Below are 48,856 nucleotides of genomic sequence, written 5' to 3'. Positions count from 1 at the left end.
TCGTCAATGGACCCAGCAGGCCCGCCGTGCAGGAAACATCCCAGAACCCGTGCCCGAAGATTTGGCTGCCGAAAACGCGAGGCTACGCCGTGAAAATCAAGAGCTCCGCGACACCAATGAACTTCTGAAGGCTGCCTCAGCTTTTTTCGCGTCGGAACTCGACCCAAAACGTCGGAAATGATCCGGTTCATCGATGAATACCGGAGTAGTTTCTCCGTCGAGTTCATCTGTAAGACGTTGAAAAATAACCGGGCTGGTGGGTTTATCACCTCGCGTGGGTATCGCCAATCCAAGGCCCGTGGATTAAGTGCTCGTCGCCTTCGCGATGCTGCGCTGGTTGATCGCATTAGTGCTGTTCATCGGGATAATTACGGTGTTTACGGTGTGCGGAAAATGTGGCATGCGCTTCGCCGTGAAGGAATTGATATCGGTCGTGAACAAACCGCCCGGCTGATGCGCTTGGCCGGTGTTTCTGGCAAAGGCAAAGGCGGATCACCTATCACAACCCGAAAAGCTAACACGCCTGATCTGCGCCCAGACTTAGTCGAGCGTGAATTCAAAGCCCAGGGTCCGAATAAACTGTGGGTGGCCGACATTACGTATGTGCGCACGAAGAAAGGCTTTGTGTATGCCGCGTTTGTCACCGACGTTTACTCCCGACGGATTGTTGGGTGGGCGTTATCAGACTCGATGCGGACCGAAGCACTGCCACTGCAAGCTCTCAACCAGGCGATCGTGTGTGCTGAGGAAACAACAGGTCTCATTCACCATTCGGATCACGGGTCGCAGTATGTCAGCGTGGTCTACAACGAGCGACTTGCCCAGCACGGGATTGCCGCTTCCACCGGAAGTGTCGGCGACTCTTACGACAATGCTCTGGCCGAAAACGTTAACGGCTCCTACAAGAACGAGCTGATCCATACCCGCAGGTGGGATGACGTGATCGAGGTAGAAATCGCGACGTTCGAGTGGGTGTCATGGTGGAACGAGACTAGGCTCCACCAAAGCTTGGGATACCGAACTCCGGTCGAGGTGGAAACCGAATTTTGGAAGCAGACCCCGCCACAGGAAATAATGGAAATCAAGGCAAACGCCTAGGAACAAAACTCGGGGCACTTCAGGGAAGTAATGAATTGAGCGTTGAAGCGATAGTAGACAGGTACAAGAAAAGATCAAGAAAAGGACTTCTTTGATGAAGCTCACCCGTTTAGCAGTGGCTTTCGCTACAGCAGCATCCATGACTTTGGCCGGCACCGCAGTGGCAACGGCAGACACGAAAACCACTGAATCAGCACAGGAATCCTCTGAGCTATCTTCCGGTTCTTCGGAGTTGAGCAGTGAGCCTACGGAATCTGACCAGGATGAAGACGCAGATGGGGAGAAGGACAAAGAAAAGCCATCGGATGAATTCTCTGAGCTGAGTTCTCAGGCAATCGAGGATTCTGCTGGCCCTTTCGCTCCGCTGCTGAAGTCGATCATGCCGATGTTCACCAACCTGTTGAACATGTTGGATAACATCTTCGGTGTTATCAGTGTGATTGCGGGACCAGCACTGGCTGGCCACTACAGCATTGCAAAGTAATTCGAGGCCAGGTTTAAGATTGTTCAAGAATCTTTCGTGGTGAGAGATGGATATCGCGTAAGAATCGTTTGAGAATTCAAGCAACAAATAGTTGTCGAAATTTCAATGAGAACAATCCCCGCCTAAACTAGGGGCACAAAGTCTATTTAAGGCCGACATGTGCCTTTGTGGGTTAAATTCTGTTGTCTGCTTGAAGGTAGTTTGTCACTGTGGCTAAGTTTCTTTTCCGCGTAGGTCGCTGGTCGTACCTCAACAAGTGGAAAGTCATCATTGCGTGGGTACTGTTGCTCGCCGGCGTCGGCGGTGCAGCAGCGGTGCTGATGAAGCCGATGACATCAGAGTTTTCAATTTCTGGTACCCCGGCGATTGAAGCAACCCAGCGCACCATGGAGCTATTTCCCGAAGGCGGAAACCCCGCTAATGCGGCCTCTGTGAACCTGGTTTTTAAAGCACCGGATGGCGAAAAGCTCTCCGATCCGGCCAATGACGCCGCTATTGATGAAGTCATCTCCTATCTAGAAAACAACCTGGATATGGGCGATACCATGCGTTTTGGTAATCCGCTGGAAGTCTCCCCAGAGCTTGAAGCGGGCATCATTGAGCAATTCACCTCAATGGGTCTGCCGGAAGAAGCAGCCAGCGAAGACGCTGACAACCTGTCCATGATTAGCGATGATGAGACCATCGCGTATACCACCTTCAACTTTGACGCTGAAAGTCCTTATTCCGTAGAGCAATCCGATAAGGATATTGTCACCGAAGCCATGGACATCGGCCGCGATGCCGGTCTGCAAGTAGAAGCTGGCGGTGCGGGTTTTGGTGATGCGATTACCGTTAACACCACCTCAGAAATCATCGGTATTGGCGTTGCTTTCCTCGTCTTGATTTTTACCTTCGGTTCGCTGGTCTCCGCCGGTATGCCGCTCATTTCCGCCATTGTTGGCGTCGGGCTTGGCTCGCTGGGGCTCTTCATTGCTACTCACTGGGTCGAACTGAATAACATCACTCCGGTCTTGGCCGTAATGATTGGTTTGGCCGTTGGCATTGACTACGCGTTGTTTATTTTGTCGCGGTACCGTTCCGAGCGAGAAACTAAAGAAGGCCCAGATGCTGCCGGTATGGCGGCAGGTACCGCAGGTTCCTCGGTAGTATTCGCTGGCGCCACCGTATTCATTGCGTTGTTCGCCCTGGTGGTTGCCAATATCGGCTTCCTTACCGCCATGGGTTTGGCGGCTGCCGCCACCGTCGCCATTTCTGTGATTGTCGCGCTGACCCTCATCCCGGCATTGCTTGGAGTGCTCGGGGATAAGGCTTTCGCAGGCCGTATCCCTGGTGTCGCCGGCAACCGCCGCCGCGGAAAAAAGATCAAAAACACCAAGCAGGACATTAAGTCTGCCGAGCTTGCTAATCAGGTCGGCGTAGAAAGCGCACAGCTTGCCGATGCCGAGTTCGCGCACACCGACGCCCCAGAAATTAAGGAAAAGCGCACCAAGGGCACCTTCCGCATGACACCGACGATGGGTAATCGTTGGGTGCGCCTGGTGCGCAAGATGCCGGGTGTCGTGATGGCATTCGTTGTGCTGAGCTTGGGTGCGCTTTCGGCACCGGTGCTGAACATGGAGCTTTCACTTCCCGCAGATACGACCTCCAACCCGGATACTACGCAGCGTAAGGCAGCGGACTTGTTGTCTGAAGGCTTCTACCCGGGTGTTAACGGCCCATTCTTGGTCATCGTCGATGCAGAGAACATCAATGAGGATGCGGCCGCGTTGCAGCCGCTGATGGCAGCGCAGGGTGAGGATTCCACGCCAACTGAACAAGCACAGTTGTCCTCATTCATGTACACCGCTGATGCGCTCAAGCGCGTGGGTGGAGTACGCCATGCCCAGATCGTAGGACTCAGTGAAGACGGTCAGGCAGCCCAGATTATGGTCTCCCCGCAGACATCACCTACCGATCCGGCAACAGTCGGGGTGGCCAGTGCACTGCGTGAATCCACCGCGCGTATTGGAGACGCGACTGGCGCAGACCTGGGTATGACGGGCTTGACCGCCGTGCAGCTGGACATCACCGAACGCCTCGAGGAAGCCATGCCATTGTACTTGGCCATCGTCGTAGGCCTGGCCATCTTGCTGCTATTTTTAGTCTTCCGCTCACTATTGGTCCCGCTCGTCGCGGCACTTGGCTTCTTGCTGTCGGTGGGCAGTGCCTTCGGCCTGACGGTTTTGGTCTGGCAGGAAGGGCTGTGGGATCTGGTTCCAGCACCTGGCCCGCTGATTTCCTTCATGCCCATCTTCCTTATCGGCGTGACCTTCGGTTTGGCGATGGATTACCAGGTGTTCCTGGTGACAAGAATGCGCGAGTACTATTCGCACAATAACGGTGAGCCGACGCCGGGATCGCCGTACTCAGGCGTGGATGAATCCACCATCGTGGGCTTTACCCAAGGTGCGCGGGTGGTCACAGCCGCTGCGATCATTATGATTTCGGTGTTCGTGGCCTTCATCAACCAGCCATTGCCCTTCATTCAAATCTTTGGTTTCGCGCTGGCAGTCTCGGTATTCTTCGATGCCTTTTTCATCCGCATGTCGCTAGTGCCAGCCACTATGTTCTTGATGGGCAAAGCTACCTGGTGGATGCCCAAGTGGCTGGATAAGATCATGCCACCGCTGGATATTGAAGGCACGGCTTTGGAAAAAGAGTGGGAAGAGAAGGAACGTGCCCGCGCAGTTTAGACTGGTTGATTATGAGCCACGAGCACTCTGACGATCTTTCCTTTGATGTGACTACCCGCCTGGGTGATGGCAGCCCCGGTAAACACGGCCGCACCGGGGTTATCCATACTCCGCACGGCGATATTCAAACCCCTGCCTTCATTCCCGTTGCCACCAAGGCAACGGTGAAGACTTTGACCCCGGAGCAGATTAAATCCACCGGTGCGCAGGCGATTTTATCCAATGCTTATCACCTCTACCTGCAGCCGGGCCACGATATCGTGGATGAAGCAGGCGGCGTTGCTGCCTTTGAAAACTGGGATGGCCCAACCTACACCGACTCCGGCGGATTCCAGGTCATGAGCTTGGGCGTGGGCTTTAAAAAGGTCCTGGCCATGGATGTGGCTAAATTGACTGAGGGCGATATCCGCGCCGCCAAGAAAGAACGTCTGGCGCATGTCGATGAAGATGGCGTGGATTTCCGCTCTTTCATCGATGGTTCCAAGCACCGTTTTACCCCGGAGTTTTCCATGCAGATTCAGCACGGCCTAGGTGCTGACATCATGTTTGCTTTCGATGAATTAACCACGTTGGTCGATACCCGCCAGTATCAAGAAGCTTCTGTCGACCGCACGCACCGCTGGGCCAAGCGCTGCCTCGATGAACATGACCGGTTGACCAATGAGCGCACGCACCGCCCGAAGCAATCGCTGTGGGGTGTGGTCCAGGGCGCGCAGTATGAAGACCTGCGCCGTCAGGCTACCCGTGGCCTAGTGCAGCTATCAGAGCAAGCAGAAGCCGAAGGTAAGCGCGGTTTCGGCGGCTTCGGCATCGGTGGTGCTTTGGAGAAAGAAAACCTGGGCACGATTGTGGGCTGGTGCAGCGATGAGCTGCCGGAGAACAAGCCACGTCACCTGCTCGGTATTTCTGAACCTGATGATATGTTCACCGCGATTGAAGCTGGTGCCGATACCTTTGACTGCGTCGCGCCAACTCGTTTGGGACGCCGCGGTGGCGTATACACACTTGATGGGCGCATGAATTTGATGGGCGCGAAGTTCAAGCGCGATTTCACCGGTATCGATGAAGAATTTGGTGGCTATGTCTCGGAAAATTACTCCCGCGCATATATCCACCACCTGCTCAAAGCCAAGGAATTCTTGGCGGGTACCTTGTGCACCATCCACAACCTGCAATTTATGATCAGCCTGGTTGATAACATCCGCAAGTCCATCGATGGCGGCTACTACGAGGCCTACCGCGATGAATTCATGGGACGGTACTACGCCAACAAGAAGTAGCGGGATTAACCCAAGAGTGCGTTGAAGACCTCGGTGCTGGACGGGTGGGTATAGATGCCATCGCCAAGCGCTGAGGCCGGAATCTTTTGGCGCATTGCTACTGTTACGAAGTTGATGAGCTCTTGGGAATCAACGCAGTACAACGTTGCGCCTAGGATCTGATCATCTTCCACATCGATGATGAATTTCGCTACACCTTGTGGCGTGCCCACGATTTTCGGGCGCGGCATGATGGGAATATCGGCGATCTTTTTAAACCGCACCTCCGCGGTGTGCCCGCCGGAGGCAGCGTTATCTTTGGCGTCTTGCTCGCCCATGCCAATCGTGGAAACCGGTGGATTAATAAAGGTGGTGGTTGGGTATAACCGTCCAGTGGTTACCCGCGAGCCATCGCCCCAGCGATCCGAGGTGATCACGCGGTGGTCGTCATAAGAGATATAGGTAAATTGCGGACCACCGGTGACATCACCAGCTGCGTAGACACCTTCGACGTTCGTGCGCAGGTGCTCATCCACGGCAATCGCACCGCGTTCCGTGGTATCGATTCCAGCGGATTCTAATCCCAGGCCCTCGGTGGCGGGAGTACGGCCAATGGAAAAGAGCACGTTGGTGGCATCGATGGCATGTTCACAGCCATCCTCCGAGTAACGCACTTTGATACCGTCATCGGTATCTTTTAGCTCCGTGACATCAGCGCCATTGATCATGGTGATGCCCTTGGCATCCAAGTCAGCTTTGACCTCTGCGGCAACATCCTCATCGAAGGCTGAGCCGAATTTTGCCCCGCGGTCCAAGATGGTGACCTGCGTGCCAAACTGCGCGAACATGGTGGCAAATTCCATACCGATCGGGCCACCGCCAACGATGACCAAAGAATCTGGCGTGGAGTCTAAATGCTGCGCACCGGTGGAATCTATGACGCGAGACGAATCTACACCTGGAATATCAGGGATGACGGGGGTCGAACCGGTATTGATAATAATCGTGGTCGCAGCGATAGCCAGCTCTTCCTCACTGCCGGTGACCAGCACTGAATGCGGACCGGTGAATTGTGCATGGCCGTCGACGACAAGGACGCCAGAGTCATCGGCAAGCTGCTTGTTGACCTTGTTCAAAGTGGCGATAAAGCTGTCACGGTGCTGAACCGAATCTTGATAGTTCACGCCGCGCTCGGAATCCACCAGCATGGTCTTGGTCGGAACACACGCAATATTGATACACGTTCCGCCGTACATCTTCGGGGACTGCTCCACCAAAATAACGCGGTCGCCGTGCTCCGCGCGGTTCATGGCGATGGTCTTGCCGGCCTTTCCAAAACCGATAACCAGCACATCCGCGGTAGTTTCAGCCTGATTAGTTGTCGTTGTCATAAAATCCCTGCCCTTTCATAAAAGAAATGGCTTGGCGAGCCACTAAACGTTGCTACACCAAGCCTCATCACATGCGAGACGGGAGTTATTTACACCGGAACGTAATCTTCGCGCTTTTTCACCCAGGCGATCACTCGGGTGGTCACCGGCAAGAGCAAAATTTCAATGAGTGTCTTCCAGAAAAAGCCCACGGCGACGTAGTTGATGAAGCCGCCGACGGAGTCGACACCGATGACGGACGCGGCGATGGCGCAAAACAGCAAAGTGTCGCCAAATTCACCAACAACGGTCGAGGCAATCAAGCGGGTCTTCAAACCGCCTTCGCCAGAACGTTTCTTCATCGTGTTCATGATCCAGGCGTTGAGCAGCTGGCCCACTAGGTAGCCCGCCAGAGAAGCCAGAACAATCTGCGGCACCAAGCCTAAGGTCGCAGCGAAGGCTTCTTGGCCTTCATAGAAGCTTGCGGCAGGAAGCCAAATAGCGATATAGAAGCACACCACGGCCAAAATTGCCATGCAAAAGCCGATGTAGATGGCGCGCCGGGTGGATTTAAAGCCGTAGCATTCGGCCAGCACGTCGCCGACGATATAAGCCAGAGGGAATAAGAAAAACGCGCCGTCTGTGATCAAAGGGCCAAGTTCAACACCCTTGGTGGCGTTGATGTTGGAAATAAGGAAGACGACGACAAACACCGTGACCAACCACGGATACAGAGTGGACTGTACCGGGATGAATCGGATGCTCTCGCCGCCATTTTCTGCGGTTGCGGTTGCCGATTTACTTGTCATGAAATACATCTTCGCACCTGAAGTCGTAACCTAGAAATTATGCATTTTTTGCCACACAGCACGAACACCCAAACAACGCAGGAAAAGCAAGCCGGCACGCAGCCAGGTCGCCATCGCAGCGAGCCGCACAGCAACACTCAGGGTGCGGGGCGTTATGCGCCGAGTCCATCAGGGGACTTGCACTTTGGCAACCTGCGCACAGCCTTGTTGTCGTGGTTGTATGCGCGCAGCACCAACCGGCAGTTTTTCATGAGGGTCGAAGATATTGACCAGCAGCGCTCCACGCCGGAGTCGGCGCAGCGTCAGTTAGAAGATTTGGATCAGCTGGGGTTGGAATGGGACGGGGAGGTTATCTACCAGCAGGATCGCTATGACATCTATGAAAAGGCTTTGGCGAAGCTTCCGCACTATGAGTGCTATTGCTCGCGCAAAGACATCCAGGAAGCAGCCTCTGCCCCGCATGCGATTCCCGGGCAATATGCCGGGACTTGTCGGGGTTTGAGCGACGAGGAAAGGGTTGAGAAAAGAGCATTGCTTGCCGATGCCTCCCGCGTCCCCGCCCTTCGTCTGCGCTCCGGGGTATCCACGTTTACGGTCTTTGATGAATTGGCTGGCGAATACACCGGTGATGTTGATGACATGATTTTGCGCCGGGGCGGCAATGCCAATCAGATTGGCCCACTGGGCCCGGATTGGGCCTATAATCTGGCGGTCGTCGTTGATGACGCCGAGCAAGGTATTGATCAAGTCGTGCGCGGTGATGATTTATTGTCATCAGCGCCCCGGCAGGCGTATCTCGCGCAACTTTTAGGCTATGACGTCCCGCAGTATGTGCACGTTCCCTTGGTCTTAAATGACAAAGGCCAGCGCTTAGCCAAACGCGATGGGGCAGTGACCTTGCGAGAGATGTTAAAAACTACAGAGATCGCATCCATTATTGAGCAGCTTGCGCAGTCTTTAGGTTATTTTGGAATCCATAGCGCTGATGAGTTGCTGGAAGCATTTGATCCGCAAGACTTTGCACAGCAAGAAGCTGCACACCAGCCATGTACGTGGACTGCTAATAATTAAAGGACTCCAGCGCATGGATATTTTGATGGGCTTAACAGGGCTTTTAGCCGCGACGGTCTTTGCTGTCGCATTAGGTAATAAGACAGGTTTGCCCTGGCCAGCTTTGCTGACATTGTTGACCACCGCGGTGGTGTTCATCCCGGGGTTTTCAACCTTTACAGTGCCTTCGGAGTTGATTCTTCCTATCTTCTTACCGCCGCTGTTGTGGGCGTTAGCCCGGCGGACTTCGTGGGGCGTGATTCGCGAACAATGGCGCACCATCTTGTTGCTATCCGTGGTTTTGGTGGTCATTACTACCGCAGGCGTTGGTGCCGCAGCATATTTCTGGCTTCCCGGTATTGGGCTTGCCGGTGCGATTTTGATTGGCGCGGCAATCGCCCCACCGGATCCCGTTGCCGTAGAAGCAGTAGCCGAACCAGCAGGTATCCCGCATCGCATTACAACGTCCTTGCAGACCGAAGGGTTGTTTAATGACGCCGCATCGATTGTGCTTTTCCATCTAGCGCTTTTCGCGGTTACCGAAGGAAATGATCTCTCCGTTGCCAGCGGAGTATTGAACTTTGTTTACTCGTCGGTGGTTGCCGCTGTCTTGGGACTGGTTATTGGCCGGGCAGCAGCGTGGTTTATGAAGCAAATCGATGATTCCACCGCGCGTAATGCACTGACCTGGGTGGTGCCATTTGGCACCTATATCACCGCGGAATATTTGGGAGCCTCCGGTGTTATCGCCGTGGTCATCGCCGCTATTGAATTAAGCTCCCGCGCACCGTTGATTGCGCAAGACCGTTCCTCGGGGCAGAATTTCTGGGATTCTGCCGAGCTGCTTTTTACCGGCGTCGCCTTTGGTCTCATCGGCATGTCCGTGCGCGATGCCATTGATGAGGTTGGCTCTGACCTGTGGCATTCCGTCTTCGTTGGTGTTGGCCTTTCGCTGGTTGCCATCGTCATTCGCGGAGTATGGATGTATATTGTGTGCCTAATTAACCGCCAGACTGGGCAGCGGCGCAGCGCACCCACCCGCCTGCAAGAAGTTCTCTTGATGACGTGGTCGGGTATGCGCGGACTCGTGACACTGGCACTGATTTTGTCTATTCCCACCGGCGCTTTGGCCTATCATCATGAACTCGCGGTTATTGCGCTCACGGTGTTGCTGATAACCATGGCGGTCCCGGGCTTGTTGCTGCCGTGGCTGATGAACCAATTGTCTTTGCGCTCGCAGGCAGAATCCGCCGAAGATGCCATGCGCGCTATAGTCTCTGAACGCTCGCGCCAAGCCGCGATGCGCAGCCTGCGCAACTATGCCGATACTCTCGACCCAGAAATCGCCGTCGCCGTGGATAACTGGTTTGAAGAAAACCTCGGTGCCGGCGACTTATCATCAGATGAGCGCAGCGTGCGTATGGAAAAGATTAAACGCGCTCGCACGGAGGCCAGCAAAGCCCGTGAAGTTGCATTGCTTGCTTCGCAAGAAGAGCTACTGCATATGCGTAAGAACAGGGAATTCAATCCCGCTATCGTCGATGAAGTCCTGGCCGAAGTTGACCGTGCACTGTTGACAGTCAACGACCGGAAGTAAGAAAAGATTTCTGGCTACACTGGCAGCTATGGATGGGCAGGGAATTTACGAATACGCCGAAGACGACGCGAGCATGGACTACCTGTACAGGTTCTTTGACAAAGACCTGAAAGACCGCCTCGAAACCGAACGTCAATTTATCCCCGAAGGTTTAGAAGACCTGATCGGGGACAATTCCCTGCTCGACTACATTTGGCTGTGGATTAAAGATGCTGGCCCGCGCGGGTTCTGTCAGTATCTTTTCGATGGGGGCTATGCAGAATCCGAGGTTATCGAAGCTTTCTTAGCCAAGCGTCAAGAGTGGGGAATGAACACGCCACCTCATTTGGAATGGCTTGCGCAAGACGGCTTTGACGTCGCGTCCTTGAAAACTTAAAAGGGACCCCGCGCACCCGACAGAGCCTGCTGACCCTTGCTGCATTCCTGCCCTGGGGGAGTTCACAGGATGACGCCACGCGGAATCCTGTCCTAGAGCCTAGCGCTTAAGCGACTGCATTACAAAACAAAGGGTATGCAAAGGGCATGTCAGGAATGTTCTCTGGCGAAAAGGGGCGCGCTGAGGCGCCGAGACATTTACTGAGGAGCAGTTCGAGGAATCCCGGTAGTGCAAACTCGATACTTTAATAATTTTCTTTAAATTACGTTGTGACCTGCTGATTTTGTGTGGTGTTGTCCGTGCTGATAATGTTTCTTCTCGGAGGATTCGACTAGCGGCCTATGTCACACGCCTGGAACGCGTGCGGGGTTCACGCCCCTCGTGGGTTCAAATCCCACATCCTCCGCCAGTGAAAATCTCGGACTTCTGCACTAGACGCAGGGTCCGAGATTTTTTGTTTTGCCACTTGCCCGCAAATGCGGGGATGTGAAAACAGCGGCTGTATAAATTCGCTACTATTGGACTCCACATAGGGCCTCATACAGAACCGAAAGGTAGGCGAGCACGTCTCATGTCGCTGCTTGAACTTGACTCTGATCAGCTAAAAGAATTAGCTGACCGCACGCGTAAAAATTATGAAGAGCTCAAAGCAAAGGGTCTCAAGCTCGATCTGACGCGAGGCAAGCCTTCGGCTGAACAGCTGGACCTAGCAGATGAGCTGCTGTCTTTGCCTGGTGTAGATAACTACACGGATAGAAACGGCACCGACCTGCGAAACTACGGCAACGGTGAAGGCATTGCTGATATCCGTGAACTCTGGGGCGAGCTGCTTGGAATCAACCCTGCGCAACTGTTGGCTGCAGATTCTTCCTCGCTGAATATCCAGTTCGATCTCATCTCGTGGTCCTGCGCATTCGGTAATAATGATTCCGAAAAGCCATGGTTTGCTGATGAGCAGCGCAAGTGGATCTGCCCGGTACCAGGCTACGACCGCCACCACACCATCTCTGAGCAGTTCGGCTTTGAAAATGTCACCGTGCCAATGCTCGAAGATGGGCCAGACGTAGATGCTATCGCTGAGCTGGCTAAAGATCCTTCGGTTAAGGGCATGTGGGCTGTGCCAATGTTCTCCAACCCGACGGGGGTGACGTTTAGCAAGGGAAGCATCGAAAAGCTTGCGTCTATGGAAACGGCTTCCCCGGATTTCCGCATCATGTGGGATAACGCCTACGCAGTGCACACCTTGACCGATGAATTCCCAGAAATCATTGATGTACTGGATATTTCAGAGAAGGCCGGCAACCCCAACCGTTTCTGGGTGATGTCTTCGACCTCCAAGATCACCTTTGCCGGTGCGGGTGTTGCGTTCTTCGCATCCTCCAAGGAAAACCTTGACTGGTACTTGTCTATCGCGAATGCGCGTGGCATTGGCCCAAATAAGCTCAACCAGCTGGCTCACGCTAATTACTTTGGCTCTGCTGAAGGGGTGCGTTCTGTTATGCGCAAGCATGCTGGAATTCTGGCGCCGAAGTTTACCGCTGTGCAGAACATCCTTGAAGAACGTCTGGGCGAGTACGAGGTTGCACGCTGGACCAAGCCTGAGGGCGGTTACTTCATCTCCATGGACGTCATTGACGGCACCGCAACGCGCGTGTGGGAGCTGGCAAAGGAAGCCGGTATCGTGCTGACGAAGGCTGGTGCCTCATTCCCAGGCAATGAAGATCCGAATGACCGCAATATCCGTCTCGCGCCATCTCTTCCTCCACAAGAAGAAGTGGAAGATGCCATGGATGGTGTGGCTACGTGTGTACTGCTTGCTGCAATAGAGAAGTTGGGTGCCTAAATTAACCGCGAGGAAACTGCCTATTGGCTCGACCAGATAATCCCTGCCGACCTTGAATTTAAGAAGGTCAATGGCAGGCAGCTTGGGCTAGCCGCGTTAGATGATGGACAAAACCTGGCTGTGACCACTCAGTTCGCTGATGTGAACACCGGTTTAGTGAAGCAAGATTCAGACATGCCTGTGCGCTGCGAACTCCTTGCTGTTGCCAGTGCTCCGCAGGCAGCTGTTGCTGCTGCGGTGTCGGGTGTTGCAGAAAAGCTGGAATCAGCAAATGGAGTGCTGCCCGCGCAGCCTGGTGTCCTGTTGCCAAATATTGCGTCGGAGCTGGATGATGCCGCCGATATCACCGTGCAGCACGGCATGCTGATTGCCCCATATTTGTGGGGCGGTCCAACCCCGCAAGTACAAGAGGATGAGCGGCTGACGTTGGCCCTTCAGATCATCATGCTCACTGATGCCGAATACGCATATGCGGTGGATGAAGGTGTACCGGCGATGCAGCAGGCAGTGGCCGAACAAGGTATCGACATGCTGGATTGGACTCGCTCGGATTCATAGCCAGAATCAGAGAAGGTAGTATCAGATCCGTGGCTTTATACCGGAAATATCGACCAGCGACTTTCGCTGAAGTAGTGGGGCAGGAACAAGTAACCCAACCGCTTTCAGCAGCTCTTGATACAGGGCGCATCAACCATGCGTACCTCTTTTCCGGCCCGCGCGGCTGTGGCAAGACCTCTTCCGCTCGCATTATGGCGCGCTCGCTGAATTGTGTGCAGGGACCAACGTCCACACCGTGTGGTGAGTGCGCTAGTTGTGTCTCGCTGGCTCCTGGGGGCCCTGGCAACCTTGATGTGACTGAGCTTGACGCGGCGTCTCACAACTCGGTGGAAGATATGCGTGAGCTCCGTGAGCGTGCCTACTATGCGCCTGCAGATTCCCGTTACCGTATCTTCATCATCGATGAGGCCCACATGGTCACTAACCAGGGTTTCAACGCTTTGCTGAAGATTGTCGAGGAGCCACCAGAGCACCTCATCTTCATCTTCGCAACTACGGAACCGGACAAGGTCATTGGCACCATCCGTTCCCGTACCCACCACTACCCATTCCGTCTGCTGACGCCTCCAGCCATGAAAGGCCTTTTGGAGCGCACCGTCGCGGCGGAGGGACTCTATGTGGAAGATTCCGTCTACCCGATGGTGATTGCCGCCGGTGGTGGTTCCCCACGTGACACGCTGTCCATTCTGGATCAGCTGTTGGCTGGTTCCGGCCCAGATGGCTTGACCTATGACATTGCCCGTCCGCTTCTGGGCGTCACCGATGTAACCTTGTTGGATGACACCATCGCTGCTCTCGCGCAAGGTGACAAAGCAGCATTGTTCAAGCATGTTGACTCCATCATTGAAGCAGGCCATGAACCACGGCGCTTCGCAATTGACTTGTTGGAGCGCCTGCGCGATCTGATGATCCTGCAGGCGGTTCCGGATGCAATCAGCGCCGGTCTTGTCGATGCTCCAGTGGATCGCGGCCAAATCCTCACCGAGCAAGCCCAGTTATTCTCAGGCGCTCAGCTCGCGCATTATGCCGCTACCGTCAACGAACAAATTGGTGCCCTGCGTGGTGCGACTTCTCCACGTCTGTTGCTGGAGATTCTCTGCGCGCACTTGGTGTTGGAACCAACGTCCACCAATGTGGCGCCAACCAGTGCTGGTGCTCCTGCTCAAGGTGCTGCACCACAACAAAGCGGGCAGCAACAAAGCTCTGCACCAAGCAATCCTGTCGCATCTTCGGGCGCTGCGGGCTCCGGTGCTTCTGGTATTGCTGCCGCACAGCAGGCTGCCCAAGCGATTGCTGCACGCCGCAACCAGCAGCAATCTCCGCAGTCCCAGCGTCCACAACAACCATCGCAACAATCGCCGCAACAGCCGAGCCAACCGCAAGCCCAGCAGGCGCCACAGGTTAAGCCTCAACAAACACCGCAAACACAACCCCAGAATACCCCAGCTGCGGAACAATCTACGCAGCAGTCCGTTCCACAACAGCCTGCGCAGCAACAGGCTCCTCAACAGCAGGTTCCACCTCAGCAGGCTGAACCGCAACGTTCTGAGCAACCATCTGTGCAGTCACAGGAAGCGCAGACTCGTGAGCCAGCACAGGACGTGCCTCAACAGCCTGTACAGCAGCAGGAGTCCGCGCAGTCGGAGCCAGCACAGCAGCCTCCTTCGCAACAGTCTGAAGTGTCCGCGTCTGCAGATTCGACATCGCCTGAGCCTGCAACTCCGGAGCAGCTCGCGCCGCAGCAGCAGGAGTCGGCGGCAACGGGGCAGCAGGATCGAGAACAGCAAGAGCCTGCTACGGACCCAGCAGCGGCTCCTGCAGAGGGACATAGTCCGGAAGATTTGGTTGAGGAGCTGCGTAATAATTGGCAGCGCCTGCGCGCGAGTGTTTCTAAGCGCAACAAGGTAGCCGGCATTATGTTGACTGAAGCACGCGTGCTGGGGCTGAAGGATGACACCTTGGTCCTGGGACACACCACGGGTGCGTTGGCGGAGCGTCTTAACGCGCCATCGAATAACCAAGATGTCGTTGCGGTGGTTTCCGAAGAGGCCGGACGAGCTTTGGCCGTGAACTGCATTGTGGGCACGGACCCTGGAGCAGCCGGTTTTAGCGCACAGAAGAAGAAACCTGATACGTGGAATCCAAACGCCGCTAATAACGCAGCGCGTGAAGCCAGTGATGATGATCAGGAGTCAGAGAGTCCTAGGGACTACAACACTCCCGCACCCACCACGCCAGTGGATGAGTCTGTAGAAAAACCAACTGACACCCAATCTGTGCAAAACAATTCAGGTTGGGGAACCCCACGTGCTCTCGGCGGGCAGGCACCAAGCCAGCCGAGTCCCGCACCGGGTGGCGAGCCTGAGCAAGTACCAGCTCCACAGCCCAAGTCGGAAAAGCCGGCGATGCAGAAGCCTGCTGCCCAGAAGCCTGCGGAACCGGCGCAAGATTGGCGTGCGCGTATTGCCCAAGCACAAAAGCAAACACAACAGCGCGAGCAGGAATTAAGAAACTCAGGCACATTCAGCGATGGTCGCCCCCTGCCCCCTGATCCTGGTCCAGAGGAGTACCCGGAATACGAATCAGCGCCACCAGAAGATGCACATGCTGATGGCCCGAGCAATGGTGCAGGACAGGTGCCTCAGCGAAATTCGGCAACCGGTGGGTTTGGGCAAAATGCAGCGCCAAATGCCGGTGGCTTTGGCGGGCCAGCGTCACAATCGCAGGCTCCGCAGCAGAACGCCGGGACACCACAAGCCGGTGGGGCAAATGGCGGTGCGCCAGGCGCATCGGCTGCGCAAAGCCAGTACTCACGTGAAGTTGAAGAAAATGACATGATGAATGATGCCCGTGAACAGGGACAGCTGGATAGGCGAAGTGCCACTGAAGTGGCTATGGAACTGCTGGCTCGTGAGCTGGGCGCGCGTAAGCTCTGATCATTTTTCAGGTCTGTGCGTCGGCTGGTAGTGATCATGGCCTATTTGGCAGGGACATAATTGCTTCAATCGGTACACTGAGTCCTTAGAAACGTTGTTATTAATGAAAGGCTCTTCGATGACTGAACCAAATCCAACTCCAGATATGAATGACATCTTGGCGCAGGCTGCACGCGTGCAGGCTGAATTGCAGAAGGCTCAAGAAGAAATCTTGGCTACCAATGTTGAAGGTACCGCCGGCAATGGCATGGTTACCGTCACCATGACCGGTGGTGCAGAACTGGTTGACTTGAAGATTGATAAGTCTGTCGTTGACCCGGAAGACGTAGAGACCCTGCAGGACTTGGTTTTCGGCGCATTCAAGGACGCACACGAGAAGGCCGGCAACTTGGCGCAAGAAAAGATTGGCCCACTGTCCCAGGGTATGAACGGTGGTGGCATGGAAGGCTTGTTCGGCTAAACTGAACTAGTTTCCACTTAAACTGACCGTGTGCGTTTTGCAATAGTGAAACGTACGCGGTCTTTTAGATGTTTTAACCTATAGAAGATGTCGTTTCGGCATCGCTGGAATTTTACATGAAGGGACGTAATTAAGCGTGTTTGAAGGACCGTTGCAAGACCTCATTGATGAGCTGTCGCGACTTCCCGGAGTGGGTCCTAAAAGCGCGCAAAGAATTGCCTTTCATGTCCTTCACATGGATCCCGAAGATATCGACCGACTCACCAATGCGCTTTCAGCGGTGCGCGATGGCGTGACCTTCTGCCGTATTTGCTGCAATATTTCACGCGAAACCGTGTGCCGCATTTGCGTGAATTCCCAGCGTGATCGCGGAACCATTTGCGTGGTCGAAGAGCCTAAAGATATCCAGGTCATTGAACGCACCGGTGAGTATGAAGGTCGCTACCACGTATTGGGCGGCGCGCTCGATCCTTTGGCCAATGTTGGTCCGAAGGATTTGAATATTTCGCAGCTGCTGCAGCGCATAGGTGGGGTGCTGCCCGATAGGGAACTGGCGGATTCCACCAAGGACAATCCACTCTATGATGACTCGCCGGATATTACTGAGGTCATTTTGGCGACCGACCCCAATACTGAAGGCGAAGCAACCGCTGCCTATTTGGTGCGGTTATTACGTGATTTTCCTAACCTGAAGATCACCCGGTTGGCATCCGGTATGCCTTTGGGCGGAGACCTAGAATTTGTTGATGAGCTCACGCTTTCCCGTGCGCTGCAGGGGCGTTTATCCGTATAGATTCAACCGATATATCCCGGTAATCATGGGTAAGCGTTGCCTAATCCCGGTATGGGTAGCGCAAGTTGCGCCATAATGGAGTTATGTTGGATAACAGGGATGCTCAAGCGCTTGATGCAGCCAAGTTGTACTATGTGTCATCCCTGAGCCAGGCGGAGGTCGCAGCCCAACTTGGAGTCTCGCGCCCCACGGTGTCAAAGCTTTTGGCTTATGCCCGCGAACAAGGTTTTGTCACCATTTCTATTAATGATCCGCGAGAAAGCTCCGATGAAGTCGTTGAGCAAATGCGTCTTGCCTTCGGCTTGAAAACTGTCCGTGTTGTTCGCCCAGTGGGGGAGACTAAGGATGAGTTGCTTTCGGAGCTGGGCAATGTAGGTGCCGCCTTGTTGGAGGATATGCTGCAAGATGGCATGAGTGTCGGACTATCGTGGGGAACGACGATGCTCTCGGTGTCAGAACACATGCGTAAGCTGGACCTTTCTGGGATGAAGGTGGTGCAGCTCAAAGGTGGACACGCCCATTCCTCGCGTTCCACCAGTGATATGGTGACGCTCACCCGAATGGCTCGGGCTCTCAATGCTGAGGTGTCCCTACTTCCCTTGCCGGTCATTTTGGACAATAAGCAGGCCTTTGAAATTGTCACCCAAGATCGCCACATTAAAGAGATGCTTGATGAAGGCGCAAATGTAGACGTTGCGCTTTTTACTGTCGGTGATGTCTCGCCAGAGAACCTAGTGATGAACCTTGGGCTTATGGGGCAAGAGGAAAGCAAGAAGCTGATGGCGCGAGCCATTGGTGATGCCTGCTCCCGGTTTTATGATGTCAACGGCGATGTTGCGGTGAAAGAGATTGATGAGCGCACGGTTGCGATCCAGCTAGAGGAGTTGCGCTCCCGTCCTGCTCGACTATTGGTTGCGGGTGGTGAGTCCAAAGTTCAGGCAATCACGGTAGCACTGCGTATGGGCTTGGCTACGCATTTGGTCATTGACATTGAAACCGCACAGCGGGTTCTTCGTGAGGACGCCCGTGGGGTCGATCCTAGCTTGGGGCGATAAAGCAGGGAGCTCTATACCTTGGGTGGAACTAACGTAACCACGGGACGGAACATATGTAACATGCACCATTGGCAAAGGTCCTGGGCGGGCTTATTGTGAGAGCTACATAACATACTATTTGCTGTTATGCTCGGCTCACATTAGTGACAACATTCGCGTTAGGAGCCTTCAATAATGGCTGGTCAGTCCACTCCGCACATCAACCCGAATGATAATCCGATTACAGAGACCGTGCTCATGCCCGGTGATCCTTTGCGTGCCAAATTCATCGCAGATACCTACTTGGATAACGTGGTGCAATTCAATTCCGTCCGTAACATGTTTGGCTATACCGGTACTTTCCAGAGCACCGAAGTATCGGTCATGGGTTCAGGCATGGGAATTCCTTCCATCGGTATTTACTCCTATGAGCTGATCCATTTCTTCAATGTCAAGAAGGTCATCCGCGTGGGGTCGTGCGGTGCATTGCAAGAAGACGTCAACCTCTATGACGTTGTCATTGGTGCATCAGCTTCAACTGACTCGAATTTCTTGTCCCAGTACCACCTGCCAGGGACCTACGCGCCGACCGCGTCATGGAAGCTGCTAAAGGCAGCGGTGGATGAAGCAGAACGCCAAAATGTTCCCGTCCACGTGGGCAATATTCTGTCCTCAGATATCTTCTACAATGCCGACGACACCGTGAATAGGCGTTGGTCGGCCATGGGTGTGCTCGGCGTCGAGATGGAATCCGCGGCACTTTATGCAACCGCTGCTCATGCAGGTGTGGAAGCGCTCGGAATCTTCACTGCTTCAGACAACATTATTACAGGCGAGAAAACCACTGCTGAAGAACGCCAGAATGCGTTTACCGCAATGATGGAAATCGCCCTTCCGCTTGCCGCAGTCTAAGGAAATGCCCTGAACTCTCATGAGTAGAAGTACATCTTCATCCACTACTGGATTAAATCCGAAGGCAGCTGTCCCAGTTCTGCTCTTTTCTTTCGTCTTTTGTCTGATCATCGATAATGGTTTCAAGACCATGACCGGGCCGATGGCTGAAGGCTTAAGCATTGATCCCAACACGGCTAGACTGCAGGCATCGCTCGCCGGCGTTATCATCGGTATCTGTGCCGTGGTTTATGCAGCGCTTGCGTGAGAATCCGCCAACGCAGTTCGCGGGAGCGGCCATCACCGAAACCATTGACCTGAGCAAAGATGAGCTGGGCATTGGCGCAACCGATGGCATGTACTGCATCACCGCCAACAATGACCGCGTGATTTGTCGGCCATCGGGCACCGAACCCAAGCTTAAGTGCTACCTCGAAGTTGTCATTCCGATGGCACACAATGCATCAAAGACAGAGCTTGCCGATGCCAACCTGACAGCCCAACATCGCCTTGAAAAGATAGCAGGGGAGCTTCAAGCGCACTTGCAGTTCTAGTCGGATTGCTGCGAATAAAGTTGCGCGTAGGCGCCAGCAGTAGCAAGTAGTTCGGCGTGGGTGCCTTCTTCAATGATGCGCCCACGGTCAACGACGTAGATGCGATCGGCGCCTTCAATCGTGGACAGCCGGTGCGCAATCGCAATTGTGGTGCGGCCTTCGGCAGCCGTATCCAGGGCATGCTGCACGGCGCGCTCATTGACGGTATCCAAAGCACTGGTGGCTTCATCGAGAACCAAGACCCGTGGATTCTTCAGCAGCACACGGGCAATCGCGATGCGCTGTTTCTCACCACCAGAAAGTCGGTATCCACGCTCACCGACTACTGTGTCATAGCCTTGTTCAAAGCTCATGATGGTTTCATGAATATTGGCTAGGCGGGCAGCGTGCTCAATGTCTTCCTGAGTAGCATCGGGCCAACCATAGCGTAGATTATCCTTGATGGAGGCGTGGAAGAGATAAGGCTCTTGGGTGACCACACCGATGTGTTCCATCAGCTTTTCTTGCTTCAAGTCTTTGACGTCATCGCCGGCGTAGTAAACGGTGCCCGAGGTGGCATCGTATAACCTGGGCACGAGGTTTCCGATGGTGGTTTTGCCCGAACCGGATGCGCCCACGAATGCTACGAATGAGCCCGGTTGAATATCAAAGCTCACCCCATCCAAAGTAGGGCGGGAATCTGGGGAGGCATCCGCATAAGAGAAGCTGACATTATCGAATTGGATGTGCCCTGCTTGACCGGGTTCATCAGAGGGACTCTTGGCATTCGGGGAATCGACGATGGAGGGTTCTAAATCGAGGTATTCGAAGATGCGGGCAAAAAGCGCGGATGACGTTTGCAGGTCCAGCGCTATGCGCATGAGTCCCATCATTGGAAAGAGCAAGCGGGATTGCACTGTGGTAAACGCGACGATAGTACCAGCTGTAATACCGGCTTCGCCGAAAGCAAAACCGCCGTTATTACCGGAAGACAGCAACCAACCAGAAGCCAAGTACACGATGGCAGGCACCGCTGACATGAAAATATTGACGACGCCAAAGAAGAGCTGACCGCTCATTGCTTGGCGGATCTGCAAGCTAATTTGGTGTGCGTTTTCTTCCGCATAACGCTCAATCTCCGAAGATTGCCGCGAGTAGGTCTTAGCCAATAACACGCCTGATACAGAGAGCGTTTCCTGCGTAATCGCGGACATCTCAGATAGAGATTCTTGGGTCTGGCCAGCTATCCTGGCGCGTACCTGTCCTACTCTGCGCTGGCCCCACACTAAGAAGGGCAACACAATGAAGGCGATGATGGTCAGTTGCCAACTCAGCAGAACCATGGCGATGAACGCTGAAATCACCGTGACGGTATTGCCCACCACGGAAGAGACCGTATTGGAGAGTACTCCGGCTACGCCACCCACGTCATTTTGCAGTCGGGACTGGATGACACCAGTTTTCGTGCGGGTGAAAAATGCCAATTCCATCGACTGCAGGTGCGCAAATAACTTGATGCGCAGATCACCCATCACGCGGTTTCCGATGCGTGAGGTGTAATAGGTCTGCACCACGCTGATGACTTGGGTGATGATGAAAATCGCCAGCATCAGCCCGACCAGCCGCAGCAGCACGGGCATATTTGGCCCGCCGGACTCAGGGAAGAGACCATCATCAAATACGCGCTGCGTAATCAGCGGCGGGACAATCCCTAAGCCTGCTGAGAGCAGGACGAGAAAAATCAGAAAAATAATCTGCAGGCGATAAGGCCGGAATAGGGCAAATATGCGCGAGCCTAAGTTCTTAATCTTGGGAGCCTGCCGGTTAATTTCCCGTTGAGCTTCATGATCAGCCTTGGACACGCGCGCCCCGCGCGGCCCACCTGAAGAACGCATACTCATTCTTTGCAGGTTACTAGTAAAACTTTCGCTAGGCGCGCAAGCGCTCTGCCCGCAATTGCTCAATCGCTGGAAGATCCAAAGGCTCGAGGTCCTCGAGGCTCTGATCGGTGGCCTTGGCCAATAGGAGATCCGCTAATTGTGGGTTACGTGCGAGTGCCGGGCCGTGCATGTAGGTAGCGATAACACTGCCTTGGACAGCGCCTTCGCTGCGGCGCTGCGCATCACGATCGGGTAAGTCAGCGGTGGCTGAATCATCCGAATTACCGGTGCCCTTAGTAACCGTACCCAAAGGTTGCGCCGATGGACCCAAGATGGTGGCACCTAGGTGGTTCTCAAAGCCACTCAGCTGTTCAGTCAGACCTGCGGTGAATCCCGCACCCGTTGGAGTGGTGATAACTTCCCCGATGGCGCGGTTGGCCAGGGGAGAGGTGGTGGCATCGATAAGCCCCAGGCCATCCACGACTTTGCCGGATGCGCGGAAAGACTCGCCCAGCACCTGCAGACCTGCACAGACCGCAAAAATCGGACGTCCTGCTTCCGCAGCCCGGATAAGCCCGGTGTGCTTGAGCAGATTCTCAGCTGCGAGAATCTGTGCGGTATCTTCGCCGCCACCCAGGGTGTATAAATCCATAGATTTGGGGATGGCTTCGCCTAAGCGAATGGGGTGGAATTCGGCATTCCAACCGCGCAGCCGTGCACGTTGGCGCAAGACCAGGGAGTTGCCATCATCGCCATAGGTGCCAAGGACATCCGGCAGGATGAGACCGATATTGAGCTCAATAGTCATTTAAGAATCCTTTGCTTCGCGCTCGAGGGCCTTCTTTAAATCGCGGAATGCGGTGTAATTGGCCAACACTTCTACCCGTCCCGGTGGGCACGCATCAATCGCTTTAACGGGGTCTGGGATGAGCTCATGCGTGATATCTGCATAGACCAGACGCACCGCCAAGTCCGTGCCGCGTTCACCGGCTGCTTTGACGGAGAGCTCCTCAAAGTCTTCGAACTTTACATCCCACAGCCAAGACATATCCACGCCATCAGCTACCTGGCCATTAGTAGCAATCACCAGGCCATCAGCGGTGCGGTCAATCATGGACAGCGCCTCTTGCCAACCCGCTGGATTCTTTGCCAGAAGCAAGCGAATCTCATGGTTGCCGCTCTGAATGGTGGAATAGCGTCCCGCCACGTCAGTGACCTGTTCAGCCGCATGCGTAGCATCATTGATATCTACCTGGAAGGTTTCTACTGCAGCGGCAATAGCCTGGGCTGCGTTGCCACGATTAGCCCGGCCCGGCAGCGCCAAGTTCAATTCTTGCTCACCATAAGGGGTCAATATGCCTTTATCATCAACTGACCAGGTGGGATCGGGGCGGCGGAACTCGCGGCCATCGGCAAGCTTTTTCACGGCGTACCAGTCATCTTCCGTGCGCACGATGTGCCCGCCGGTGCGAGGACAGCTCACCGAGTCGCCCAACCAGCCCGCACCAGCTGATACCCACACGACGTTCTTTGCGTCATAAGCAACCGATGTCATCAGTACATCATCACAATTGGCGATGACCAGCATGTCTGGGTTATCAGTGACGGCGGAGCGCAATGCGCGCTCAATCTTATTGATTTCGCCAACACGGTCCAGCTGGTCACGGGAGAGATTCAGCAAGACCAACGCCTGCGTATTCATTCCCTGTGCGACGTGTGGCACGTGCAGCTCATCGACCTCCAAAACGATGTGGGAGGCCTCTTTACCTGCCATCAGCGCAGATACGATGCCCGCGTCCATGTTGTCGCCGCCATCATTAGTGGCAATGGAATAGTTGGTGCGCATAGCTGCCGCCAGCATGCGCGTGGTAGTGGATTTACCATTCGTGCCGGTCACAATCACTGCCGGGCGCTCACCCGCAAGCTGGGTCATGATGGAAGGATCAATAGCGCGTGCAATGAGGCCGCCAATCATTCCTCCGGCACCGCGACCTGTTGCACGGGATGCGTAGGTAGCTAAACGAGCAGCAGTGACGGCTGTATGAGCACGTAACTTTTTAAATTGTCGCGGCAGTTGAAAACTCATGGTTCTAGGCTAGTCGGAATTTCACCCGCAACGTTAGATTGCTCCCCACGCGGCGGGACAGAAATTTACTTGGCTTGCGCGTTGCCGCCCTGGTTTCCGCCATTGTTCTGGGAATCGGAGGTGCGGTTGGTGCTGCCACCGTTGCAACTCTTAGTGCCCTGTCCACCACGGTTGCGGTTGCGTCCACCGCGCCCGCCACGCCGACGCCTACGACCTGAAGGCTTATTGCCGGATTGCTCGTTGCCTTTATTTGATTGCTGGCCGGTGCCTTGCTGAGTGGAAGCGCCTGCACCAGCAGACTGCGAGCCGGATTTCTGCGCTGGGGCAGGTTTATTCTGTCCCTGACTTTGGCTCTGGCCGTGTGGCTGGTTCTGATTCTGGCCCTGCTGCTTCTGGGCTGGGTTCGCATTCGGTTTGCGGCGACGCCTGCGCTTGCGAGAAGACTTCCGCTGTGGACGGTTCGTAGGGTCATCGCCTTCCACGTGTGATGCCCCACCAGCATGTGAACCTGCCTTGCCGGCAGCTGCGGCTTTAGCACCAGCACCGCGGTTGGTTGCGCTCTTAGACCCACCTGGAGCATGGGTTGCTGAAGCGCTGTCACGGCGTGGTGCGGAACCGCTGGCTGGATTACGGCGTTGTTGTGGGCGCGGAGCAGCGGTCGGCTTTTGTTCCACGACGGGCTCTGGGCCGGGTTCTTCGATGCGTTCCAGCGCAGCCAAAAACGCCTCATCCCCCATGAGCGGGATATCCTTGCGATCCGCGTGCATGGCTTTACCAACGAGGTCGGTAGTCACATTGCACACCACAATGGAGGTCTCACGGGAGAGCTTCTCCACGTAATTCATTTCCTCGCGCACGGCGGCCTCAATGAGGACGTCTGGATCGATGGCAACCTCCGGGGCAACCACGAATTCCATGCCGCGCACCAATTCTTTGCCTGGGCGGTACTGGCCCGGGTTATGGTGCATGCGAGGTGCTTCCATGGCATCCACACGAATGTGGGAGCGCTGCAGACCGAATTTATCGGCGCGTAGCTCTTGCGGGTCCAACTCAACTACGTCGCCCCGTCGTGCCTGCTCCTGGTGGAGTTGCCACAGCAACGTGGTCTCCGCGCGAGCGGTGTCCGCCGCTGGAATCTGGGCGCGTTCCACGCTGGCCAACGGCGGGGTGGCGGCGATACCGGAAGCAATGGCAACTGACGCCAAGCGTACGTCTTGAAAGACTAGTTCTTGGCGGCGTGCCGTTGCGAGGGTATCGATGATTCCCACTGGCCGTGGGATATGACCTACCTTGATGCGGCGGGCACGACTGCGGTTATTACGGTTGCTGGAACGGTTCTGACGTGCTGCAGCAATCATCGCACTGCGTGCCTCAGAGACGATGAAACCCCATGTCACTGTCGCATCATGAATGATGAGTGTGCGGCCATCAAGGATCCTGTCCACCCGCTTCAACGCCTTAGAAAAAGGCACGCCCGCAGCAACTTCTTCATGGGTGAGACCGTGCTGGTGCTTGGGGCCAGGATCGGAATCCGGGCTAAAGACGATATGGGTGGTTTCACCAATCTCGCCTTCAGCGTTATAAGTGACCGCATCGAAAGTAATCAGGCGTGAGGTCGCTGGATGGATTCCAGAAGCACCCAGGGAGACCGCAACGAAAGGAAATTTCGCTACTGCTTCGCGGCGTGCGAGTTCAGCCTCACTGGGCTGGCGGTTCTTGTGCTGGTTGTGCGGTTCCGCGTTTGTTTGTGTGTTCGACTGCGCGTTGGTGTGCGCGTTCGCTTGCCTGTTTTCTTGGGCACCCGGCTTTGCATGCGGGGACGGCTTCGGGGCCGCAGTTCGCTCTACTGCAGAATCTTGGGAGGATTCGGTTGCTTCGGCGTGCTCAGCAGCTTTTTCTGCGGCGGCAGCACGACGAGACCTAGTCACCATGTGGCGACCAGGGCGTGGTTTATTGGGCGTGCTACTCATCGCATTTAGTGTAGTTCACCACCTTGGCTAAGAAGCGTTCGCCCATGCTTTGACACGGAAACTTCTCACGTTGGCCAAGGAGGTGAAGTATTCGGACTTAGAGGAGGGGCTGGCTTAGCTCAGCGCACGGTTGACAGCAGAGGTCATAGCGCGCAGGGAAGCGCGCGTGGTGGAGCCGGCGATACCAACACCCCACATCTTCAGACCATTGATGTCAGCGCCGATGTAGCAGGCTGCCTCAGCATCATCGCCAGCGCTACGTGCGTGCTGGCTGTACTCCAGAACTTCCAAGTCAATGTCCAGCTGCTCCAGCGCATTCGCGTAAGCGGCGATTGGGCCGTTGCCGTTGCCGGAAATCTGAGATTCCTTACCGTTATAAATAACAGTCGCGTTGACTGATGCGTCCTTGTCATCGCTATCGGCATTATCGATTTCGAATGCGGTGACCTCCAGCGGAGTGGTGCGCTCCAAGTATTCCTGGTTGAAGACATCCCACATCTGCTTGGAATTGACCTCGCCGCCCTCTGCATCAGTAATTTCCTGAACGATGGTGGAGAACTCTGGCTGCATAGCGCGTGGCATCTTGATGCCGTGGTCGGTCTTCATGATGTACGCGACGCCGCCCTTACCGGACTGAGAGTTCACGCGGATAACGGCTTCGTAGTCGCGGCCAATATCCTTTGGATCGATAGGCAGGTAAGGAACCTCCCACGTGGTTTCGCGCAGTTCTTCATAGGTGACATCGGTGTTGGTGGCACCTGGGCGAACAGAATCCGCCAGTGCATCCATGCCCTTGTTGATGGCGTCCTGGTGGGAGCCAGAGAAAGCCGTGAAGACCAAGTCGCCGCCATATGGGTGGCGCTCCGGAACGCGCAGCTGGTTGCAGTATTCAACGGTGGAGCGAATAGATGCGATATCCGTGAAATCAATCTGTGGGTCCACGCCCTGGGTCAGCATGTTCAGACCCAAGGTGATCAGGTCGACGTTGCCGGTGCGCTCACCGTTGCCAAACAGGCAGCCTTCGATACGGTCGGCGCCAGCCATGTAGCCCAGCTCTGCTGCAGCGACGCCTTCACCGCGGTCATTGTGTGGGTGCAGCGACAGGATGATGGAATCACGCTTGGTGAAGTTGCGGTGCATCCACTCAATGGAGTCCGCGTAAACGTTTGGTGAGATCATTTCCACCGTGGAAGGCAGGTTGATGATCATTGGTTCTTCTGGAGTTGCCTCCATGATGTCCACCACGGAGTTGCATACGTCAACAGCAAAATCCAGCTCGGTGCCGGTGAAGGACTCAGGGGAGTATTGCCAACGCCAGTTAGTGTTTGGGTAGTCCACAGCGATGGACTTGATCAGCTCAGCGGCATCGGTAGCCAGCTTCTTGATGGCTGGCTTGTCCTTACGGAAGACCACGCGGCGTTGCAGCTTGGACGTGGAATTGTAGAAGTGAACAATAACGTTCTTGGCGCCCTCACAAGCCTCGAAGGTGCGGCGAATCAGGTGCTCACGAGCCTGAACCAAGACCTGAATGGTGACATCTTCTGGGATCAGATCTTGCTCAATGATTTCACGCACGAAGTTGAAGTCAGTCTGGGATGCGGATGGGAAACCAACCTCAATCTCCTTGTATCCCATCTTGACCAGCAGCTCGAACATGCGGTGCTTACGCGCTGGGGACATAGGGTCGATCAGAGCTTGGTTGCCGTCACGCAGGTCAACTGCACACCACTGTGGGGCAACTTCAATCTTCTTTTCTGGCCAAGTGCGGTCAGGCAGTGAGATATCTTCAACTTCCTGCGCAAAGGTCAGGTAGCGGTCTACCGGCATGGACGAGCCGCGTTGCTTATTCCATGCTGGCTGGCCTTCGCGGCGAGGACCGGATGGGGTAGTGATTTCGCGCGGAGCTGAGATGAATGAATCTTTAGGAGACATGGGTTTGAAACTTCCTTCTATGTAGGCCAGATGATTGATCGCGCCGATACTGCTACAAGTCGGTGTTTCCGACGTAGTACAAGTCTAAGAGTGTGGGGCGCAATGTGCGTGGGGGAGTTGGTGAGCTTTTCCCACATCAACATCTGAGGTGTCCGGGTCGTACGACCGGCAGAACAAACTCCGCGACGGGGCGCCGGTCGTACTTTAAACGACTACTGGAACCCGCCGCGGCATAGAAGGAGTTGCCGTGCCCGGTAAGTCATATGGTCAACCATAGCGCACCTAGTGACCCTGGGCATAGATAATTTCAGCAATACCCCCAAAGACTTGCTCCAGGGGTGTTTCATACTGCGGGATCGCTATTCCGTGCGCTGGTAAAAGAGTCTGGTCATCAAATCCGGCGTGGCGGGAAGAACAGGCTGTGGTGGGGGCAAGATACGATTTAGCACTATGAGTAAGAGCCCGATGCCGAATGAACCGCGCCCGAGCGCTTCCGAAGATGCTGATGCTGTTGGTGTTGCGGTAGAAAGCTCGGTGCAGGCGACTGACGGTGAGGGAAGTGGCTCTGAATCTTCTTTAATCAAGGTGCTAGGTCTACATAAGTGGCCGGGTGTGCGTGAGGAAGATGCTGCTCCACGAAGGTTTAATCTCAGCGCGTTTGCTTGGGTTATTGCGGTGGGGATTGTCTTTTTAGGCACACTGCTGCGGCTGATTATGCTGGGCGTTTTGGCAATAGTTAATGAAGACAATCTCTGGGGATTGCTGAATAAATGGGATGCCGCGCACTACGTCGATATCGCGCAGGAAGGCTACTTCTCCGGCACGATTGGCGAAGATCCGGCGCAAGAAATCCGGCTCGCATTCTTCCCGGCATTTCCCATGATTATCCGCGTCATTCATGTGGTTACCGGCATAGATTATGCGCTTGCGGGCATCTTATTTAATTTGGCGGCAACCGTTTTCTTAGCTGCTGGTGTCATGGCGTTGGTATCGCGCTGGGGTTATGGCCTCGCTGGTCAAAGTGCCGGTGCCATCGTGGTGACTACGGCGCCCATGTCGATTGTGTTCAATATGGCCTATACCGAGGCGCTTTTTGGCGCGCTCGTTGTGTGGGCATTGGTTGCGTTGATTGACCGCCGGTGGTTGGTGGCGGCGGGGATTATCTTCGCCCTGTCCTTCGTGAGAATAACTGCGATTGCGATGGTCGCGGTCTTCGGCGTAATGGTGCTAATTTATGCGCGAAAGAATCTCAAGGCCTGGATTGGATTGGTTCTTTCCCCATTGCCATTGCTGGGCTATTTGATCTGGGCCTCAGGGCACTTGGAACACGTCGGTGGCTATTTCGGTACTCAAGAAAAGCATTGGAATACGGGTTTTGATTTTGGGGCAGCGACGCTGCACTGGATTATCACCACGCTGACCAGCACTGAGACTGCTGGATATTTGTTATCCACACTGGTGATTGTGGGCGTACCTTTCGCGTTGATTCTCGCGTGGCGGCGCGTTGATGTGGCCACCTGGCTATTCTCCCTGGCATTGAGCGCCAATATTTTATTGTCGGATGGCGTGATGCATTCGCGTCCCCGGTTGATGTTGCCTGCCGCAATCCTTTTCATCCCTTGGGCTTTGGGGGCGCTGCGACTGCTGCCGAAATGGGTTGCGTGGCTGCTATTGACGTGCTGGGCGCTATTTGGCAGTTGGTTCTCCGCTTATATGCTCGCGGTCTTTCCTTGGGCAATCTAATGGGTGGTCTAAGGGGAGATTTAGCCGACGATTTAAGAAATCACATCTGCTTTGCCGCGCGGCGAGGTAGATGATGTCACGCGAGGTAGGGTGCTCATTGGCTTTTGTGAAAGCACGATGGTTGCCAGAATCATCATCGCTACGGCTAGCGCCATCACTGTCCAGCCGAAGATGGAACGAACCTGGAATTGTTCGCTGAGTACCACATAGCCGAGGGTAAAAGCAATGAGTGGCTCGATAATCTTCATCGCCGGTAAAGAATGTTTCAGCGGACCAGCGTGGAAAGCGTATTGCTGCAGCACCGTGCCTGAACCAGCGCTAATAACCAGGGCATAAAGCGGCCAGGAGGTCATAAGCCCATTGAGGCCGTCTGCCATGAAGGTATCCACGACGGCCTTGGATAGTACTGCGACAAATCCATAGAGGATGCCGCAGACAATGCCCAGCAACAGGGCTCGTTGGGTGCGGTTGCGTAAAGCCAACAGGGCAAAAAATGCCATCGCGGCAATCCCGACGCTAAAGGCAGGAACCCACCTATCGAGTGGTGGGGATTCGATACCACCGGTTGGGCGCCCAAACACCAAGATGATGCCCACGGAGACCGTGAGCAGGCCGGACCAAGTGAGTTCTTCCGCAGACATACGGCGACCCTGGTACCAGGCGGCGAGCGGCAGCGTAAACATTAAAGACAGCACCAAGATGGGCTGAACAATAAGCAGAGTGCCAAATCCGAGCGCAATGAGTTGCAGCCCATAAGCCACGACGGCGCTGAACGTGCCAATCCACCACAAGGGGTTGGTGACAGCCGCGCGCATGACAGAATGTTCGGCTTGCTCCGCAATTCTTTGACGAACCACGGTTCCCCAAGCAATGACAAATGCCGACGCCAGGGCAAATGCGATTGCGAGAAGATTTGAAAGCACGTCATATACCGTAGTGAAAAACCTGATGCACTGGAAATGCTGGATATAGTGGATTCATCACATCGGCAAGCAATGCTTAAACAGCTTCCAGCAAGCTTCCCGCATGGTGTTTCAATCAATGGGAAAAGTGTCTCAAAATCTCGGTATCAAACTATGTTCGCCAGGGTGAAACCTGTACGATGGGAATTTGACTACTGATTGATAGAAATTATGTGGTTTCGCGATGCTGGGACGTCTTTGGGCATCTAGGTAGTAGGTGAATGAAAAGAAGTCCGCAGCTGCGGCGGAAACCACGTAATGTTCACACTGAAAAAATTTGAGCATTAGGCGGAAGGTGGCAATTAGACGTGGCCCTCATCGTTCAAAAGTATGGAGGCTCCTCCCTGGAGTCAGCCGAACGTATTCGCGCGGTAGCTGAGCGAATTGTGGCGACGAAGAAAGCCGGCAATGACGTTGTTGTTGTCTGCTCAGCCATGGGTGATACCACAGATGAGCTGCTGGATTTGGCCGCGCAGGTGAACCCAGTTCCACCACAGCGTGAGATGGATATGCTGCTGACCGCTGGTGAGCGTATCTCTAACGCACTGGTTGCGATGGCCGTGGAATCTCTTGGTGCCACCGCGCAGTCTTTCACGGGCTCCCAAGCTGGCGTTTTAACCACCGAGCGCCACGGCAATGCCCGCATTGTGGATGTCACCCCGGGCCGTTTGCAGGAAGCCTTGGATAAGGGTCGGATTTGTATCGTCGCTGGTTTTCAGGGCGTCAATAAGGACACCCGCGATGTCACCACGTTGGGTCGCGGCGGCTCTGACACCACGGCGGTGGCTCTGGCGGCAGCGTTGAATGCTGATGTGTGTGAGATTTACTCCGATGTTGACGGTGTGTACACCGCCGACCCACGCATCGTGCCTAATGCGCGCAAGCTGGAGAAGCTATCTTTTGAAGAAATGCTGGAGCTAGCTGCCGTTGGTTCCAAGATTTTGGTCCTGCGCAGTGTGGAATACGCGCGTGCCTTTAATGTTCCACTTCGAGTTCGTTCGTCATATAGCAATGATGCCGGCACCCTGATTGCCGGTTCAATGGAGGATATTCCCATGGAAGAAGCAGTACTTACTGGTGTAGCAACTGATAAGACCGAAGCTAAGGTCACCGTGCTGGGCATCCCAGATAAGCCGGGTGAGGCAGCTAAGGTCTTCCGCGCTGTTGCTGATGCAGAGATCAACATTGACATGGTTTTGCAGAACGTATCCTCCCTGGAGGATGGCAAGACTGATATCACCTTTACGTGCCCACGCGCTGATGGTCCTCGCGCGATGGAAATTTTGTCCAAGATGAAGGAAGACTTCAGCTGGGGCAATGTGCTTTACGATGACCAGGTGGGCAAGGTTTCCCTCGTCGGCGCCGGCATGAAGTCACACCCAGGCGTTACTGCGGACTTCACCGAGGCGCTGCGTGATGTAGACGTCAACATGGAGCTGATTTCTACTTCCGAGATTCGTATCTCCGTCCTGGTCCGCGAAGCTGACCTGGACCGTTCCGCACAGGCTTTGCATGAAAAGTTCCAGCTGGGCGGCGAAGAAGAAGCAAACGTTTACGCAGGCACAGGACGCTAGTCCACAAGCCTTTACGCATCCATAGCTAGATTGAGAACAGGAAATTACATGACCACTTTGGCAGTAGTTGGCGCCACCGGACAGGTTGGCCAGGTTATGCGCGATCTCTTGGAGCAGCGCAACTTCCCAGCCGATAAGGTGCGCTTCTTTGCATCACCACGTTCTGCAGGAACCGAGTTGGAATTCCGTGGTGAGAAGATTGTTGTTGAAGACCTCACCCAGGTCACTGAAGAATCCGTGAAGGATGTAGACATCGCGCTCTTTTCCGCGGGCGGTTCTACCTCCAAAGAATGGTCTCCAGTCTTCGCGGCTGCGGGTGCTACCGTAGTGGACAACTCCTCCGCATACCGCAAGGATCCAGAGGTTCCTCTGGTCGTTGCTGAGGTCAACCCACATGCGGCGAAAAACCCAGCTAAGGGCATTATTGCAAACCCTAATTGCACCACCATGGCTGCGATGCCAGTACTTAAGGTGTTGTCTAACCTCGCTGGCTTGAACCGTTTGCACGTTTCTTCCTACCAGGCAGTATCTGGTTCCGGCGTTGCTGGTGTGGAGGCCTTGGCTAAACAGGTTGCGTCTATTGGTGAGCACAATGTTGACTTGGCGCGTGATGGCTCGGCATTGCAGACTGATGACGTTGCGCCTTATGTTGCGCCCATCGCGTACAACGCGCTGCCACTAGCAGGCAACATTGTTGATGATGGCTCCGGCGAAACTGATGAAGAACAAAAGCTACGCAATGAATCCCGCAAGATTCTGGAATTGCCTGAGCTGAAGGTTGCTGGCACGTGCGTTCGCATCCCAGTTTTCTCCGGCCACACCATGACCATCCACGCTGAATTTGATTCTGCTATCACCCCTGAGCAGGCTCTGGAAGCGCTCAATGGTGCTGCTGGCGTCAAGGTCGTGGATGTTCCAACTCCACTTGAGGCAACTGGCATTGATGATGTTCTGGTCGGACGTGTCCGTCAAGACCAGTCCACCGATGACAATAAGGGCCTCGTCCTGGTTGTTGCCGGCGATAACCTGCGCAAGGGCGCAGCGCTGAACACCATCCAGATTGCTGAGCTTCTCGTTTAAGCTCCTTCTAGGATCATAAAAGTCCACCTGGTGTTCCTCGTAGAGAGGATGTCACCAGGTGGACTTCTTTATGCGCCGATACTTTATGCGCCTATTTATTGGCAGTTTTAGCTCTTCTTCGGCGCATGAACATCGCTTTGTTCACCGAAATCCAAATCGCTCGTGGAAGTAGAATCAGCCGCTAGATCATTGGCTGCCTGAACCGGGGAAGTCTGACTTGGTGAAGAATCAGCAGTATCAGAGACAGAAGCCTCGGCGTTCTCATCTTCGGGCACCGCGGGCTTGGTGTGCTGAACGTAAGTTACAGATGGAGCTGGATCTTCGCGGTCGAAGTCTTCCAGCTCGGTATCGGCCTCAAGCTCGTCCAAGACTTCTTCGGAGACCACGTCAACGAACTCAGTGGTTTCCATATTGGATGCGCCAGCGAGTTTGGCCAGCTCGCGCTCGTTCTTCTTGGTAAAGCGCTTGCGTGGGTCAAACTTACGTGACACCAGCTTGCGCGCACGCAGACGACGGTCAGTCTCAGTCTTCACGTTATTGCGGTTCTTAATCCATGCAAAGGACATAACGGCAATCATCAAGATACCGATGTAGCCCAAGATTGGGTAGACGTTAGCCACCAGAGACTGGAATCCCACGAAGGACAGGACGAAACCGATGAGACATGCAATTACGTACACGGTGTAGAACAGCTGCGGCTTATCGCGGGTCAGACGCTTCGCCATGGCGTAGAACATGCCCACCGCGGTATTGAAGATCATGCCGTAAATTGCAAAGGTCATGACGTAACCAAGCGCTGGATTAATGCCATTAATCAGCGCCAGAACCGGCAGGTCAGTGCCATTAACTTCTGGGGCAACGAAGAATAGGGACATAACCAGCAGAGCCAGAAGCAAAAGTGTCACCAGGCCGCCGAAGACGCCGCCCAGACCAACGGCACGGTTATCCAGGATATTGCCGCCGATAACAATTGCCATCGACACCGCACACATGATGTTCAAACCGGTGTAGTTCATGGCAGAAATCCACCAATTGGGCAACGGACCATCAACATTATTGACGGCGTATTCGTGCGCGACCGAAATATCGAGGTCATTGGTAAGCAGCGTGTAGCCCGTAACTCCCACAATCAACACGATGATGACCGGGGTAATGGTGCCGATAACGGTGGTGACTTTATCCACGTTTAGAAGACCCGTGGCCAGCACCAGGATGAGCATGATCAATGCGCCAACCCAGATTGGGAGGCCATCGAATTGCTGCGAGAGGTTTGAACCGGCGCCCGCGAACATCACGAAGCCGATGCTAAAGAGCGTGACTAGCGTGCCGATGTCCAGGATCTTGGAAGTAATCGGTCCAGTAACACGGTCATAGACCGCGGTGTGTTCATTTGCTTGGAAGTAGGAACCAAGCTGCAGGACGGCAATGCCCGTGATAGTGGTCAAAGCTGCAGCGACGAGAACGCCCCACAGACCCATCTCACCAAAGGACACGAAGTACTGCATTGCTTCCTGGCCGGAAGCGAAACCGGCGCCCACAAGGACACCAACAAACGCCATGGAAATACCCAATGCGCGTTTAATCATGGGAAGACAACTCCAAATCAGATTTTCTTATATTCGCAGCATGCAGGAACAACGAGCTCCTCACGGTGCTTGTGTCCCCGCGCCTACGGTCGGCGATGGACGCCGACAATTTCTCGAATAGAAAACGTAAAACGCGCCCGCAGATTTCGGGCGAGTCAACACATCAAGCTTATAAAAGATTGCGAGCTATATAACCATGAAAACAATCCCAGACGCGATACTTACCCGTGAAACTATCGGCTTTTACCAGGTAGCTAGGAGATTTCAGGTTAACGTCAATGTTTCGTAACGATTCCCGTTCTTGCGTCTTTAGGCGCCCTCAATGAGGTCTTTGCGGGCACGGGATACTCGTGAGCGGATGGTGCCAACGCGAACACCAGCAATTTTGGCGGCTTCCTCGTAGGTATAGCCGAGTACCTGGGTGAGGATGAGTGCTTCACGGCGCTCTTCGGGCAGCGCGTCAATGAGTGCACGGGCATCAATCCACTCAGCCCACGCACTGGAATTCTCGGTCGACGCTGACTCTGCTGCGGCATCCTCATATTCGGTCGAAGACTTCCGGGGTCGCGCCATGTCGTGGCGGATATTATCCACCCACACGCGCCGGGCTAAAGATAACAGCCATGTGCGTGCCGATGACCTTGCTGCAAAACGTGGCAACGCGCCAATGACGCGTAAATATGTCTCCTGGGTGAGGTCGTCGGCGATTTCTGGACCGCCCAAATGTGCCAAGAGGCGCCAGACGTCGTCTTGGGTTGCGCGAATGAATTCCGTGAGTGCGCTGCGATCACCGCGACCGGCAGCAAGCGCCAGCTCGGTAACACGCGCGTCATCGCGCCCATGGTTGGAATTCACCTCTATGAATCTACCAGCCGCATTGGGGGTTAACCGTAGGGTGGTAAACCGATCAAACTTTGAGTCTCACGGGGATATAGAACGACTCTCAACTGCGCCGATATTAAGACCTTTTTAATTAACTTAGGGAATATTGGGTAAAACGTATAAATCTTCAATTATTGTTTGCCGGGATTTATAAAAGTGGGTAGAATGAGACGCACCCCATGTAAATCAACCCAACAGCTTAGGAGCAAATATGTCTGCTGCTGATGAAGTACTGAAGAAGGGCGAGCGCGTAGCTGGCCAGGGCAATTCCACCAGCCCATCTGGTCAGCCCGTCCCATCCGAGAACACCTCTATTACCGCTGGCCCACAGGGTCCAAACGTTCTCAATGATATTCACCTGATTGAAAAGCTGGCTCACTTCAACCGTGAGCGCGTTCCAGAGCGCACCCCTCACGCAAAGGGCCACGGTGCTTTCGGTGAACTGCACATCACCGAAGATGTTTCGGAGTTCACCAAGGCAAAGCTCTTCCAGAAGGACACCGTCACCCCAATGATGGTTCGCTTCTCCACCGTTGCTGGTGAGCAGGGCTCCCCAGATACCTGGCGTGACGTTCACGGTTTCGCACTTCGTTTCTTCACCGAAGACGGCAACTACGACATCGTTGGTAACAACACCCCAACCTTCTTCCTGCGTGATGGCATGAAGTTCCCAGACTTCATCCACTCCCAGAAGCGCCTAGGCCGCAACGGCCTGCGTGATGCAGATATGCAGTGGGACTTCTGGACCCGTACTCCTGAGTCTGCTCACCAGGTGACCTACCTGATGGGTGACCGTGGTACTCCTAAGACTTCCCGTCACCAGGACGGCTTCGGCTCCCACACCTTCCAGTGGGTAAACGAAGAGGGCAAGCCAGTATGGATCAAGTACCACTTCAAGACTCGTCAGGGCTGGGAGACCTTCACCGATGCTGAGGCAGCGGAGATGGCTGGTCAGAATGCTGACTACCACCGTGAGGATCTGTACAACGCGATTGAGCAGGGTGACTACCCAATCTGGGACGTTAAGGTCCAGATCATGCCTTTCGAGGATGCAGAGAACTACCGTTGGAACCCATTCGATCTGACCAAGACCTGGTCCCAGAAGGATTACCCACTGCATGATGTGGGCTACTTCGTTCTGAACCGCAACCCACGTAACTTCTTCGCTCAGATTGAGCAGGTTGCTCTGGACCCATCCAACTTGGTTCCAGGAGTTGGCCTTTCCCCAGACCGCATGCTGCAGGCTCGTGTCTTTGCTTACGCTGACCAGCAGCGTTACCGCATCGGCGCTAACTACAAGCAGCTGCCTGTTAACCAGCCACTGAACGCTGACAAGGTCAACACCTACGAGCACGAGGGCTCCATGTCCTTCCTGTTCAACAACGAGGATGACCCTGTTTACTCCCCGAACCGCTACGGCAAGGGCGCTGGCTACCTGGATGACGGTGAGACCTCTGCACAGCCTAATGGCCAGGCGTCTGACCTCTACGTCAACCCAGATCCACACGGCACCGACCTGGTTCGTGCACCTTACGTCAAGCACCAGGATGATGATGACTTCATCCAGGCTGGCATCCTCTACCGCGAGGTAATGGATGATGGCGCTAAGGAGCGTCTGGCAGACAACATCACCAATGCTATGGCGGGTGTTTCTGAGCAGGTTGAGCAGCAGGTATACGAGTACTGGACCAATGTTGATGAAAACCTTGGCGCTCGTGTTCGTGAGCTGTTTGCTTCCAAGAAGTAAGAGCACCTTCGGTGCGCCTTGACCATATAGGCGCTGGTGGTAGATAAGTTTCTCGGTATGACTTCTCGTACCGCCCGCGCTTTATGGTTATTGCTATTAACCGTGCCCGTTATTGTGGGCGCGGTTTTTGCGTTTTCTACGTCCTGGGAACCATCCCTAGCATGGTCGAGTAGCGATGAGACCACGGGCGCTCCTGCTGAACAGGTCACTGCCGATGATATTGTCAACGCTCGTCGCGCAGCGGGGGAGGCCCAGTCGCAGGCTGGTTTCTTAGTCTCAGGTGCAGAGCAGCTTGTCGATGGCACCTCCGAGCTCGTTGATGGCACCGATGAATTGGGACCCGGTGTGGACCAGCTTGTTGAAGGTGCGCAAGCGCTTAATAGCGGCATGACTGAGCTGCAAGCAGGTACAGGGCAGTTGGGCTCGGGCGCGACTGAGCTTGCGAATGCGGTCGACGGCGCGGTTAATCAGATTGTGGGCCTTGGCGCAGTTCAAGGTCAGCTTTTGGAAGCCGTGGAGGCTGCCGAGCGCGATTTGAAGGACGTGGACTCTGATGAGGCCGATGAGGTCCGCAGTGCCATCGGGGACCTGAAAGGCCAGCTAGAAAACTTTGATGTCAGCGAGCAGGTCGAGGGCCCGTTAAAGGAACTTCAAGACGGATCTCGTGAGTTAGCTAATCAGCTGGATGTCCCCGGCTATGCCTATCACGATGGCATCTATGCAGCGACCCAGGGATCGAATGAATTGCTCGCAGGATTGCAGGAGCTGCAGTCAGGCACTCAGGCTCTGACTGATGGATCTCAGGAGCTATCCGATGGCGCTGATCGCGTCCAGACCATGGCCGATCTAAATAAGACCAAGGCAGATGCGGTTCAGCGCGCCCTACCGGCCGTGCAAGCACCTGCTGGTGGTGCGACGGGCGAAGGCGCGGAGGAGTTCGATCCGGAATTGGCTGCCTCTGAGGGCGAAACCACCGGCGCGCTTAGCCCGGTTGTTGCGATGTTGCTGGCGGCACTCGTCATGCTCGGTGGTACCGCGTTGGGTTGGGCGTGGGTTAACCGCGCTGGCCGCGCCATCATCACGGTGACTGTTGGCACCATTGGCCTTGTCGTTGCTGGGACCCTGCTGCTGTGGATTCTCGCCGGCTCCATTACAGCGCTGGGCCTCGCTGTTGGCGCGGTCATCATGGCGCTCGGCGCCTTGGCATCCACTGTCATTACCCGTGAGCTCTTTACTCGCATGGGAACCACTCCAGCGTTGGTGGTGACCGCCCTCGGTGGCATCATTCAATTGGGCGTGGTGGGTTTTGTCTGGAAGACCGCGACCACGGGGGAGATTGCCACCATCTGGCAAGTAATCGCTAATCTCATGCCACTGAACTGGGCTACCACCGGTCTAATTTCCGCGGGCAATAGCGGCAGCAGCGTTATGTTGTGGACCGCGGCGCTCGTGCTTGGCGCCATCGTTGTCATCGGCTTTATTGCCGCCGCGATGACTCGCAAACCACAACAAGTATTTGCTGAACCGGAAGAACCAGGCGATGGTCCAGCACGCGATGAAGAACCCGCCCCGGTGTCTTAATCGTTCTATTTGGTCCTGGCGCTATCTCTAACGCACTAACCCTCCGGGTTAGTGCGTTTTGATTTGTTCTGGGTCCTCGTAGAACTCTTCAGGGATGGCCAACTGGGTTGGTTCCTGCGCGCGGAACTTCTTGAGTGCTGGGCGCCAATTGTGGGGATTGGTGTCATACTGCTCGACCTCGCCGGTTTCGCGGTTGACCAGGATTGGGCCGAGCTTGATGTCTGAGCGGCTGGGGCTGAAAAGCCAGTGGGTCTCAGATTCTGCGGCACCAGCTAAAGGGCCACGAGCGGCATAAACTTTTTGTACTGCTTCTAAATAAGTAATCATCTTCACCCACCTTAATATGAAGCATGAGGCAACTTGGCTGAATCTGTGCAATTCTGTGGAAACACAAGGAATGTTTCCAATAAAATAATAGGTGCCTGTGAACGCTGCTAGAGGCTGGACTTGAGAAATTTTAGAGTGCTAATGTGGGTCTTGCTCACGTAGTCCGCTTAGGGGGCGGACTGACGGTTTCTCCAATCCGTTGTGAGTGATAGGGAATAGGGCGGCGTCGCAGCTGTAGGGATGCGGCGCCGTTTCCTTGTTTTCTTACTCGCCTTAGCTTCAGGGGCAGGGCCGGCCTAGGGGAACGGATTTGTGGACGCCGTGGGGGTAGTAAGTTGGGGGACTTTTATCCAGCGCCAGACGGCGGCTTTAGGCTCAATTTTCTGAGCTATTTATGGTGACGAGTCATCGATCGACGTATGTTCATGATGCGGACATGCAGTCTTATGCGCTGGGATTTCGTATATGATTTGGACGAAAAACATCAGATGTTGCGAACGGCACTTCAATGAAAATTGTGAGGTGTGTGAGGTAAATATGTGTTTCGGTGCATAACTCGTCGATTTAATTAGTGAGTCGACAATACGTACATTGAGATCGTGGAAATCTAGACCTGCGATTTTGAAAGATTTTTATGCAAACTCCCCTAGGGCTCACCATCATGGGCCTGCTCATCATTGCTGTTACTGTCGGAATCTTGATTCGGGGCCGAACAAATCCGATCATCCCGATGACCCTTGTTCCCGTTGTCGGTGTATTTCTTCTCGGATACGGGTTTGAAGACTTAGCTACGTTCTATGAGAGCGGCTTAGCTTCAGTGATGAACGTCGTGGTGATGTTCATCTTCGCCATCATCTTCTTCGGCATCTTGCAGGATATCGGGCTCTTTACCCCGGTCATCAAAGCGCTGATTGTTGCCACTCGCGGTAACGTCATGCTCGTTGCCCTAGGCACCGCTGCGATTGGCATTGTTGCGCACTTGGATGGCTCTGGTTCAACTACATTCCTTCTCACCATCCCAGCGCTATTGCCGCTATATAAAGCAATGAACATGTCGCGCTATGTTCTTCTGACCATCGTGGCGATGGCCGCGTCGGTGATGAACATGGTCCCTTGGGCAGGACCGTTGGGTCGCGCTGGTTCTGTGATCTCGCAGGATCCGAACGATATCTGGATGCACCTGATTCCAATTCAAGCAGTCGCAGCTGTCCTCGTCTTCGCCATTGCAGCGTTGCTGGGCCTTTCGGAGAAGCGCCGTATCGCCAAGCTTCAGGCATCTGATGAATTCGTTGGCTCCACCGAGATTAACGTGGCGGAAATCGCTGCGGACTTTGAAAAGCGCCAGGCAGAGCTTCAAGAGGAGAAGGGCTACATCTTCCGCAAGGGCCGCGCTATTACGATCATTAATATCGTTATTGCGCTCGCGGTTCTGGTTGCCCTGCTCTCCGGTCTTCTGCCACCAGCACCAGCCTTCTTGATTGCAACAACCATTGCCTTGGTTCTGAACTTCCAGTCTGTCGATGATCAGTCGGATGCACTCAAGCGCCACGCGCCAAATGCTTTGTCCATGGCGGGCGTCATCCTGGCTGCAGCGATGTTCTTGGGCGTACTCAATGAGTCCGGCATGCTGGAAGAAATCGCGCTGATGCTTGTTTCTGTTCTTCCTGCGGCAGTCGGACCTTACCTGCACGTCATCGTTGGTCTGCTGGGTGTTCCATTGGATCTGTTGACCTCCACCGATGCCTACTACTTCTCGGTCCTGCCTATCGTGCAAGAGACCGTGGCGGCCTACGACGTCACCGGTTTGGGTGCAGCTGCTGCACTCATTATCGGTAACGTCATCGGTACTTTCGTCTCGCCATTTTCCCCAGCACTGTGGCTCGCGCTCGGCCTTGCTGGCGCTCAGATGGGCAAGTACCTCAAGTTGGCATTCCCCATCGCGTGGGTCCTGTCCATCTTGATGGTTCTGACCGCCTTCTTCACCGGAATGCTGGTCTAATCAACTGGACAGCTTGAATTTCAAGGTTGGGCATCTTGGCCACACGCCAGGTGTCCGACCTATTTTATGTGCAACTGGGATGAACGAACCCCGCTCGCATAAGCGAAGCGGGGTGAAATATTGGTCGGGATAACAGGATTTGAACCTGCGACCTCGTCGTCCCGAACGACGCGCGCTACCAACCTGCGCCATATCCCGGCGACCACGTCTTGCGTGGCAACCCGTAAATTATAACGCCGCATCCGGGCATGACCCCAAATCGTAAACAACGATTTTGGGGGTGGGGAGTGTCCGTCTAGCTGTCTTTTTCCGTGATACGCAGCAGCGTTGCAGAAGGACGGCAGAAGATTCGCACGGGTGCGAATTTGGAGGTGCCCAAACCATTAGAGACGTGCATCTTCATCGAATCGAAGTCATGCAATCCCTCCACGCGTTCGCGGTCAATCCCGGAATTGGTCACGAGAGCACGGGAGCCCGGTAGACAGATTTGCCCGCCATGAGTGTGACCGGACAACGATAGCTGGTAGCCATCAGCAGCGAATTTCTCCAGTACACGGGGTTCAGGGCTGTGTAGCAACGCCAGCGCTAAATCAGAATCTGGGTTCGGTGCACCGGCAACATCGGCATAATCGTCCAAATCATGGTGGGGGTCATCAACACCGGCTACAGCCAAGCGTACGTTGCCTACCTGAAACTCATGAGTAGCTTGATTAGCATCCCGCCAGCCGTGCTCCATGAATGCGGCACGCATGCCGCGCCATGGCAGATCCACATAGGAAGGCTTACGCTTGGCTCCCCACAGATACTTGAAAGGGTTGACCGGGCGCGGTGCCCAATAGTCATTGGTACCGAAGACGAACACACCCGGGCGCTTAAGTAGAGGGTTCACTGCGCGTAAAACATCAGGAACACCGGCGACATCAGAAAGATTATCGCCCGTATTGATGACCAAATCTGGCTCCAGGGCATCGAGAGCGGCAACCCACTCAATCTTTTTCTCTTGCCCTGGAATCATGTGCAGATCGGAGATATGCAGAATCTTAAAATCTTCCGCACCGCGCAAAGTGCCTGGTTTCAGCAGTGGCACTGTTACTTCCTTGAGCTCGAATTTGGTTAATTCGGAGTAGCCCCACGCCAAGGTGGCAAGACCCGCGATTGCTGGTGTTAGGAGTAATGGCACGATTTTCTTCACGCATCCAGCCTACAGGGGTAAATTGGGAAACTATGAGTCAGTTAAAAGAAACCATTCGTGCAGACCTCAAGACCTCTATGAAGGCAAAAGAAAAAGAACGCACCAGCGCAATCCGTTCGCTGCTGGCAGCAATTCAGGCTGAAGAGACTTCCGGCGCCCGCCACGAAATCACCGACGAAGACATCCTCAAGGTCATCGCGCGTGAGATCAAAAAGCGCCGCGAGTCCGCTCAAATGTACAGCGATAATGGCCGACCAGAGCTGGCAGAAGCTGAGCTTTCCGAGGTCCCATTCTTCGAGGTATACCAGCCGGCACAGCTGGATGATGCCGAGGTGGACAAGCTTGTTGATGGAGCTATCGCTGAGGTCGGTGCCGACTCCATGGCGCAAATGGGCCAGGTTATGAAGGTCGCCGGTGAAAAGGCCGCAGGTGCCGTTGACGGCAAGCGTCTCTCCGACGTTGTCAAAGCAAAGCTATCCAGCTAAAACTCAAGAGCAGCTAATAGCTGCATCCTGAGTCAACTTAAAACAAATAAGGCGCGTTCCCTCATTCACATCGTGATGGGAGAACGCGCCTTATCTATGCTTAAGGACGAATCAGCGATTTGGGCTAGAAGCCCAAAGTACGGCGAAGCTCATTGGTGAAATTATCAATGTCGTCCTGTGAGATAAGCGGTGGTGGGGAGTTGCCGCCACCGTTTCCACGGCTATTGCCGCCCCCATTGCCGGAGTTATTGGAGGCATTCTCAGCATCGTCGCCACTGCCACCGGAGTTATTCGACGGTGCGGAGTAGCCGGTGCCGTCGGAGATTTGAAGGGTGATCTCAGCGCCATCGGCAAGTCCCTCGGAGCCGGTGAGTGCACGAACCACACGGCCTGCTCGTTCATTGGTGCCAGACACCTCAATGACGCGAACTGTGTAGCCCTCATCTTCCAGGATGCGGCGAGCATCGCTCTCAGTGCGGCCCTCAACAGATTCCATCAGCTCAGTGCTTTTACCGTCATCAAACTCGCGATCATAATCCGGAATAGTTCCTTCCGTTGCGGTCTGCAGCTGGGTTGCCATGCCGAAGAATGTGCGTGCTGGCTCAGTACCGCCATAAAGGGAGCCATTGCCACACTGGCGGACTGGGCTAGTACACAGTGGGGTTGTGGTAGTTCCATCGTTATAGATGTATGGCGCTGCCGATAGTCCAGAGTTGAAGCCCAGGAATGCGGCGGACTGGTTGGACTCAGTGGTACCGGTCTTTGCGGCAATTTCACCGTTCCACCCCATCTGGTCGGCAGCTGCCGAACCAGTGCCGATCTCAGCATCACGCGTCATGGCATTTGCCAAGGCATCTGCTGCATCACCATTCATAACATCTTCACATGGAGTGGACTCCACATATACTTCGTTACCGTTACGATCTGTGATGTCAGTGACTGGGTCCGGCTCACACCAAGTGCCGGAAGAAGCAATGGTGGCGCCGACATTAGACAGCTCGAGCGGATTGACCGCTGTTGGGCCCAAGGTGAAAGAGCCCATTGGTGCTGCCTTAGCGTATTCCGCCAAAGAGTATTCCTCGTTATAGCTGCCCTCATCATCGTAAGACCGCAGCCCTAACTTCACAGCCATATCCACGACCGCATCAATGCCGACCTGCTCTTCCAATTGGATGAAGGTGGTATTAGGGGAGTGAGCAAGGGCATCCTCGAAGGTCATTCGTGGTTGGTATGTACCAGCGTTTTCCACACAGTAGCGGTTAGCAGGGCAGTTATCTGCGCCGCCGTGTCCAAGGCCCTCTGCGTCATATCGGGTTGGGACATCGAGCATATCCTTGATGCCATACCCTGCTTCAACGGCAGCAGCAGCGGTAAAGACCTTAAACACCGAGCCTGCGCCATTACCCACCATTGAATAAGGCTGTGGCAAAAGCGTTTCATTGTCATCCAGGTTCAAGCCATAGGTACGGGAGGACACCATGGCCAGGACATCACGACTGGACTCAGAAGGCTCCACGACGTTCATGACGGACGCAACACTACCCGCGTCAGCGGAGGTTTGTGCGTTCACAGATTCCTTCGCACGATCCTGGATGACTGGGTTTAGCGTGGTATTTACGGTGTAGCCACCGCGGGCGAGCTGATCAGTGGTGATGCCACGCTCATCCAGGTACTCCAGTACGTAATCGCAGAAGAAACCACGGTCGCCAGCACCGATACAACCATTAGGCAAGGTGGCGGGGGAATCTAGGACCCCGAGCGAATCCGTGTTGGCTTCATCGGCCTCAGCCTGGGTTATATACCCATTCGCTACCATAGACTGCAGCACTGTCGCACGGCGCTTGAGGACTTCTTCGGTGTTGGTATATGGGTTGAGGTACTCCGAGGACTGCACCATGCCAGCCAACATCGCCGATTGTGGCAAAGTTAGCTCATTAGCAGACACCCCGAAATAGGTTTGTGCCGCTGCCTCAATGCCGTAGGCATGGTTACCGAATGGGACGAGGTTCAGGTAATTTGCCAGAATCTCATCTTTTTCTAACGTGCGGTCAATCTCCGCAGCCAAACGTATTTCACGCAGTTTACGAGTAATCGACTGCTCTGTTGCCGCTTGGCGTTCCTCATCGGTCTCGGCGTCTACCAGCAATAAGTAGTTCTTTACGTACTGCTGATTCAGGGTGGACGCACCCTGGGAGACGCCGCCGGCGAGCAAGTTGGTTGCGAGCGCACGGAAGTTACCTTGAAAATCCACACCCTCGTGCTCATAAAAACGGTGGTCTTCAATGGAGACGATCGCGTCCTTCATCGATTGCGATATTTCATCTGCTTCCACCGGATGACGGCGCTGATTAAAGAGGTAGGCCATGTTATTGCCCTCTGAATCCCGGATGGTTGTCACCCCCGGGATATTCCCCTCTTCCAACTCTTCAACGTCCGACTCCATTGCTTCACTGGTCTTAGCGATTGCCACCCCCGATAGGCTCGCCAGCGGGGCGAGTGCGACAGCGATGAGCAGGCCAATGATGACCGTGGCCAATGAGATTCTTCCTAGAGCTTTCACTCCCAATACCCTACAAGGTCAAAGTACGGAGGGGAATACCGAACTCCCCCCTAAAGTGTGACGTGTTAGACATCCTGCAAATCCTGTGAATACACTTACTACCAGAGCGTGAACACGCCCTGCGAATTTGGAATGTGTGTGGCTGAGCAGAAGGAGCGCCAGATGACCGTGAGCTTGAGAACGTCGAGTCAGGCTGGAACTAACGTAACCCCAGAGCGTGGTGAGTGGGTAACGCAGGCTAAGTGCCGAAATGGCGATCCAGATGCACTATTTGTCCGTGGAGCAGAGCAGCGCAAGGCTGCGGTCATTTGCCGTCATTGCCCAGTATTAGATGAGTGCCGGGCAGATGCACTGGACAACCGCGTCGAATTCGGAGTGTGGGGCGGATTAACGGAACGCCAACGCCGTGCCCTGCTGCGAAAGAACCCGCACGTTACTAGCTGGGCTGACTACCTCGCTGAGGGTGGAGAACTCAACGGGATTTAGTCCTACTTTGCATTCCCGCATATTGGTGGGGATTCCTGCCGCATGAAAGGCCAGAAAAGACTGGATTCATGCGGCTTTGCTAATTCTTTGTCACCACGGGCGTTGTTTCTCCCCCATGGTCTACACCGGTGAACGCGGGAACCAGCACTTTTGTTTATGATAGGGCGCATGAAGAAATGGGAATACGCAACCGCACCTGTACTGACGCACGCAACCAAGCAGATTCTTGACTCCTGGGGTGAAGATGGCTGGGAGCTGGTCTCCATCACTCCTGGCATGAATCCAGAGAACGTTGTTGCATACTTCAAGCGAGAGGTTGAGTAAGCATGTCCGTTAAGGCACGTCTCGAAGAACTCGGCTACGCCCTGCCACCAGTGGCAAAGCCATTGGCGTCCTATGTTCCTGCCACCAAGGTTGGAAACCAGGTTTGGACTTCCGGCCAGCTTCCTTTGGTAGATGGCGCACTTCCAGCGACCGGCAAGGTTGGCGCTGAAGTTAGTGCCGAAAAAGCCCAAAAGCTGGCACGCACCTGCATCCTCAATGGCCTGGCTGCTGTTGATGCTGAGGTGGGCCTTGATAACGTCACCCGCGTCATCAAGGTAGTAGGTTTTGTATCTTCCGCGCCTGATTTTGTTGGTCAGCCAGCAGTCATCAACGGTGCATCTGATTTCATTGGTGAACTATTCGGTGACGCGGGTGCACATGCACGTTCCGCAGTTGGCGTGGCAGTTTTGCCTAATGATGCTCCGGTGGAAGTAGAACTCATCGTGGAATTCGCACAGTAATAGACTAGGCTGACATTTATGGAGCATCCTGCATACAGTCAACTGCGTACCGTAACGCAGCACGCCGGTGTGGTGTTGTGTGATAACCCCAGCTACACAGCGCTAGAAGGTACCAACACCTGGATTGTCAAAGGTGATGAAGATGGTAGCGCAATTGTTGTGGATCCAGGCCCCGATGATGAGGGGCACCTCAACGTTGTGACCGCAAAATCCGGCGGTGAAGTCGCACTCATTTTGCTGACCCACCGTCATGATGACCACGCAGCTGGTGCGCACCGTCTGCGCCAGCTCACCGGCGCTCCGATTCGTGCATTTGATCCAACGTATTGCAGCAAGGATGCAGAGCCGCTGACTGATGGTGAGGTAATCTCGCTTGATGGAATCAGCCCGACCCTTGAGGTTGCACACACTCCGGGTCACACTAGTGACTCCGTGAGTTTCTTGCTGTGGTCCAGTCAGCCTCATGAGTCTGAGTTGGAAGGCATCATCACTGGTGACACCATTGCGGGCCGCCACACCACGTTGCTTTCTGAGACTGACGGTGACTTGGAGGACTACCTCGAGTCTTTGGCGATGCTTGAAGAGCGAGGCAAAGATGTGGCTCTCATGCCAGGTCATGGTCCTGACTTGCCGGACGTCTCAGTGGTTGCACGTAAGTATATTGACCGCCGCCACTTCCGTCTCGAACAGATTCGGGGCCTGTGGGAGAAGTACGGCAAGGATGTCGAACTCAAGGTCATGATCGATGAAATGTATGACGACGTTGACCCGGTTCTGCGCCACGCCGCCGAGCAGTCAACACGCACTGCTCTGAAGTACTTGGATGAGCACCCAGATAAAGCTTAAGAATCTTTAAATCACGTCTTTGACCCCGGCCGCAGCCGGGGTCTTTTAGATCTTCCACCGCGCTCAGCGTGTTGAAGAGCGGGGCTGAACTAGGGGTGAGAGTAAAACAAAACGCCTCATCGCAAAAGCGATGAGGCGTTGGGCGTTGAGCCTTAGGGCTTAGCGGGCACGCTTTGCTAGGTGCTCGGTGTCAACGATGACAACGGACTTACCCTCGAGGCGAATCCAACCGCGGTGAGCAAAGGTGGCCAGAGCCTTGTTGACGGTCTCACGGGATGCGCCAACCAGCTGAGCAATCTCTTCCTGAGTCAGGTCGTGGTTCACACGCAGTGAGCCACCTTCCTGAACGCCGAAGCGGTTAGCCAGCTGCAGCAAGGTCTTTGCGACACGGCCAGGGACGTCGGTGAAGATGAGGTCTGCCAAAGAAGCGTTGGTGCGGCGTAGGCGGCGAGCCAGCACGCGCAGTAGCTGCTGAGCAATCGCCGGATGGTCAGCAACCCACTGCTTGAGCATCTCAGAGTTCATGGTCGCAGCCTGAACCTCAGTGACACAGACAGCGGAGGAGGTACGTGGGCCTGGATCGAAGATGGACAACTCACCGAACATGTCGGATGGCCCCATGATGGTCAGCAGGTTCTCACGTCCATCAGGTGCGTGACGCGCCAGCTTAATCTTGCCGGCGGTGATGATGTACAGGCGATCGCCTGGCTCACCTTCCTCGAAGATGGTGGTGCCGCGTGGGAAACGTACAGTCTCCATCTGCTCAATCAGATTATTGACGGCTACCGGGTCTACACCCTGGAAAATGCCAGCGCGCGATAAAATTTCCTGTACGCCTTCCACGTGCGTCTCCTTTACTTTTAACGCTTAAATTCTATAACAACCCACATACTACAGTGGAATTAGTCACTATTGTGCAATTCCCCCCAATCAATCACGGGGATCCCATATAGGGATTGCTCTTTTTGGGGAAGTTAGTGGAGATGATTAGCTATCAAGCACTTGGGTTTCTAGCTTCTCCATCAGCATGGCAAACAATGCCAATCCGACAGGGACAAGTACTACCAAAATGATCATGTCTTAAAGTTTAACTAATGAGGGAACAAAATAGTTCCTCAGTTCTTTAAAAATACTTCTTTATTGAAGTGTCCCAGGTTTTGTTCCGTTTGAGTAGATGGGAAGATCTGGAACATGCCAAGGAAATTTGACCAGGATGCCAAGGACCGTGTGGTCCGTCTCGTGGAAGACCGCATCTTGGCGGAAAACATGTCGATGCAATCCGCGTGCCAGGCAGTAGCCCCAAAGCTGGGGGTTTCATGGCACACAG

At 54.6% G+C, this 48,856-nt stretch carries 40 protein-coding genes, 2 tRNA genes, 1 other RNA gene and 3 pseudogenes; 30 read left to right on the top strand and 16 right to left on the bottom strand.

All coding sequences use genetic code 11. The features are described from left to right. From ACG98I_RS12515 to tgt, 5 genes and pseudogenes are all read left to right on the top strand, one after another. Positions 1 to 181 (top strand): annotated as a pseudogene (locus ACG98I_RS12515) (transposase); the annotation flags it as partial. Next, positions 178 to 1,098: an IS3 family transposase gene (locus ACG98I_RS12510; protein ID WP_394719950.1), complete on the top strand. Its 921-nt coding sequence runs from the start codon at positions 178 to 180 to the stop codon at positions 1,096 to 1,098. The pseudogene ACG98I_RS12515 and the gene ACG98I_RS12510, both read left to right, overlap by 4 nt. 94 nt (positions 1,099 to 1,192) lie before the next feature. Further along, complete coding sequence (locus ACG98I_RS12505) at positions 1,193 to 1,582, top strand: hypothetical protein (protein ID WP_394720882.1); 390 nt, start codon at positions 1,193 to 1,195, stop codon at positions 1,580 to 1,582. Between the two features lie 209 nt (positions 1,583 to 1,791). Continuing rightward, positions 1,792 to 4,317 (top strand): MMPL family transporter, encoded by a 2,526-nt coding sequence (locus ACG98I_RS12500; RefSeq protein ID WP_394720883.1) that lies wholly within the window; start codon positions 1,792 to 1,794, stop codon positions 4,315 to 4,317. Positions 4,318 to 4,328: 11 nt separating this feature from the next. After that, complete coding sequence (gene tgt / locus ACG98I_RS12495; RefSeq protein ID WP_283117601.1) at positions 4,329 to 5,597, top strand: tRNA guanosine(34) transglycosylase Tgt; 1,269 nt, start codon at positions 4,329 to 4,331, stop codon at positions 5,595 to 5,597. A gap of 5 nt (positions 5,598 to 5,602) precedes the next feature. Here tgt and ACG98I_RS12490 read toward each other — a convergent pair whose 3' ends face one another. Both ACG98I_RS12490 and ACG98I_RS12485 read right to left on the bottom strand, forming a co-directional pair. Further along, positions 5,603 to 6,967 carry a dihydrolipoyl dehydrogenase family protein gene (locus tag ACG98I_RS12490; RefSeq protein ID WP_394720884.1) on the bottom strand — a complete coding sequence of 455 codons (1,365 nt, stop codon included), beginning with the start codon at positions 6,965 to 6,967 and terminating at the stop codon, positions 5,603 to 5,605. Between the two features lie 89 nt (positions 6,968 to 7,056). Then, positions 7,057 to 7,755 (bottom strand): queuosine precursor transporter, encoded by a 699-nt coding sequence (locus ACG98I_RS12485; protein ID WP_394720885.1) that lies wholly within the window; start codon positions 7,753 to 7,755, stop codon positions 7,057 to 7,059. A 39-nt stretch (positions 7,756 to 7,794) separates the two neighbouring features. On the opposite strand from ACG98I_RS12485, the gene gluQRS reads away from it, so the two are divergent. Genes gluQRS through ACG98I_RS12470 form a run of 3 tightly spaced genes read left to right on the top strand, consistent with a single transcriptional unit; the run spans position 7,795 to position 10,778 of the window. Then, positions 7,795 to 8,826, top strand: a complete 1,032-nt coding sequence (gene gluQRS / locus ACG98I_RS12480) for a tRNA glutamyl-Q(34) synthetase GluQRS (RefSeq protein ID WP_394720886.1) — start codon at positions 7,795 to 7,797, stop codon at positions 8,824 to 8,826. A gap of 13 nt (positions 8,827 to 8,839) precedes the next feature. Beyond that, positions 8,840 to 10,402 (top strand): cation:proton antiporter, encoded by a 1,563-nt coding sequence (locus tag ACG98I_RS12475; RefSeq protein WP_394720887.1) that lies wholly within the window; start codon positions 8,840 to 8,842, stop codon positions 10,400 to 10,402. A gap of 28 nt (positions 10,403 to 10,430) precedes the next feature. After that, positions 10,431 to 10,778 carry a hypothetical protein gene (locus ACG98I_RS12470; RefSeq protein WP_394720888.1) on the top strand — a complete coding sequence of 116 codons (348 nt, stop codon included), beginning with the start codon at positions 10,431 to 10,433 and terminating at the stop codon, positions 10,776 to 10,778. Here the strand turns inward: ACG98I_RS12470 and ffs are convergent. Next, positions 10,775 to 10,870: signal recognition particle sRNA small type (gene ffs / locus ACG98I_RS12465), an RNA gene on the bottom strand. The two genes, ACG98I_RS12470 and ffs, sit on opposite strands and share 4 nt — an antisense overlap. 228 nt (positions 10,871 to 11,098) lie before the next feature. Between ffs and ACG98I_RS12460 the strand changes: the two genes are divergently transcribed. The 10 genes and pseudogenes from ACG98I_RS12460 (at position 11,099) to ACG98I_RS12415 (ending at position 19,847) form a co-directional block, all read left to right on the top strand. Further along, a tRNA-Ser gene (locus ACG98I_RS12460) sits at positions 11,099 to 11,187 on the top strand. A gap of 162 nt (positions 11,188 to 11,349) precedes the next feature. After that, entirely contained in the window at positions 11,350 to 12,621 is a 1,272-nt protein-coding gene (locus ACG98I_RS12455) for an aminotransferase class I/II-fold pyridoxal phosphate-dependent enzyme (RefSeq protein ID WP_394720889.1), read from the top strand. A 120-nt stretch (positions 12,622 to 12,741) separates the two neighbouring features. After that, a complete protein-coding gene (locus ACG98I_RS12450; RefSeq protein ID WP_394720890.1) occupies positions 12,742 to 13,179 on the top strand; it encodes a hypothetical protein in 438 nt (145 codons plus the stop codon). A gap of 29 nt (positions 13,180 to 13,208) precedes the next feature. Continuing rightward, complete coding sequence (locus ACG98I_RS12445; protein WP_394720891.1) at positions 13,209 to 16,115, top strand: DNA polymerase III subunit gamma and tau; 2,907 nt, start codon at positions 13,209 to 13,211, stop codon at positions 16,113 to 16,115. Between the two features lie 118 nt (positions 16,116 to 16,233). Continuing rightward, entirely contained in the window at positions 16,234 to 16,575 is a 342-nt protein-coding gene (locus tag ACG98I_RS12440) for a YbaB/EbfC family nucleoid-associated protein (protein ID WP_394720892.1), read from the top strand. Between the two features lie 136 nt (positions 16,576 to 16,711). Continuing rightward, on the top strand, positions 16,712 to 17,368 hold the full coding sequence (gene recR / locus ACG98I_RS12435) for a recombination mediator RecR (protein ID WP_394720893.1): 657 nt from the start codon (positions 16,712 to 16,714) through the stop codon (positions 17,366 to 17,368). An 83-nt stretch (positions 17,369 to 17,451) separates the two neighbouring features. Then, positions 17,452 to 18,423: a sugar-binding transcriptional regulator gene (locus ACG98I_RS12430; RefSeq protein WP_394720894.1), complete on the top strand. Its 972-nt coding sequence runs from the start codon at positions 17,452 to 17,454 to the stop codon at positions 18,421 to 18,423. A gap of 174 nt (positions 18,424 to 18,597) precedes the next feature. Continuing rightward, on the top strand, positions 18,598 to 19,314 hold the full coding sequence (deoD, locus tag ACG98I_RS12425; RefSeq protein WP_394720895.1) for a purine-nucleoside phosphorylase: 717 nt from the start codon (positions 18,598 to 18,600) through the stop codon (positions 19,312 to 19,314). A 19-nt stretch (positions 19,315 to 19,333) separates the two neighbouring features. Then, positions 19,334 to 19,558, top strand: a pseudogene (locus ACG98I_RS12420) (MFS transporter); the annotation flags it as partial. Next, positions 19,545 to 19,847, top strand: a complete 303-nt coding sequence (locus ACG98I_RS12415; protein WP_394732578.1) for a hypothetical protein — start codon at positions 19,545 to 19,547, stop codon at positions 19,845 to 19,847. The pseudogene ACG98I_RS12420 and the gene ACG98I_RS12415, both read left to right, overlap by 14 nt. Here ACG98I_RS12415 and ACG98I_RS12410 read toward each other — a convergent pair. The 5 genes from ACG98I_RS12410 to leuA form a co-directional block, all read right to left on the bottom strand. Next, positions 19,844 to 21,727, bottom strand: a complete 1,884-nt coding sequence (locus tag ACG98I_RS12410; RefSeq protein WP_394720896.1) for an ABC transporter ATP-binding protein — start codon at positions 21,725 to 21,727, stop codon at positions 19,844 to 19,846. The genes ACG98I_RS12415 and ACG98I_RS12410 overlap by 4 nt on opposite strands. A 28-nt stretch (positions 21,728 to 21,755) precedes the next feature. Continuing rightward, the gene (locus ACG98I_RS12405) at positions 21,756 to 22,514 is read right to left on the bottom strand and encodes a type 1 glutamine amidotransferase (RefSeq protein WP_394720897.1); all 759 of its coding nucleotides are present in this window, start codon (positions 22,512 to 22,514) and stop codon (positions 21,756 to 21,758) included. Further along, a complete protein-coding gene (locus ACG98I_RS12400) occupies positions 22,515 to 23,792 on the bottom strand; it encodes a MurT ligase domain-containing protein (protein ID WP_394720898.1) in 1,278 nt (425 codons plus the stop codon). Between the two features lie 65 nt (positions 23,793 to 23,857). Then, entirely contained in the window at positions 23,858 to 25,762 is a 1,905-nt protein-coding gene (locus ACG98I_RS12395) for a DNA polymerase III subunit epsilon (protein WP_394720899.1), read from the bottom strand. Positions 25,763 to 25,876: 114 nt separating this feature from the next. Further along, positions 25,877 to 27,694 carry a 2-isopropylmalate synthase gene (leuA, locus tag ACG98I_RS12390; RefSeq protein ID WP_394720900.1) on the bottom strand — a complete coding sequence of 606 codons (1,818 nt, stop codon included), beginning with the start codon at positions 27,692 to 27,694 and terminating at the stop codon, positions 25,877 to 25,879. A 450-nt stretch (positions 27,695 to 28,144) separates the two neighbouring features. Here leuA and ACG98I_RS12385 point away from each other — a divergent pair, with 450 nt between their 5' ends. After that, complete coding sequence (locus ACG98I_RS12385) at positions 28,145 to 29,437, top strand: hypothetical protein (RefSeq protein WP_394720901.1); 1,293 nt, start codon at positions 28,145 to 28,147, stop codon at positions 29,435 to 29,437. A 32-nt stretch (positions 29,438 to 29,469) separates the two neighbouring features. Here ACG98I_RS12385 and ACG98I_RS12380 read toward each other — a convergent pair whose 3' ends face one another. Further along, on the bottom strand, positions 29,470 to 30,360 hold the full coding sequence (locus tag ACG98I_RS12380; RefSeq protein ID WP_394720902.1) for a DMT family transporter: 891 nt from the start codon (positions 30,358 to 30,360) through the stop codon (positions 29,470 to 29,472). A gap of 347 nt (positions 30,361 to 30,707) precedes the next feature. On the opposite strand from ACG98I_RS12380, the gene ACG98I_RS12375 reads away from it, so the two are divergent. Then, positions 30,708 to 31,973, top strand: coding sequence for an aspartate kinase (locus ACG98I_RS12375; protein ID WP_394720903.1), 1,266 nt, complete (start codon positions 30,708 to 30,710; stop codon positions 31,971 to 31,973). Positions 31,974 to 32,021: 48 nt separating this feature from the next. Then, positions 32,022 to 33,053 carry an aspartate-semialdehyde dehydrogenase gene (locus ACG98I_RS12370; RefSeq protein WP_394720904.1) on the top strand — a complete coding sequence of 344 codons (1,032 nt, stop codon included), beginning with the start codon at positions 32,022 to 32,024 and terminating at the stop codon, positions 33,051 to 33,053. A gap of 107 nt (positions 33,054 to 33,160) precedes the next feature. Here the strand turns inward: ACG98I_RS12370 and ACG98I_RS12365 are convergent, their stop codons facing one another. Together ACG98I_RS12365 and ACG98I_RS12360 are read right to left on the bottom strand one after the other, a co-directional pair. Then, positions 33,161 to 34,639 carry a hypothetical protein gene (locus ACG98I_RS12365; protein WP_394720905.1) on the bottom strand — a complete coding sequence of 493 codons (1,479 nt, stop codon included), beginning with the start codon at positions 34,637 to 34,639 and terminating at the stop codon, positions 33,161 to 33,163. 309 nt (positions 34,640 to 34,948) lie between these two features. Then, positions 34,949 to 35,494 (bottom strand): RNA polymerase sigma factor, encoded by a 546-nt coding sequence (locus ACG98I_RS12360; RefSeq protein WP_394720906.1) that lies wholly within the window; start codon positions 35,492 to 35,494, stop codon positions 34,949 to 34,951. A 238-nt stretch (positions 35,495 to 35,732) separates the two neighbouring features. On the opposite strand from ACG98I_RS12360, the gene ACG98I_RS12355 reads away from it, so the two are divergent. Continuing rightward, positions 35,733 to 37,268 carry a catalase gene (locus tag ACG98I_RS12355; RefSeq protein ID WP_394720907.1) on the top strand — a complete coding sequence of 512 codons (1,536 nt, stop codon included), beginning with the start codon at positions 35,733 to 35,735 and terminating at the stop codon, positions 37,266 to 37,268. A gap of 57 nt (positions 37,269 to 37,325) precedes the next feature. Continuing rightward, a complete protein-coding gene (locus ACG98I_RS12350) occupies positions 37,326 to 38,849 on the top strand; it encodes a hypothetical protein (protein WP_394720908.1) in 1,524 nt (507 codons plus the stop codon). A 48-nt stretch (positions 38,850 to 38,897) separates the two neighbouring features. Here the strand turns inward: ACG98I_RS12350 and ACG98I_RS12345 are convergent, their stop codons facing one another. Continuing rightward, positions 38,898 to 39,176, bottom strand: coding sequence for a peptidase M23 (locus ACG98I_RS12345; RefSeq protein WP_394720909.1), 279 nt, complete (start codon positions 39,174 to 39,176; stop codon positions 38,898 to 38,900). A gap of 634 nt (positions 39,177 to 39,810) precedes the next feature. On the opposite strand from ACG98I_RS12345, the gene ACG98I_RS12340 reads away from it, so the two are divergent. Beyond that, entirely contained in the window at positions 39,811 to 41,175 is a 1,365-nt protein-coding gene (locus ACG98I_RS12340; RefSeq protein ID WP_394720910.1) for a CitMHS family transporter, read from the top strand. 121 nt (positions 41,176 to 41,296) lie between these two features. Here ACG98I_RS12340 and ACG98I_RS12335 read toward each other — a convergent pair. Both ACG98I_RS12335 and ACG98I_RS12330 read right to left on the bottom strand, forming a co-directional pair. Further along, positions 41,297 to 41,373 (bottom strand) — tRNA-Pro (locus ACG98I_RS12335). A gap of 97 nt (positions 41,374 to 41,470) precedes the next feature. Continuing rightward, complete coding sequence (locus ACG98I_RS12330) at positions 41,471 to 42,367, bottom strand: metallophosphoesterase (protein ID WP_394720911.1); 897 nt, start codon at positions 42,365 to 42,367, stop codon at positions 41,471 to 41,473. A gap of 32 nt (positions 42,368 to 42,399) precedes the next feature. Here ACG98I_RS12330 and ACG98I_RS12325 point away from each other — a divergent pair, with 32 nt between their 5' ends. Next, the gene (locus ACG98I_RS12325; protein WP_394720912.1) at positions 42,400 to 42,852 is read left to right on the top strand and encodes a GatB/YqeY domain-containing protein; all 453 of its coding nucleotides are present in this window, start codon (positions 42,400 to 42,402) and stop codon (positions 42,850 to 42,852) included. A gap of 124 nt (positions 42,853 to 42,976) precedes the next feature. Here the strand turns inward: ACG98I_RS12325 and ACG98I_RS12320 are convergent, their stop codons facing one another. Beyond that, the gene (locus ACG98I_RS12320; RefSeq protein ID WP_394720913.1) at positions 42,977 to 45,418 is read right to left on the bottom strand and encodes a transglycosylase domain-containing protein; all 2,442 of its coding nucleotides are present in this window, start codon (positions 45,416 to 45,418) and stop codon (positions 42,977 to 42,979) included. A 156-nt stretch (positions 45,419 to 45,574) separates the two neighbouring features. Here ACG98I_RS12320 and ACG98I_RS12315 point away from each other — a divergent pair, with 156 nt between their 5' ends. The 4 genes from ACG98I_RS12315 (at position 45,575) to ACG98I_RS12300 (ending at position 47,529) form a co-directional block, all read left to right on the top strand. After that, the gene (locus ACG98I_RS12315; protein WP_394720917.1) at positions 45,575 to 45,898 is read left to right on the top strand and encodes a WhiB family transcriptional regulator; all 324 of its coding nucleotides are present in this window, start codon (positions 45,575 to 45,577) and stop codon (positions 45,896 to 45,898) included. A gap of 168 nt (positions 45,899 to 46,066) precedes the next feature. Next, positions 46,067 to 46,222, top strand: a complete 156-nt coding sequence (locus ACG98I_RS12310) for a DUF4177 domain-containing protein (protein ID WP_006821553.1) — start codon at positions 46,067 to 46,069, stop codon at positions 46,220 to 46,222. Positions 46,223 to 46,224: 2 nt separating this feature from the next. Then, on the top strand, positions 46,225 to 46,683 hold the full coding sequence (locus ACG98I_RS12305) for a RidA family protein (RefSeq protein ID WP_394720914.1): 459 nt from the start codon (positions 46,225 to 46,227) through the stop codon (positions 46,681 to 46,683). A gap of 18 nt (positions 46,684 to 46,701) precedes the next feature. Then, positions 46,702 to 47,529: an MBL fold metallo-hydrolase gene (locus ACG98I_RS12300; RefSeq protein WP_394720915.1), complete on the top strand. Its 828-nt coding sequence runs from the start codon at positions 46,702 to 46,704 to the stop codon at positions 47,527 to 47,529. A gap of 159 nt (positions 47,530 to 47,688) precedes the next feature. Here ACG98I_RS12300 and glxR read toward each other — a convergent pair whose 3' ends face one another. Continuing rightward, complete coding sequence (gene glxR / locus ACG98I_RS12295; protein WP_040354777.1) at positions 47,689 to 48,372, bottom strand: CRP-like cAMP-activated global transcriptional regulator GlxR; 684 nt, start codon at positions 48,370 to 48,372, stop codon at positions 47,689 to 47,691. 302 nt (positions 48,373 to 48,674) lie between these two features. Here glxR and ACG98I_RS12290 point away from each other — a divergent pair. Further along, a pseudogene (locus tag ACG98I_RS12290) lies at positions 48,675 to 48,856 on the top strand (hypothetical protein); the annotation flags it as partial.

The sequence above is a fragment of the Corynebacterium sp. L4757 genome (assembly GCF_043673995.1).
In the GTDB taxonomy this organism is placed as follows: domain Bacteria; phylum Actinomycetota; class Actinomycetes; order Mycobacteriales; family Mycobacteriaceae; genus Corynebacterium.
Note: the sequence above shows the minus strand (reverse complement) of the source record. Positions and strands in the feature narration are given on the sequence as shown.

What these genes read in the sequence shown, in the direction of transcription:
- ACG98I_RS12510 (WP_394719950.1), top strand. Translation starts at nt 178, where the DNA reads ATGATCCGGTTCATCGATGAATACCGGAGTAGTTTCTCCGTCGAGTTC.
- ACG98I_RS12505 (WP_394720882.1), top strand. Translation starts at nt 1,193, where the DNA reads ATGAAGCTCACCCGTTTAGCAGTGGCTTTCGCTACAGCAGCATCCATG.
- tgt (WP_283117601.1), top strand. Translation starts at nt 4,329, where the DNA reads ATGAGCCACGAGCACTCTGACGATCTTTCCTTTGATGTGACTACCCGC.
- ACG98I_RS12490 (WP_394720884.1), bottom strand. Translation starts at nt 6,967, where the DNA reads ATGACAACGACAACTAATCAGGCTGAAACTACCGCGGATGTGCTGGTT.
- ACG98I_RS12485 (WP_394720885.1), bottom strand. Translation starts at nt 7,755, where the DNA reads ATGACAAGTAAATCGGCAACCGCAACCGCAGAAAATGGCGGCGAGAGC.
- gluQRS (WP_394720886.1), top strand. Translation starts at nt 7,795, where the DNA reads ATGCATTTTTTGCCACACAGCACGAACACCCAAACAACGCAGGAAAAG.
- ACG98I_RS12475 (WP_394720887.1), top strand. Translation starts at nt 8,840, where the DNA reads ATGGATATTTTGATGGGCTTAACAGGGCTTTTAGCCGCGACGGTCTTT.
- ACG98I_RS12470 (WP_394720888.1), top strand. Translation starts at nt 10,431, where the DNA reads ATGGATGGGCAGGGAATTTACGAATACGCCGAAGACGACGCGAGCATG.
- ACG98I_RS12455 (WP_394720889.1), top strand. Translation starts at nt 11,350, where the DNA reads ATGTCGCTGCTTGAACTTGACTCTGATCAGCTAAAAGAATTAGCTGAC.
- ACG98I_RS12440 (WP_394720892.1), top strand. Translation starts at nt 16,234, where the DNA reads ATGACTGAACCAAATCCAACTCCAGATATGAATGACATCTTGGCGCAG.
- ACG98I_RS12430 (WP_394720894.1), top strand. Translation starts at nt 17,452, where the DNA reads ATGTTGGATAACAGGGATGCTCAAGCGCTTGATGCAGCCAAGTTGTAC.
- deoD (WP_394720895.1), top strand. Translation starts at nt 18,598, where the DNA reads ATGGCTGGTCAGTCCACTCCGCACATCAACCCGAATGATAATCCGATT.
- ACG98I_RS12415 (WP_394732578.1), top strand. Translation starts at nt 19,545, where the DNA reads ATGCAGCGCTTGCGTGAGAATCCGCCAACGCAGTTCGCGGGAGCGGCC.
- ACG98I_RS12410 (WP_394720896.1), bottom strand. Translation starts at nt 21,727, where the DNA reads ATGAGTATGCGTTCTTCAGGTGGGCCGCGCGGGGCGCGCGTGTCCAAG.
- ACG98I_RS12405 (WP_394720897.1), bottom strand. Translation starts at nt 22,514, where the DNA reads ATGACTATTGAGCTCAATATCGGTCTCATCCTGCCGGATGTCCTTGGC.
- ACG98I_RS12400 (WP_394720898.1), bottom strand. Translation starts at nt 23,792, where the DNA reads ATGAGTTTTCAACTGCCGCGACAATTTAAAAAGTTACGTGCTCATACA.
- ACG98I_RS12395 (WP_394720899.1), bottom strand. Translation starts at nt 25,762, where the DNA reads ATGAGTAGCACGCCCAATAAACCACGCCCTGGTCGCCACATGGTGACT.
- leuA (WP_394720900.1), bottom strand. Translation starts at nt 27,694, where the DNA reads ATGTCTCCTAAAGATTCATTCATCTCAGCTCCGCGCGAAATCACTACC.
- ACG98I_RS12385 (WP_394720901.1), top strand. Translation starts at nt 28,145, where the DNA reads ATGAGTAAGAGCCCGATGCCGAATGAACCGCGCCCGAGCGCTTCCGAA.
- ACG98I_RS12370 (WP_394720904.1), top strand. Translation starts at nt 32,022, where the DNA reads ATGACCACTTTGGCAGTAGTTGGCGCCACCGGACAGGTTGGCCAGGTT.
- ACG98I_RS12365 (WP_394720905.1), bottom strand. Translation starts at nt 34,639, where the DNA reads ATGATTAAACGCGCATTGGGTATTTCCATGGCGTTTGTTGGTGTCCTT.
- ACG98I_RS12355 (WP_394720907.1), top strand. Translation starts at nt 35,733, where the DNA reads ATGTCTGCTGCTGATGAAGTACTGAAGAAGGGCGAGCGCGTAGCTGGC.
- ACG98I_RS12350 (WP_394720908.1), top strand. Translation starts at nt 37,326, where the DNA reads ATGACTTCTCGTACCGCCCGCGCTTTATGGTTATTGCTATTAACCGTG.
- ACG98I_RS12345 (WP_394720909.1), bottom strand. Translation starts at nt 39,176, where the DNA reads ATGATTACTTATTTAGAAGCAGTACAAAAAGTTTATGCCGCTCGTGGC.
- ACG98I_RS12340 (WP_394720910.1), top strand. Translation starts at nt 39,811, where the DNA reads ATGCAAACTCCCCTAGGGCTCACCATCATGGGCCTGCTCATCATTGCT.
- ACG98I_RS12325 (WP_394720912.1), top strand. Translation starts at nt 42,400, where the DNA reads ATGAGTCAGTTAAAAGAAACCATTCGTGCAGACCTCAAGACCTCTATG.
- ACG98I_RS12315 (WP_394720917.1), top strand. Translation starts at nt 45,575, where the DNA reads ATGACCGTGAGCTTGAGAACGTCGAGTCAGGCTGGAACTAACGTAACC.
- ACG98I_RS12310 (WP_006821553.1), top strand. Translation starts at nt 46,067, where the DNA reads ATGAAGAAATGGGAATACGCAACCGCACCTGTACTGACGCACGCAACC.
- ACG98I_RS12305 (WP_394720914.1), top strand. Translation starts at nt 46,225, where the DNA reads ATGTCCGTTAAGGCACGTCTCGAAGAACTCGGCTACGCCCTGCCACCA.
- ACG98I_RS12300 (WP_394720915.1), top strand. Translation starts at nt 46,702, where the DNA reads ATGGAGCATCCTGCATACAGTCAACTGCGTACCGTAACGCAGCACGCC.